At 70.5% G+C, this 55,692-nt stretch carries 54 protein-coding genes, 3 tRNA genes and 1 pseudogene (1 of these 58 only partly in view); 31 read left to right on the top strand and 27 right to left on the bottom strand.

The window, feature by feature from the left end; genetic code table 11:
* Positions 1–865, top strand: partial view of a uracil-xanthine permease family protein gene (locus ABEA62_RS12000; RefSeq protein ID WP_345380308.1) — the 3' portion only. It extends 491 nt beyond the left edge of the window; only the last 865 of its 1,356 coding nucleotides appear in the window; its start codon lies off the left edge, out of view; its stop codon occupies positions 863–865.
* Between the two features lie 74 nt (positions 866–939).
* Complete coding sequence (locus ABEA62_RS11995) at positions 940–1,155, top strand: hypothetical protein (protein WP_286214252.1); 216 nt, start codon at positions 940–942, stop codon at positions 1,153–1,155.
* Positions 1,156–1,164: 9 nt separating this feature from the next.
* Here the strand turns inward: ABEA62_RS11995 and ABEA62_RS11990 are convergent, their stop codons facing one another.
* The gene (locus ABEA62_RS11990) at positions 1,165–2,400 is read right to left on the bottom strand and encodes a glycoside hydrolase family 1 protein (RefSeq protein ID WP_345380306.1); all 1,236 of its coding nucleotides are present in this window, start codon (positions 2,398–2,400) and stop codon (positions 1,165–1,167) included.
* 37 nt (positions 2,401–2,437) lie between these two features.
* Positions 2,438–2,788, bottom strand: a complete 351-nt coding sequence (locus tag ABEA62_RS11985) for a metallopeptidase family protein (RefSeq protein WP_286214254.1) — start codon at positions 2,786–2,788, stop codon at positions 2,438–2,440.
* A 95-nt stretch (positions 2,789–2,883) separates the two neighbouring features.
* Between ABEA62_RS11985 and ABEA62_RS11980 the strand changes: the two genes are divergently transcribed.
* The 4 genes from ABEA62_RS11980 to ABEA62_RS11965 all read left to right on the top strand — a co-directional run bounded on the left by ABEA62_RS11980 (position 2,884) and on the right by ABEA62_RS11965 (position 3,674).
* Positions 2,884–2,956: transfer RNA gene (locus ABEA62_RS11980), tRNA-Glu, on the top strand.
* A 60-nt stretch (positions 2,957–3,016) separates the two neighbouring features.
* Positions 3,017–3,090, top strand: a tRNA-Asp gene (locus tag ABEA62_RS11975).
* A 64-nt stretch (positions 3,091–3,154) separates the two neighbouring features.
* Positions 3,155–3,230, top strand: a tRNA-Phe gene (locus ABEA62_RS11970).
* A 237-nt stretch (positions 3,231–3,467) separates the two neighbouring features.
* On the top strand, positions 3,468–3,674 hold the full coding sequence (locus ABEA62_RS11965) for a hypothetical protein (protein ID WP_286214255.1): 207 nt from the start codon (positions 3,468–3,470) through the stop codon (positions 3,672–3,674).
* Positions 3,675–3,998: 324 nt separating this feature from the next.
* Here the strand turns inward: ABEA62_RS11965 and ABEA62_RS11960 are convergent, their stop codons facing one another.
* The gene (locus ABEA62_RS11960; RefSeq protein WP_286214256.1) at positions 3,999–4,397 is read right to left on the bottom strand and encodes a hypothetical protein; all 399 of its coding nucleotides are present in this window, start codon (positions 4,395–4,397) and stop codon (positions 3,999–4,001) included.
* A 327-nt stretch (positions 4,398–4,724) separates the two neighbouring features.
* On the opposite strand from ABEA62_RS11960, the gene ABEA62_RS11955 reads away from it, so the two are divergent.
* A complete protein-coding gene (locus ABEA62_RS11955; protein WP_286214257.1) occupies positions 4,725–6,020 on the top strand; it encodes a Fic family protein in 1,296 nt (431 codons plus the stop codon).
* 645 nt (positions 6,021–6,665) lie between these two features.
* On the opposite strand, the gene ABEA62_RS11950 is transcribed toward ABEA62_RS11955, so the two are convergent.
* Entirely contained in the window at positions 6,666–7,628 is a 963-nt protein-coding gene (locus ABEA62_RS11950; RefSeq protein WP_286214258.1) for a nucleoside hydrolase, read from the bottom strand.
* Positions 7,629–7,734: 106 nt separating this feature from the next.
* Between ABEA62_RS11950 and ABEA62_RS11945 the strand changes: the two genes are divergently transcribed.
* Positions 7,735–8,115 (top strand): phage holin family protein, encoded by a 381-nt coding sequence (locus ABEA62_RS11945; protein WP_286214260.1) that lies wholly within the window; start codon positions 7,735–7,737, stop codon positions 8,113–8,115.
* A gap of 7 nt (positions 8,116–8,122) precedes the next feature.
* On the opposite strand, the gene ABEA62_RS11940 is transcribed toward ABEA62_RS11945, so the two are convergent.
* The 3 genes from ABEA62_RS11940 to ABEA62_RS11930 form a co-directional block, all read right to left on the bottom strand.
* On the bottom strand, positions 8,123–9,091 hold the full coding sequence (locus tag ABEA62_RS11940; RefSeq protein ID WP_286214261.1) for a DMT family transporter: 969 nt from the start codon (positions 9,089–9,091) through the stop codon (positions 8,123–8,125).
* A complete protein-coding gene (locus ABEA62_RS11935; RefSeq protein ID WP_286214262.1) occupies positions 9,088–9,621 on the bottom strand; it encodes a methylated-DNA--[protein]-cysteine S-methyltransferase in 534 nt (177 codons plus the stop codon). The genes ABEA62_RS11940 and ABEA62_RS11935 overlap by 4 nt, the downstream gene beginning before the upstream one ends.
* A 102-nt stretch (positions 9,622–9,723) precedes the next feature.
* Positions 9,724–9,921, bottom strand: a complete 198-nt coding sequence (locus tag ABEA62_RS11930) for a BldC family transcriptional regulator (RefSeq protein WP_286214264.1) — start codon at positions 9,919–9,921, stop codon at positions 9,724–9,726.
* Positions 9,922–10,215: 294 nt separating this feature from the next.
* Here ABEA62_RS11930 and ABEA62_RS11925 point away from each other — a divergent pair, with 294 nt between their 5' ends.
* Complete coding sequence (locus ABEA62_RS11925; protein ID WP_286214265.1) at positions 10,216–10,401, top strand: DUF3073 family protein; 186 nt, start codon at positions 10,216–10,218, stop codon at positions 10,399–10,401.
* Between the two features lie 232 nt (positions 10,402–10,633).
* Positions 10,634–11,482, top strand: a complete 849-nt coding sequence (locus ABEA62_RS11920) for a type IV toxin-antitoxin system AbiEi family antitoxin domain-containing protein (RefSeq protein ID WP_286214266.1) — start codon at positions 10,634–10,636, stop codon at positions 11,480–11,482.
* Positions 11,483–11,638: 156 nt separating this feature from the next.
* Here ABEA62_RS11920 and purM read toward each other — a convergent pair whose 3' ends face one another.
* From purM to ABEA62_RS11890, 6 genes are all read right to left on the bottom strand, one after another.
* The gene (purM, locus tag ABEA62_RS11915) at positions 11,639–12,754 is read right to left on the bottom strand and encodes a phosphoribosylformylglycinamidine cyclo-ligase (RefSeq protein WP_345380298.1); all 1,116 of its coding nucleotides are present in this window, start codon (positions 12,752–12,754) and stop codon (positions 11,639–11,641) included.
* Positions 12,751–14,265, bottom strand: a complete 1,515-nt coding sequence (gene purF, locus ABEA62_RS11910) for an amidophosphoribosyltransferase (RefSeq protein WP_345380296.1) — start codon at positions 14,263–14,265, stop codon at positions 12,751–12,753. Before purF ends, purM begins: the two co-directional genes overlap by 4 nt.
* Positions 14,262–14,591, bottom strand: a complete 330-nt coding sequence (locus tag ABEA62_RS11905; RefSeq protein ID WP_286214268.1) for a hypothetical protein — start codon at positions 14,589–14,591, stop codon at positions 14,262–14,264. The genes purF and ABEA62_RS11905 overlap by 4 nt, the downstream gene beginning before the upstream one ends.
* Positions 14,592–14,691: 100 nt before the next feature.
* Entirely contained in the window at positions 14,692–15,624 is a 933-nt protein-coding gene (locus ABEA62_RS11900; protein ID WP_286214269.1) for a carbohydrate ABC transporter permease, read from the bottom strand.
* Positions 15,624–16,607, bottom strand: coding sequence for a carbohydrate ABC transporter permease (locus tag ABEA62_RS11895; protein WP_345380325.1), 984 nt, complete (start codon positions 16,605–16,607; stop codon positions 15,624–15,626). The genes ABEA62_RS11900 and ABEA62_RS11895 overlap by 1 nt, the downstream gene beginning before the upstream one ends.
* A 106-nt stretch (positions 16,608–16,713) precedes the next feature.
* Positions 16,714–18,081, bottom strand: a complete 1,368-nt coding sequence (locus ABEA62_RS11890) for an ABC transporter substrate-binding protein (RefSeq protein WP_286214270.1) — start codon at positions 18,079–18,081, stop codon at positions 16,714–16,716.
* 241 nt (positions 18,082–18,322) lie between these two features.
* Between ABEA62_RS11890 and ABEA62_RS11885 the strand changes: the two genes are divergently transcribed.
* The 5 genes from ABEA62_RS11885 (at position 18,323) to ABEA62_RS11865 (ending at position 24,576) form a co-directional block, all read left to right on the top strand.
* Entirely contained in the window at positions 18,323–19,132 is an 810-nt protein-coding gene (locus ABEA62_RS11885; RefSeq protein ID WP_345380292.1) for a sensor histidine kinase, read from the top strand.
* Positions 19,129–19,794 carry a response regulator gene (locus tag ABEA62_RS11880; protein WP_286214273.1) on the top strand — a complete coding sequence of 222 codons (666 nt, stop codon included), beginning with the start codon at positions 19,129–19,131 and terminating at the stop codon, positions 19,792–19,794. Before ABEA62_RS11885 ends, ABEA62_RS11880 begins: the two co-directional genes overlap by 4 nt.
* 80 nt (positions 19,795–19,874) lie before the next feature.
* Positions 19,875–20,627, top strand: a complete 753-nt coding sequence (locus ABEA62_RS11875; protein WP_286214274.1) for an ABC transporter ATP-binding protein — start codon at positions 19,875–19,877, stop codon at positions 20,625–20,627.
* The gene (locus tag ABEA62_RS11870) at positions 20,624–22,477 is read left to right on the top strand and encodes a hypothetical protein (protein ID WP_286214275.1); all 1,854 of its coding nucleotides are present in this window, start codon (positions 20,624–20,626) and stop codon (positions 22,475–22,477) included. Before ABEA62_RS11875 ends, ABEA62_RS11870 begins: the two co-directional genes overlap by 4 nt.
* Positions 22,474–24,576 (top strand): FtsX-like permease family protein, encoded by a 2,103-nt coding sequence (locus ABEA62_RS11865; protein ID WP_345380287.1) that lies wholly within the window; start codon positions 22,474–22,476, stop codon positions 24,574–24,576. The genes ABEA62_RS11870 and ABEA62_RS11865 overlap by 4 nt, the downstream gene beginning before the upstream one ends.
* Here the strand turns inward: ABEA62_RS11865 and ABEA62_RS11860 are convergent.
* The 5 genes from ABEA62_RS11860 to ABEA62_RS11840 form a co-directional block, all read right to left on the bottom strand.
* Positions 24,550–24,921, bottom strand: coding sequence for a sterol carrier family protein (locus ABEA62_RS11860; protein WP_286214279.1), 372 nt, complete (start codon positions 24,919–24,921; stop codon positions 24,550–24,552). The two genes, ABEA62_RS11865 and ABEA62_RS11860, sit on opposite strands and share 27 nt — an antisense overlap.
* 5 nt (positions 24,922–24,926) lie before the next feature.
* Complete coding sequence (gene purL, locus ABEA62_RS11855; RefSeq protein WP_345380284.1) at positions 24,927–27,251, bottom strand: phosphoribosylformylglycinamidine synthase subunit PurL; 2,325 nt, start codon at positions 27,249–27,251, stop codon at positions 24,927–24,929.
* A 230-nt stretch (positions 27,252–27,481) separates the two neighbouring features.
* Complete coding sequence (locus ABEA62_RS11850; protein ID WP_286214280.1) at positions 27,482–28,051, bottom strand: hypothetical protein; 570 nt, start codon at positions 28,049–28,051, stop codon at positions 27,482–27,484.
* Complete coding sequence (locus ABEA62_RS11845) at positions 28,048–28,608, bottom strand: hypothetical protein (RefSeq protein WP_345380282.1); 561 nt, start codon at positions 28,606–28,608, stop codon at positions 28,048–28,050. Before ABEA62_RS11845 ends, ABEA62_RS11850 begins: the two co-directional genes overlap by 4 nt.
* Positions 28,609–28,681: 73 nt before the next feature.
* Positions 28,682–29,950 (bottom strand): hypothetical protein, encoded by a 1,269-nt coding sequence (locus ABEA62_RS11840; RefSeq protein WP_286214282.1) that lies wholly within the window; start codon positions 29,948–29,950, stop codon positions 28,682–28,684.
* An 85-nt stretch (positions 29,951–30,035) separates the two neighbouring features.
* Between ABEA62_RS11840 and ABEA62_RS11835 the strand changes: the two genes are divergently transcribed.
* The 13 genes from ABEA62_RS11835 (at position 30,036) to ABEA62_RS11775 (ending at position 44,718) form a co-directional block, all read left to right on the top strand.
* Positions 30,036–30,539, top strand: coding sequence for a phosphoribosyltransferase (locus ABEA62_RS11835; protein ID WP_286214283.1), 504 nt, complete (start codon positions 30,036–30,038; stop codon positions 30,537–30,539).
* Positions 30,540–30,555: 16 nt separating this feature from the next.
* Positions 30,556–31,272 carry a hypothetical protein gene (locus ABEA62_RS11830; protein ID WP_286214284.1) on the top strand — a complete coding sequence of 239 codons (717 nt, stop codon included), beginning with the start codon at positions 30,556–30,558 and terminating at the stop codon, positions 31,270–31,272.
* Between the two features lie 76 nt (positions 31,273–31,348).
* Complete coding sequence (locus ABEA62_RS11825; RefSeq protein ID WP_286214285.1) at positions 31,349–31,762, top strand: rhodanese-like domain-containing protein; 414 nt, start codon at positions 31,349–31,351, stop codon at positions 31,760–31,762.
* Positions 31,763–31,897: 135 nt separating this feature from the next.
* Positions 31,898–34,630, top strand: a complete 2,733-nt coding sequence (locus ABEA62_RS11820; RefSeq protein ID WP_286214286.1) for a lamin tail domain-containing protein — start codon at positions 31,898–31,900, stop codon at positions 34,628–34,630.
* A gap of 222 nt (positions 34,631–34,852) precedes the next feature.
* Positions 34,853–35,884, top strand: coding sequence for a LacI family DNA-binding transcriptional regulator (locus ABEA62_RS11815; protein WP_345380278.1), 1,032 nt, complete (start codon positions 34,853–34,855; stop codon positions 35,882–35,884).
* Positions 35,885–35,996: 112 nt separating this feature from the next.
* Complete coding sequence (locus ABEA62_RS11810; protein ID WP_286214287.1) at positions 35,997–36,149, top strand: hypothetical protein; 153 nt, start codon at positions 35,997–35,999, stop codon at positions 36,147–36,149.
* Positions 36,150–36,167: 18 nt separating this feature from the next.
* The gene (locus ABEA62_RS11805; RefSeq protein ID WP_286214288.1) at positions 36,168–37,319 is read left to right on the top strand and encodes an ABC transporter substrate-binding protein; all 1,152 of its coding nucleotides are present in this window, start codon (positions 36,168–36,170) and stop codon (positions 37,317–37,319) included.
* 69 nt (positions 37,320–37,388) lie between these two features.
* Entirely contained in the window at positions 37,389–38,369 is a 981-nt protein-coding gene (locus ABEA62_RS11800) for a carbohydrate ABC transporter permease (protein ID WP_286214289.1), read from the top strand.
* Between the two features lies 1 nt (position 38,370).
* Positions 38,371–39,282: a carbohydrate ABC transporter permease gene (locus ABEA62_RS11795; protein ID WP_345380274.1), complete on the top strand. Its 912-nt coding sequence runs from the start codon at positions 38,371–38,373 to the stop codon at positions 39,280–39,282.
* Positions 39,279–41,549, top strand: a complete 2,271-nt coding sequence (gene yicI, locus ABEA62_RS11790) for an alpha-xylosidase (RefSeq protein ID WP_286214291.1) — start codon at positions 39,279–39,281, stop codon at positions 41,547–41,549. The genes ABEA62_RS11795 and yicI overlap by 4 nt, the downstream gene beginning before the upstream one ends.
* A gap of 74 nt (positions 41,550–41,623) precedes the next feature.
* Entirely contained in the window at positions 41,624–42,841 is a 1,218-nt protein-coding gene (gene metZ / locus ABEA62_RS11785) for an O-succinylhomoserine sulfhydrylase (protein ID WP_345380272.1), read from the top strand.
* A 102-nt stretch (positions 42,842–42,943) separates the two neighbouring features.
* On the top strand, positions 42,944–43,564 hold the full coding sequence (locus tag ABEA62_RS11780) for a hypothetical protein (protein WP_286214292.1): 621 nt from the start codon (positions 42,944–42,946) through the stop codon (positions 43,562–43,564).
* The gene (locus ABEA62_RS11775; protein WP_286214293.1) at positions 43,561–44,718 is read left to right on the top strand and encodes a PrsW family intramembrane metalloprotease; all 1,158 of its coding nucleotides are present in this window, start codon (positions 43,561–43,563) and stop codon (positions 44,716–44,718) included. Before ABEA62_RS11780 ends, ABEA62_RS11775 begins: the two co-directional genes overlap by 4 nt.
* A 33-nt stretch (positions 44,719–44,751) precedes the next feature.
* Here the strand turns inward: ABEA62_RS11775 and ABEA62_RS11770 are convergent, their stop codons facing one another.
* Both ABEA62_RS11770 and ABEA62_RS11765 read right to left on the bottom strand, forming a co-directional pair.
* Positions 44,752–47,115, bottom strand: coding sequence for a heavy metal translocating P-type ATPase (locus ABEA62_RS11770; RefSeq protein ID WP_286214294.1), 2,364 nt, complete (start codon positions 47,113–47,115; stop codon positions 44,752–44,754).
* A gap of 9 nt (positions 47,116–47,124) precedes the next feature.
* Entirely contained in the window at positions 47,125–47,544 is a 420-nt protein-coding gene (locus ABEA62_RS11765; protein ID WP_286214295.1) for a heavy metal-responsive transcriptional regulator, read from the bottom strand.
* 85 nt (positions 47,545–47,629) lie between these two features.
* On the opposite strand from ABEA62_RS11765, the gene ABEA62_RS11760 reads away from it, so the two are divergent.
* On the top strand, positions 47,630–48,331 hold the full coding sequence (locus ABEA62_RS11760; protein ID WP_286214296.1) for an aspartate/glutamate racemase family protein: 702 nt from the start codon (positions 47,630–47,632) through the stop codon (positions 48,329–48,331).
* Between the two features lie 35 nt (positions 48,332–48,366).
* Here the strand turns inward: ABEA62_RS11760 and ABEA62_RS11755 are convergent, their stop codons facing one another.
* Positions 48,367–49,350, bottom strand: coding sequence for a GNAT family N-acetyltransferase (locus tag ABEA62_RS11755; RefSeq protein ID WP_345380268.1), 984 nt, complete (start codon positions 49,348–49,350; stop codon positions 48,367–48,369).
* Positions 49,351–49,503: 153 nt separating this feature from the next.
* Between ABEA62_RS11755 and ABEA62_RS11750 the strand changes: the two genes are divergently transcribed.
* Positions 49,504–49,755 (top strand): LLM class flavin-dependent oxidoreductase, encoded by a 252-nt coding sequence (locus ABEA62_RS11750; RefSeq protein WP_286214299.1) that lies wholly within the window; start codon positions 49,504–49,506, stop codon positions 49,753–49,755.
* Positions 49,756–49,798: 43 nt separating this feature from the next.
* A protein-coding gene (locus ABEA62_RS11745) for an IS5 family transposase (protein ID WP_286214300.1) occupies positions 49,799–50,717 on the top strand; the annotation gives its coding sequence in 2 pieces (ribosomal slippage) (positions 49,799–50,176 and positions 50,178–50,717; 918 coding nt in all).
* A 40-nt stretch (positions 50,718–50,757) separates the two neighbouring features.
* Here the strand turns inward: ABEA62_RS11745 and ABEA62_RS11740 are convergent.
* The 6 genes and pseudogenes from ABEA62_RS11740 to ABEA62_RS11715 form a co-directional block, all read right to left on the bottom strand.
* The gene (locus tag ABEA62_RS11740; protein ID WP_144932262.1) at positions 50,758–51,084 is read right to left on the bottom strand and encodes a hypothetical protein; all 327 of its coding nucleotides are present in this window, start codon (positions 51,082–51,084) and stop codon (positions 50,758–50,760) included.
* Positions 51,081–52,994, bottom strand: a complete 1,914-nt coding sequence (locus ABEA62_RS11735; protein WP_286214302.1) for a heavy metal translocating P-type ATPase — start codon at positions 52,992–52,994, stop codon at positions 51,081–51,083. Before ABEA62_RS11735 ends, ABEA62_RS11740 begins: the two co-directional genes overlap by 4 nt.
* Entirely contained in the window at positions 52,991–53,350 is a 360-nt protein-coding gene (gene cmtR / locus ABEA62_RS11730; RefSeq protein ID WP_144932261.1) for a Cd(II)/Pb(II)-sensing metalloregulatory transcriptional regulator CmtR, read from the bottom strand. The genes ABEA62_RS11735 and cmtR overlap by 4 nt, the downstream gene beginning before the upstream one ends.
* Before the next feature lie 92 nt (positions 53,351–53,442).
* Positions 53,443–54,333, bottom strand: a complete 891-nt coding sequence (locus tag ABEA62_RS12725; protein WP_425558037.1) for a GumC domain-containing protein — start codon at positions 54,331–54,333, stop codon at positions 53,443–53,445.
* 412 nt (positions 54,334–54,745) lie between these two features.
* Positions 54,746–55,207: pseudogene (locus ABEA62_RS12720) on the bottom strand (relaxase/mobilization nuclease domain-containing protein); the annotation flags it as partial.
* Entirely contained in the window at positions 55,204–55,686 is a 483-nt protein-coding gene (locus ABEA62_RS11715; RefSeq protein WP_486304400.1) for a hypothetical protein, read from the bottom strand. The gene ABEA62_RS11715 and the pseudogene ABEA62_RS12720, both read right to left, overlap by 4 nt.
* Positions 55,687–55,692: the final 6 nt, after the last annotated feature.

Below are 55,692 nucleotides of genomic sequence, written 5' to 3'. Positions count from 1 at the left end.
GCGCGGCCAGTGGGAGGCGAGCCCGTGGACCGCGCTCGTGACCCTCACGTGCGTGCTGGTCGCCATGGTCGCCTTCAAGGGCTTCCTGGGTCGCATCGCGGTTCTCGTGGGCGCGCTCGTCGGCGCGGTGTTCGCGGCAATTCGCGGGGAGTGGACCACGGCGCTCGACTCGCTGGGCGGTAAGTCCCCCGTCGAGTTCATCGGCGACGCCGCGTGGTTTGGACTGCCCGAGTTCCACACGCCCACGTTCGACGGCTCGGTGCTGGTCGCGTTCATCCCCGTCGTGCTCATCCTCATCGCGGAGAACATCGGCCACCTCAAGTCCGTCACCGCGATGACCGGCCGCAACCTCGACCCCGAGACGGGCCGCGCGCTGTTCGCCGACGGACTCGCGACCACCGTCGCCGGCCTCGGCGGCGGATCGGGCACCACGACCTACGCGGAGAACATCGGCGTGATGGCCGCGACCCGCGTCTACTCGACGCTCGCGTACTGGGCCGCGGCGGGGGTCGCGCTCGTGCTGAGCCTCGTGCCCAAGTTCGGCGCGATGGTCGCCGCGATTCCCGGCGGCATCCTGGGCGGACTGTCCGTCCTGCTGTTTGGCCTTATCGCGATCCTGGGTGCGCGCATCTGGGTCGAGAACAAGGTCGACTTCACGCGTCCCGTGAACCTGGTGACCGCCGCCGTCGCGCTGATCGTCGGCACCGCGGACTTCACCGCCCACGCCGGCTCGATGGTCTTCAACGGCATCGCGCTGGGCTCGATCGCGGCCCTCGCGATCTTCCACGGACTGGGCTGGGTCGCGCGCCTGCGCGGCGCCGAGGAGGTCACCCCCAACATCGCGACCGTTCCCGAGGACCTGTAGCCCTGGGGGACGATGCCCGGGCCGCCCGCCGCGCGTGGGCGACCCGGGCATCGGCGCGCCTCTAGCCTGGTGGGATGGAACCCTTCGCCTTCACGCTCGGCACCCAGGTGCGCACCTTCAGCCTCGAGGACGATGGCGCGACGATCGTCATCACGACCACGGACACCGCGCGCCCCGACGCGCCGCCGCACGTGGGCTACGAGGTGTGCGAGTCGGATGCCGAGGCCGAGGGCGTGTTGAACAAGTTCGTGCACGACCTCGCGCGTCAGGGATGGACCGAGCTGGGGTAGGCGACGCCCCTAGCTCCTCCTGCTGGCCGCCGCGACCCTGCCCAGCCACGCGGCGGACGGCTTGGGGCTGCGCGCGAAGCTGACCGGATCCACCGCGACCAGGCCGAACGCGGGCTCGAAGCCCATCGCCCACTCGAAGTTGTCGAGCAGGCTCCACGCGAAGAAGCCGCGCACGTCCGCGCCCGCGTCCATCGCCTCGCGCAGCGACCGCAGCGACCGCGTGTAGTACTCGATGCGCTCGGCATCGTCCTCGGTCGCGACGCCGTTCTCCGTGACGATTACGGGCACGCCCGCGACGCGCGACGCGAGCAGCACGGACCGGCCGAGCGCCTCGGGCGTGAACGGCCAGCCCATCTGGGTGACGCGCTCGCCCGGCGGCACGGGCAGCAGCTCACCCGCGGCATCGACGTGCTCGGTGAAGTAGGTCTGGATGCCGATGAAGTCGTCGTCGCGTGCCGTCTCGAGGTACTGGCCCGCCGTGAGCCAGCCCAGCTCGCCGCGCGGCCCGTCTGGCCCGAGGTCGCTCACGCGGACACCCGCGCTCTCGCGCGAGCCGTCCTCGTGCAGGACGGTGTCGGGCAGCGCGAGCGTGAGGCCGATCGGGAAGTCGCCCGGCCCTCGGCGCAGCGCCTCACGCGCGGCCTCGTGGGCGGCGCGCATGTGGAGGGACGATGCCCGGAAGCCGTCGAGGTCTCCCGGTCGCCCGGGCGGGAAGATCCCTCCCACGTAGCCCGCGTGCGTGACGACGTTGGGCTCGTTGATGGTGCACGCGAGGTCGATCTGGTCGCCCAGGTGCTGCGCCGCGATGTCCACGAAGCGGGCGAAGCGCTCGACCACGATCGGGTTGGCCCATCCGCCCTGCGCGGCGAGCCAGCGCGGGGTCGTGAAGTGGTGAAACGTCACGGCGGTGCGCAGACCCATGGCGTGCGCGGCGAGCAGCATCTCGCGGTAGTGCTCGAGAGCGGCGATCGAGAACTCGCCCTCGGCGGGCTCGATGCGGCTCCACTCGATGCTGAAGCGATACGCCTCGAGTCCGGCGGCCCGGACGAGCGCGAGGTCCTCGCGCCAGCGGTTCCACGAGTCGCATGCGTCGCCGCTCGACTCGCGCGTCCCGCTTCCCGGGGTGTGCTCGAAGTCCCACCAGTCGTTGCCGACGTTTCCACCCTCGATCTGGTGCGCCGCGGTCGCGGTCCCCCACATCCAGCCCGTCGGGACGGGGCCGAACTCGAAGGTGTCGTGGTCCATGGTGCGCTCCCTTGCTGGCAATCCGGCTCGATCCAGGCTAACTCCAGCCCAGTTCGTGCAGGCGCGCGTCGTCGATCCCGAAATGATGTGCGATCTCGTGCACCACGGTGACCGCGACCTCCTCGCGCACGTGGTCGGCGTCCTCGCACATCCGCAGCGTCGGGTTCCTGTAGATGAAGATGCGGTCGGGGAGGTCGCCGCCCCACAGGTCGCCGCGGTCGGTGAGGGCGACGCCGTCGTAGAGACCCAGCAGGTCGGGGTCGTCGCCCTCGGGCTCGTCCTCCACCAGGATCACGCAGTTGTCGACCATCTCCAAGAGCTCGTCGGGGATCGAATCGAGGGCGTCGTCGACGGCCTTCTCGAAGTCCTCACGGGTCATCTCCACCATGGCTCGATGCTAGGCGCGAGAGGCGATTGGTGTTTTCCCGGCGGAGACACTATTCTTCTCTAGGTCTTCGACGCACATGCACCACGCGTGGATGAGCCCTCATCGTCTAGCGGCCTAGGACGCCGCCCTTTCACGGCGGTAGCACGGGTTCGAATCCCGTTGGGGGTACGAGGTCGGGTTCCAGATGGTCTAAACTTCATACGTCTTGCTCGCGTTTGCGAGTCTCAAGGCCCTGTAGCGCAGTTGGTTAGCGCGCCGCCCTGTCACGGCGGAGGTCGCGGGTTCAAGTCCCGTCAGGGTCGCGACACGTGGGCCCCTTCAACGAAGGGGCCTTACGTTTCACAGTAGGGAGACGTCTCTACGCCAGGCTCTGTAGCTCAGTTGGTAGAGCGCACGACTGAAAATCGTGAGGTCACGGGATCGACGCCCGTCGGAGCCACCAGCAAGGCCCCCGGATCCCGGGGGCCTTTTGCTTTGCCGGGGACGATGCTCGCACCGGCCCCGCCATGCCCGTGTCGGCGACCCGGACACCAGTCGCGGATCACGATTCCGGGGGGCGCGTGATGCCCATGTCCACGTTAGGGGCGACCGCCGTCGCCGTCGCAAGTAGTCCCGGCGCGACCGACGTCGCGGCCGAGGGCAGGAGCCTCGGCGTGTCGCTCCTTCTCAAGGATGACCGATGCGTGTGACTCTCACCCGCCGCCGACTGGCCGGCATCCTCCTATGCGTTCTCGCGCTCGGCATCCTTGTCGGTGACGGGATCGCCCGCGCCGCCGGCTGGGACGGACCCGTCACGGCGCAGTTCATCGGTGCGATGATCGCGTTCATCGGAGCCGGGTTGACCGCGGCGGACGCCACCATCGCTCGGTCGAACGGGCACGAGTGAGTGCACCACCTGCGGGTATCAGCACCCGCTGGCTGTGCCACCGCACCGACAACGGGACTCTGGCGTGGCTGGGGTATCTGCGCCTGGACCCGCACTGGCACGCACGAGCACGTGTTGCTACATACGGGGGGAACCTAGGCTCAGACGCTCCGGTCAATCAATACTGCTCCGAGCACGCCGTGAACAGCCATCCGCGTCGATCTATGCACCTTCCAAGCCCCCTTGGCTCATCTAGACCTGAGCACGCAGGCGTTTCCCGCGTGCCTTATGGCGACGCCGCAGAGGCGTCACGTCTGTGTTCGAGTGCTGCAACTGACAGCGCGCTCACCCGAGGGCACGGCGAGTGAGAGTCACGCGCCAGACCGCGATAGCCCATATCGGCATCGAGCCGAGAGCTGACAAAGCCAAGGCAGCGCCAACGGTAAGCGGTGTCTCGTGGATCACCCCGGGGACGAATGCCGATGCGAATAGGACAAGCAGTCCGAGCGCTGACAGGATGCGGTACCTGAGCGACAAGTCCGTGGCATACGCGAACGCAAGCGCCTGAAGCGCCGCGACAGCTCCGATCATCACTATCGGCGCCGAGCTCTCGGCAGAGGTGAGGATGCCCGCAGTAAATGCGGCACCGACCGCCGCGAGTACCACCGTGGCGGCCGCGTTGATGCCGGCGGCGCTGCGCTCATGGCGCCATCCATTCCCCGGACGCGGTTCAACAGTGCTCATGAGCCCCTCCCTGTGTGGACTGCTTCATCGAAGTACCTGCTAAGACGCTATCGAGACTCAGCAACTCGCCGCTGCCCCCACTTCTGGGGGCACTTGCCGCAGCGGGGCGTGGTGAACGGTGAGGTGAGGTCTTTCACCTATCGGCGCGGCAGACCCGACATGCGCGGCGCATACCTTGACCGGATGCTCGAGGGCCGCCTCTGACCGCTCGCAGCCGTGACGGAACTCCGCTGCTGCTCAACGGCACTACTTCAACCTTGATCGCCGCCCTTCCATATTCAAGGCTATGAGATTATCATTGAACAAGAGTCCGGAGAGGTCAACGATATGAGCGAGCGGCCACGGCGCACCGCAGGCACCCCCGCCGGCGGCCAGTACGCCTACAACGCCAGCGGCGCCGAAGCCGACCTCAACCTGACCGCACCCAACCGCGGCTGGCCCGCACTCGACTACGAAGACGTGCAGTGGCGTCTGTCCGACGAGCTGCGCGGCGCAGCGCCGATCCAGCAGGTCATCCGGCTCGAGGCGCGCCCCTACCAAGCAGCGATCCCCGCAACCATCGCTGACCTTGACCCGCTCGCGGAGCTCTCCCCCGCCAGCATCGAGCAGGCCGCCGATGCCGCCGCGCAGATCCTCATGTTCGACCGCGAAGCCGCCGCCCTACCCGTGCCCATGCCTGCGGTGCTCCTGCGCACCGAATCCGCATCGAGTTCGCAGATCGAGCACCTCACCGCGAACTCCCGCAACCTCGCTACCGCCGCACTCGGTATCACCGCCGGCCAGAACGCCGACCTCGTCGCCGACAACGTCGCAGCCATGACCAGAGCCATGACTGGAAGCGGCGACCTCACCCGCGAGCACATCCTGCACATCCACCACACGCTGATGGAACGCTCCGAGCCCGACATCGCCGGCCACTTCCGCCGCGAGCCCGTCTGGATCGGCAAGCCCAACCTGTCCCCGCACGGCGCCGACTTCATCCCGCCCCGCTGGGAACGCATCAACGACTGCGTCGACGACCTCACCGCCTTTTCGCGCCGCCTCGAGCTCAACGCGATCGTGCTCGCCGCAATCACCCACGCCCAGTTCGAGACCATCCACCCCTTCGTCGACGGCAACGGCCGCACCGGACGCGCCATCGTCCACACCCTGCTGAGGAACACCGGTCACGCGATGGCAACCACCGTGCCCGTCTCTTCCGGCCTGCTCGGCGACGTCGACGGCTACTTCCGGTCACTGTCCGCCTACCGGCAAGGCGACATCTCCCCTATCGTCGACACCTTCGCCACCTCAGCAATGCGCGCCGTCGCCAACGGCCGCCGCCTCGCCAACGACACCACGCGCATCCACGACGACTGGCGTGCCCGCATCAGGGCCCGCTCCGACTCGGGAGCCTGGCGCCTGGCCGACCACCTGTTCGCCCAGCCCGTCGTCAACTCCGGGCACGTCGCCCGCTTCCTCGGTTCATCCCCACAGGGCGCGTTCAACGCGATCGGCACTCTCGTCGACGCCGGTGTCCTCACTCAGACCTCCAGGGATCGCCGCAACCAGCTGTGGCAGGCGAAGGATGTCCTCGATGCGATGGATGACTTCGCGGCACGCGCCACCCGCCGCGGACTCTAGGGCGCTGCGCGACGCAGCCGACCGACTCGACGGCGACGTGCGCGAGGCCCGTCACCGCCGACTGGCGACACTGCCTGGTTCGCACGCCCGCTCAGCCCAGACCGTCATCCGCCGCCAACGTCAGCGATGTCGGCGGTCAGAGCGTCGCGATGAAAGAGAACAGACCCCATCGCGGTGCTCGAATGAGCACTCGCGACGAGGTCTGTGTCAGGACTGCTGCCTGCTGGTCGGCTCTACCTAGTCGTCTCGGGAAACAAGGTCCTCAGGATGCGCCTCGCGCCGAATCCTGCCTACCTCGGTCGCCACCATGCCAACGGCCACGACGACGAGCCCGACCCCGGGCCACTTCGTGTCCGGCGACGACGCCCACAACACCCCGATCACGGCCATCCCGACCGCCGCGACGAGGCGAACGACTCTGGCCATTGTCATGCGCAACACCCCCACAGACTCAGAGCGATACCGGCAAACGCCCACCCACCTGGCTCCGCGCATGCGGCGACAGTCGAGAAGCCAAGAGTAGCCACGGCGGAGTGTTCAGGACCGGACTCGCCTGACCGCCCTCTCGCGCCCGGCACCCACGTGCCTGACGAGACAGGGCCACATCAGACGATGCCCGCGCCGGCCCCGCGAGAAGGTGCTGCCTCAGCGCGACAGGATCCCCAGCATCGTCTCGAAGAGAAGCTCGCCGTCCGCGAGCGTGATCGCGGTGCAGTTCGCGTCGCCGGGGTTGGCCGGCACCACATCGGTCGCGCCGCGCCGCTCCCCCTCGAGCGCCACCGTCATCACGAACGGGACCTCCTCGACCACCACGGCGGGGTCGATCGCCGCGAGCACCGACAACGTGTCGGGGTGGGTCGAGCCGGCGGCGCCGTGAGCGGTGTCGAAGTCGAACGGCGCCTGGTTCGCGCGCACGAAGAACGCGGCACGCTGCGTGCCGGTCGCCTCGATGCGGGCCACGCGGTTCGCGTCGAAGACCGCGTCGCGCAGGGTCACGGGCGACCAGGTCACGAACCGCAGGCGCGCAAAGCCGGCGCCGACCACGGCTGCCGCGGCCTCGGGATCCGCGTAGATGTTGTACTCCGCCGCGGGCGTGATGTTCCCCACTCCGTCGAGCGAGCCACCCATCACGATCAACTCACGGACGTTGCTCACGAAGCTCGGGTCCCGCTCGATGGCCAGCGCCAGATTCGTGAGAGGACCGATCGCCACCACCGTGATCTCGCCCGGCGACGCGGCCGCGAGGCGCACCAGCGCGTCGACCGCATGCTCGGGCTCCGGAGTGGCGTCATTGGTGCGACGCTGGCCTCCCACGCCGTCGCCGTGCACGTCCTCGGCGCCCACCCAGCCTCCGCCCAGCGCCTCGCGTGCGCCCAGGTAAACCGGCACCTCGCCCAGCCGGCCCGCGACCTCGAGCGTGAGGAAGGCGTTGTGGACCTGCTGGTCAAAGCCCACGTTGCCCTGGACCATCGTGATCGCACGTAGGTCGGCGCGGGGATCGAGCAGCGCGAGCAGCAGCGCGAAGCAGTCGTCCGACGCGGTGTCGGTGTCGACAATGAGCGGGACGGGGACGGGTGCGTGCTCGGACGCGAGGGCAGTTGAGGTCACGGCCACGACCGTAGCAACTGAGGCATCGTCCCTGCTTCAGGCTCACGCGTTTGCGCACCCGTGCCGATAGACGATTGACTAGGGAACATCTACTGGGAGGTTCCGCATGCCCGACAACTTCGGACGTTACTTCGTCAATGCGATCGTCGCCGGCCTGCTGGGCCGGATCACGGGAGTGATCAAGGCGGAGATCGCGCGCGCCAAGGAAGAGATTGCACGCAAGCTCAAGGGCATCGGGGTCGGGATCGGCCTGCTCGTGGGCGCAGGGGTGTTCGGCTTCTTCGCGACCGGAGTGCTGGTGACCGCCGCGATCCTTGGCCTCGCCGAGGTCTGGCCCGCGTGGCTCGCCGCGCTGACCGTTGGCGGCGCGCTGCTCCTGCTGGTGCTGATCCTCGCCGGGATCGGCGCGAGCCTCATCAAGAAGAACAAGGACCTCACGCCTCACGAGTCGATCGACAACGTGAAGTCGGCGGTCGGGCTGTCCTAGCCTTCGCTCACACCCGCTCGTTGGCCTCCACGGCAGGGGCCGCCGGGGGCACCGCACCGCTACCGACCACCTCGGAGCGAGCGCGCTCACGCGGCTTGCGCTGCGCGAGCCACACCCCCGCGAGCACCACGACGGCGCCCACCGGCTCGTGCCACAGCAGCTCCTCGTGGAGCACGAGCACGCCCAGGACCGTCGCGACGATCGGCACCACGTAGGTCACCGACGCCGCGGTGGTCGCGCCCGCGAGCTTCACCACGCGCCAGAAGAGGACGTACGTGAAGCTGGTCCCCAGCACCCCGAGCGCGAGCAGCCCCCACAGCACCTCGGAGTCGAGCGCGAGGGCGCCCTCCGCGGGAGCCGGGGCGGCGAGGGCGAACGGCAACAACAGCACCGCGGAGATCCCGATCTGCACGGCGGAGAGGGTGGTCGGCCCCTCCTTGACGCGCGTGAGCAGCATGCGCGACATCGTCGACCCCACCCCGTAGAACGCGGTCGCGAGCAGCATGAGCGCGGCTCCCCACAGCGGCAGCTCGCTCACGTTCCACGCGCCGAGCAGCACCGCGATCCCCACCGCTCCCACCACCAGGCCCGCGACCTGCGCACGCGTCGCGCGCTCGTGCGGAATGAGGAGCGCGACGAACAGCGCGGTCCACAGCGGCGTGGTGGCGTTGAGCAGGCTCGCCAGGATGGACGTGATGTGCTGCTGGGCAAGCGGGATGAGGACGAACGGCACGGTCGACAGGCCGATCGCCACCACGCCGATGCTCGCGACGTCGCGCCTACTCAGCTGCGGCTTGCGACGGGCCACGAGGAGCATGGCCCACAGCACCACCGCACCGATCAGCACGCGACCGAAGCCCACCTGGGTGGCGGTGAGGCCGCGCAGCGCGAGTGAGATGAACAGGAAGCTTGACCCCCAGGACACCGCGGCGACGATGAACGCGGGCACCCACGCGCGGGCGGGCGCCTGGGTCACGAGACGACTGCCGCGGTGCGGGGGCGCTGTCCCTCGAGCTCGAGCATCGCTGCCTTGGCGCTCGCTCCCCCAAAGCCGTACGACCCAAGCTCGCCGCCCGACTTCACGACCCGATGGCACGGCACGAACGGCGCGAGGTTGTTGCGCGCGCACGCGGTTCCCGCGGCTCTCATCGCGCGCGGGCGGCCCGCGAGCGTCGCGAGCTCCTGGTACGACACCACGGTGCCGCCGGGAACGGCGCGCAGTTGTGCCCACGCCTCCTGGAAGAACGGCCCGCCGTCCTGCGCCGCGGGCACGTCGGTGATCGCGTCGGCGTCGCCCTCAAGCCAGGCTGCAACGGCGGCGGCCACGTCCGGCTGGTCCCCCTCGACCCAGCCGCGCGACTGCAGGCGCGACGGCAGCGCGGAGGCCGTATCGAGCATCGTCCTGAAGCCCGAGGACCGCACCACCCCATCCTCAGGGGTGAGCAGCACGGTCAGGGTGCCGAACGGCGTTTCGTAGGACGCCGCGATGAGCGGTGAGTCGATCATGAGAGCAGGCTACGCCTGGGGTCCGACACCGGTCCGGCGGGATTCGGACACGGCGACGATGCGCGCGGCACCCCTCCCCGAGGAGGGGCGGTCAGGCGAGGGTCAGCGACCCTCTTGTGCCGCGGCGAGCAGCGCCTGGACCTCGGCCTCACGGAAGCGGCGGTGGCCGCCGAGCGTGCGGATCGAGCTCAGCTTGCCGACCTTGGCCCAGCGGGTGACCGTCTTGGGGTCGACGCGAAAAATCGCGGCAACCTCGGATGGCGTGAGTAGCTTCTCCGGCTCGTGAACGGTGTCAGTCATCGTGTCTATCCCTCAGTCGATCGTGGCGCCTCTGGGGGGGAGGCCTGGCTGCCGATTGAGACGCCCGACACCTCCGATTATGACGGCGATGGGGCGAGTTTTCCTGTATATGCGATTTGTGTCACATTCGGGCGCGTCGCTGGGGGGTGCTGGAGTATCCTGCGCAGGTCGGGTGACCCGCGCGGCACCTCAGGAGGGAAGTCGCGGCGGGCCTGACGCGCGTTGTAAACTGCGGGTCAGGAATGACGACGCGGCGCCCACAGCGAGGCGCGCGAGAGCGGAAGGGACGGCGACATGGGGCGAGGCCGTCAGAAGGCTAAGGACGCGAAGATCGCACGCCAGCTCAAGTACACCAACCACGGAACCGACATCCGTGCGCTTGAGCGCGAGCTGATCTCTCGCGACGGAACCCCGGTGGCTGCCCCCGTCGTGGACGAGCCCGAGGACTACTACGACCGCTGGGCCGACGACGAGGACTGAGTCCTCGCGCTGTCCCGCCTGCTGTCCCCCTTCTCCTCCGCAAGTCACACATCTGACGCCGGGTAGGCGCTGGTTTGTGCTCGCTTCCAGCGTTACGGGTCCCGAGATGTGTGACTTGTGAACGGGTACGGGCGGCGACCGCACGTATGCACAGGCTCGAGTCAGCGCCCGGCTCTCCACAGGTCTGGGTGGGCCGCTCGACGGTGACAGCTCGCGCCGACAAGGTCGGGTCATGGACCTTGCGCGATTCGCCGCCTCGCTCGGAGGAACCGTCGAGCGCTCGACCTTCGCCGCGTTCGGTGTGCCCGGCACGGCACTGACCGCCGCCGTCCGATCCGGCGAGCTGCACCGCGTCCGCCGGGGCTGCTACACGGTTCGGGGCGCGGATCCCGTGCGACGTGCCGAGGTCGCGTGGCAGGGAACGGCCACGTGTGTGACCGAGCTCGATCGTCTGGGCCTGCCCGTCCCGCCTGCCGGAGGCCTCATTCACCTGACGCGTGGATTTCACCGCAGCGAGTCAGGGCGCAACCTCTCGACTCCGGCTCACGTTCGCTGGCACCTCTCGCCCATGGGCAGGCTCCAATGGGTATCACCCGCACTCGCTCTCGACGAGTCCGCGCGGTGCATCGGCCGCGTCGACCAACTGATCGCGCTCGATGCGGCCCTCGCGAAACGCACGGTCACTCTCGACGATGTCGCGGCGTTCGACGTGACATCCCGGCGCCGGCGCGACTGGCTCCTCGCCCTCGCCGACGAACGCACCCAGTCGCCTCCCGAGACGCTCGCGCGGGTGGCGCTCCACGCCGCGAAGATCCCGTTCGAGTTCCAGTACTCCTGGCCAGGCACCGGACGGGTGGACTTCCTCATCGGCGGGCTGTTCGTGGTGGAGGTCGACGGGTGGAGCTACCACTCGGACGACTCGTCGTTCGGTCGCGACCGCGCGAGAGACAGGTCGACGCTCCTGTCGGGTTCCGCGACGATGCGCTACACCGCCTGGGACGTCATCAACCGTCCCGCGCTCATGGTGGATGAGGTGTGGCGGTTCCTCAGGATGCGTCGGGCCATCCCCAGGCCGGCGTGACGATGGCGAGAGTCTCTCGACGTGCAGCTCCCCACTGCGTTCACAAGTCACACATCTCGCGACAGGTGAGCCGCGCATCGTGCGGGATCGCGGACCTACGTGGCGCCAGGTGTGTGACTTGCGAAAGAAGGCGCGCGCGGACAGGCCCCGAGCGGTCTACGCCCGGTAGGTGCCGCTCATCAGCACCGAGCCGCCGTCGACTCCCTTGGCGCCGCGCACCACGTCGGGTCCCACCGGCAGCGCCGGGTCCGTCACCACGGAACCGAGCACCCATGCGGGGACTCCCGCGGCGCCCGAGGCGGCGATGAGGGAATCGGCATCGGACGGCGAGACCACCGCGACCATTCCGATGCCCATGTTGAGCGTCGACTCGAGGTCGTTCCACGGCACGGAGCCGGCGGCCTGCACCACGGAGAACACCGCGGGCAGGTCCCACGCGCCGCGGTCGACCGTCGCCGCGAGGCCGCGCGGGAGCACACGCGCGAGGTTCGCGGCGAGTCCGCCGCCCGTCACATGCGAGAACGCTCGCAACCCAGGAGTCGACGCGGCCAGCGACACGCACAGCTTCGCGTAGATGCGGGTGGGCTCGAGCAGCTCCTCGCCCACGGTGCGGCCCAGCTCAGGGAGCGATGTCGACAGCGACCAGCCGGCGTGTGCGACCACGGATCGCACCAACGAGTAGCCGTTCGAGTGCAGTCCCGAGGAGGCCATCGCGACGACCACGTCGCCGGAGCGCACGCGGTCCGGGCCCAACAGCTCGGAGGCCTCGACCACGCCAATCGCGGCGCCCGCGACGTCGTAGTCGTCCGGCTCCATCACGCCGGGGTGCTCGGCGGTCTCGCCGCCCACGAGCGCCACGCCGGCCATCTCGCAGCCCACGGCGATACCGCGCACGATGTCCGCGATCCGTTCGGGCACCACGCGGCCGCACGCGATGTAGTCGGTCATGACCAGAGGCTTGGCGCCGCACACCACGATGTCATCGACGACCATCGCGACCAGGTCCTGGCCGATGGTGTCGTGCACGTCGAGGGCTCGGGCGATGACGATCTTGGTGCCTACGCCGTCGGTCGAGGAGGCCAGCAGCGGGCGCTCGTACGACTTCAGCGCGGAGGCGTCGAACAGCCCGGCGAACGCGCCCACTCCCCCGAGCACCTCGGGTCCGTGGGTGCGCGCGACGGCGGACTTCATGAGCTCGACCGCCTTGTCACCCGCCTCGGTGTCGACGCCAGAGGCGGCGTAGGTGATGCCCTCGGGCGAAGCTGCACTCACGAACGGACCTCCACGGGCTGGGAAACGAGCAGGTGGCGAGCGTCAACGGGCGGCTCGACCGGGTAGGTGCCGGTGAAGCACGCGGTGCACAGGCGCGACTCGGCCTGCTCCGTCGCGGCGAGCATGCCCTCGAGCGAGATATGGCCCAGGGAGTCGGCGCCGATCTGGTCGCGGACCTCGTCGAGGCTGTGGCCCACCGCCGCGAGCTCGTCGCGCGTCGGGAAGTCGATGCCGTAGAAGCACGGCCACTGCACGGGCGGCGACGAGATCCGCACGTGGACCTCCGCGGCGCCGGCCTCGCGCAGCATCGCGATGAGCGCGCGCTGCGTGTTGCCACGCACGATCGAGTCGTCGACCACCACGAGGCGCTGCCCCGCGATGACCTCGCGCAGCGGGTTGAGCTTGAGACGGATGCCCAACTGGCGCAGCGTCTGCGACGGCTGGATGAACGTGCGACCCACATACGAGTTCTTCACGAGCCCCTGGGCGAACGGGATGCCCGAGGCCTGCGCGTAGCCCACCGCCGCCGGCGTGCCGGACTCGGGCACGGGGATGACAAGATCCGCCTCAACCGGGTGCTCGGCGGCGAGCGTGCGCCCCATGGCGAGGCGCGCCGCCTGCACCGACCGGCCCGCGATGGTGGTGTCGGGTCGCGCGAGGTACACGTACTCGAAGATGCAGCCCTTCGGGTCGGCCGCGGCGAAGCGCTGCGACCGCACCCCGGACTCATCGATCACGAGCAGCTCGCCCGGCTCGACCTCGCGCTCGAGGCGCGCACCCACGATGTCGAGCGCCGCGGTCTCCGATGCCACCACCCAGCCGCCGCTGGGCAGCGCCCCGTACACGAGCGGCCTGATCCCCTGGGGATCGCGTGCGGCGTACATGCGGTGCTCGTCCATGAAGACGAACGAGAACGCGCCGCGCAGCTGCGGGAGCAGGTCGAGAGCGACCTCCTCGAGGCTGTCGAAGCCCGTGGCACCCAGGAGCGCCGTCACGATCGCGGTGTCGGTCCCTTTGCCGCCGCTCAGGTCGAGGCGCTTGGCCATGCCCTCACGCGAGGCGAGGAGGTCGAGCAGCTCGGGCACGTTCGTGAGATTGCCGTTGTGGCCCAGCGCGACCGTGCCGTGGGCCGTGGGACCGAGGGTGGGCTGGGCGTTGGCCCACACCGAGGCACCGGTGGTCGAGTAGCGCGTGTGGCCCACCGCCATGTGCCCTTGGAGTGCCTCCAGCGCGCCCTCGTCGAAGACCTGCGACACGAGTCCCATGTCCTTGAAGACCAGGATGTTGTCGCCGTTCGACGTCGCGATTCCCGCGGACTCCTGGCCGCGGTGTTGGAGCGCGTAGAGACCGAAGTAGGCGAGCTTCGCGACCTCCTCGCCCGGCCCGAACACGCCGAACACGCCGCACGCGTCCTGCGGCGCCTTCTCGCCCGGCATGAGTTCGTGGCCGAGCAGCCCGTCCCCGCCGCGTCGCGGCGTGAGGGGGGTGCCGTCGGGGCGGCGAGCGGTCATCGGTTACCTTCCGGACGTGGGGACGATGCTCGATCGAGCCCGCGATCAAGAGACGTGGCGAGGGCGCCGCCCACCAGGGCGCCGATCAGGCCGAGCCCCAGCGTGAGGACGACGAAGACCATGAAGCGGCCCACGCCGGTCGAGTTCGGCAGGAAGAGCGCCAACAGCATCGACACGAGAATCCCGATCGCCACGCCGGTGCCGATGAACCGACCGAACAGCGGTGACCGGCGCACGCGCACCGGGGTCGCCACGGTCTCAAGGTTCTCCGGCACGGGCTGCTCGGAGGAGGCGGTGGCGTTGTCGTACTCGGGGGCGTCGCTCACGGGCCAATTCTAGGCGGTGGCGGCGCGGGGCGGGGACGGCGATCAACGGGGCCGGGAGCCGCTTGGCCCCCGACCCCGCTCGGTCCCCCCTCAATGCCCGTCAGCCCTTGGTGGAGCCGGCGAGCAGACCGCGTACGAAGTACCGCTGCAGCGAGAAGAACACGATGAGCGGCACGATGATCGAAACGAAGGCGGCCGCGGTGAGCAGTTGCCAGTCGGAGCCGCGGTCGCCCGCGAACTCCGCGAGTCGCTGGGTGAGCGGCGCCGTGCGAACAGTGCCGCCCGAGAACACCAGCGCGACCAGCAGGTCGTTCCACACCCACAGGAACTGGAAGATCGCGAGCGACGCGATGGCCGGCAGGGACAGCGGCAGAACGATCTTGGTGAACGTCTGGGTGTGGCTCGAGCCGTCGACCTTGGCGGCCTCCATGATGTCGCGCGGGATCTCCGAGATGAAGTTGTGGAGCAGGAAGATCGCGAGCGGCAGGCCGAAGATCGTGTGAGCGACCCACACGGCGGCAAACGTGCCGGAGATGTCGATCCAGTCGTAGTTGAAGATGCGCAGCAGCGGGATGAGCGCCATCTGCAGCGGCACGATCTGCAGGGCGAACACCGCAACGAACATCCACGACGCCCCCTTGAACGGGATCCACGCGAAGGCATACGCGGCCATGAGGGCGAGCACCAGCGGGAAGATCGTGCCGGGAATCGCGATCACGATCGAGTTCACGAAGTACTGGCCGAGGCTCGCGGAGGAAGCTCCGGACTCGAACAGAATCGTGTTGTAGTTGTCGAAGGTCCATCCCCAGTTCTCGAAGATGGTCCACCAGCCGGTGGTCTTCACCTCGCGCTCGGGACGGAACGATGAGATCGCGAGGCCGAAGACCGGGATGGTCCACAGGGTCGCGATGACGATCGCCGCGATGGTGGCGCCGCGCGACGTGAGCCGTGTCTTGACGCGCTTGGCCTTCTTGGGCTCGGTGGGGGTGAGGTCGGGATCCTCGACGGTCTTGGGGGCGGTGGGCACGGACATCAGCGCGCCTCCTTGTGCTGACGAAGGACTCGGACGTTGTAGATGATGATCGGGATCACCATGACGAACAGCACCACCGCGAGCGCGGCACCGATCGACGGCTGACCCAGCCGGAAGGCCCTCGAGTACATCTCGTTGGCGACCACCGAGGTCTCGAACTGACCACCGGTCATGGTGCGCACGATGTCGAAGACCTTGAGCGTCGCGATGGTGATGGTGGTGACCACGACCACGAGCGATCCGCGGATCCACGGCACCGTCACCGACCAGAAGCGCTGCCACGCGCTCGCGCCGTCGAGCGACGCGGCCTCGTGGAGTTCGGCGGGCACCCCCTTGATGGCCGCGGACAGCACGACCATCGCGAAACCGGTCTGAATCCAGATCATCACGATGATCAGGAAGAACGTGTTCCCGGGTGGGGTGTTGAGGAACTGCTGCGGCTCCTGACCGAACCACACGAGCACCTGGTTGAGGAATCCGATTTGGTCGAAGCCCTCGGCGCGGTACTCGTACATGAAGCCCCAGATGATCGACGCGCCCACGAAGGAGATCGCCATGGGCATGAACACCAGGGACTTGAGGACCTTCTCGCCCTTGGAGCGGTCGATGAAGACCGCATACGCAAGGCCGATGATTGTCGCGCCGAGCGGCACCAGGATCACCCAGATGATGGTGTTGCGCAGCACCGTCGTCATCACGGGATCCGTGAAGATCGTGACGAAGTTGTCGAAGCCGTTCCAGGTGCCGTCGTCCGCGGTCATCGACTGGCGGATGGTCTGGATCGCGGGCCACACGAGGCCGAAGATCAGCAGCAACAGGGCGGGGGCCACGAAGAGCCCCAACTGGATCGCGTCGCGGCCGCGCTTGGGCGCCTTGTCCGCGAAGAACATCAGCAGGCCGACCACGGCGAGGAAGATCGCGACGGCGATGAGCGCCCCGCCGACCTTCCCGCCGGACTCGGCCCAGAAATTGTCGGAACGCATCGGCAACTGCAGTGCGGGGGCCATCACCGTCGACAGCATCGTCGACTCCTCTCTCCACGGACGGACGGTGCCGGTCGGGAGACCCGACCGGCACCGCACTCAGACATCACGGCCAGGTTGCGTCGATCTCCGACGTGACCTGCTCGGTGGTCTTGGTTCCGTTCACCCAGTCCACCATGCCGGTCCAGAAGGACGCCGCACCCACGGCCGCGGGCATGAGGTCCGAGGCGTCGAAGCGGAAGATGGTGTCGGGGTTCTGCAGGATCTCGACCGCCTGCTGGCCGATCGGCGAGCTGGCGTTGGCGGGGTCGAGTCCCTGGTTGGCGGAGATGACGCCGCCGAGCGAGACGCGGATGTTGGCCCACGTGTCCGAGGACATGAAGGTCTGCAGCGCGACCGTGGCGGGGTCGTCGTTGAAGGCGGCCACGAACTCGCCACCACCGGTCACCGCGGCGGGGTCACCCTCCGCGACGGGCGGGGTGATGAAGGCCCACACGTCGCCGTCCTCGGCAACCGTGGTGCCCTCGGGCCACTGTGCCTCGTAGAACGAGGCCTGGTGGTGCATCGAGCAGTTGCCATCGAGGATCGGCAGGCCGCCGTCGTTGAACGACGTCGAGATGATCGACTCCGGTCCGCCGAGTCCGCCGTTGACGTACTCGGGGTTGAGGGCGATCTCGCCGAACGTGTCGAACGCTCCCTGGATCTCGGGGGAGGCGAAGGGCAGCTCGCCGGCGACCCACTGGTCGTAGGCCTCGGGTCCGGCCTGGCGAAGGACGATGTCCTCGATCCAGTCCGTGCCCGGCCAACCGGTCGCGTCACCCGACTCGAAGCCGATGCACCACGGACGGTACTGCGTGTTGTCCGCTCCGTCCGCGGCCATCTGCGCGGTGAGCTCCATCATGGCGTCCCACGTCGTGGGCACCTCATAGCCCTTCTCCGCGAACTCCGAGGGCGAGTACCAGACCCAGCCCTTGACGGAGGCCATGAGCGGGGCGGCGTAGAAGACGTCGTCGAACGTGCCGTAGCCCTTCCAGCTCTCGGACCAGAACTCGTCGACGTTGGCCTCGACCGCGTCGGGGGCCTCCATGACGTGTCCCGCCTCGACCAGGCGAGCCAGCAGACCGGGCTGCGGAATGATCGCGATGCCCGGAGGGTCGCCCGCCTCGACGCGGACGTTGATCTGGGTCTCAAACTCCTGAGTACCCACGTAGTCGACCGTGATGCCGGTGCACTCCTCGAACTGCTCGAAGGACGTCACCAGGTCGTCGGCCTCGCGTTCCTGGATGGTCGAGTAGACCTGAACGGTCTCGCCCTCGTGCATGCCGTAGTCGGCGTAGTCCTCACAGCCCTCGGCCATGGTTCCGCCGCCGCCGCTCGTGGACCCGCCCTCGGGGTCGTCGCCACCGGAACATCCGGCGAGCACCAGGCCACCCAGCGCGAGCGCCGTGACCGGGAGGATGAAACGTCGATTCATGTGTACTGCGCCTCCTCGTCGTTGAGAAACGCCCCCGGCACACCGCGGAATGCGATGACCGGGGAGCGGCGCCCGCACCGTGAGGAGTATGCGTCCTCATCGACGCAAGCGCTTGCAATCGAACGTAGCCCGGCACGCGCGCGACCCGCAACCGGTGCACCGACTCGCCGCCGAATCGTTACCCGCGTGTGACCTGGGGCGATGCGGTCGCACCCGCGCGTGCCGCGCTACGGTGAGCGCCATGGAGTGGCTCGCGTGGTCGGTGGCGGCGGTGAGCGCCGTCGCGGCCGCCATCCTCGCGGTGGCTCTGGGGCGCTCGCGCCGCCGTGCCGCCGCTGCTGAGCGTCGCCATCGGTCGGACGACTCCGCGGCCATCGCGCTCGCCGCTTCCAACGAGCGCGCCCGCATCGCGCGCGAGATGCACGACGTCGTCGCGCACACCCTCTCGGTGGTCGTGGCCCAGGCCGACGGCGGCCGCTTCGCCGGTCGCACGGATCCCGCGGCGGCACTCACGAGCCTCGACACCATCGCGGACGTCAGCCGTGCCGCTCTCACCGAGATGCGCGCGCTCCTGGGCGTGCTGCGTGAGGGAGACACCGAGGCCGCGCTGGGTCCGCAGCCCTCGCTCGCGGACATCCCCGCGCTCGTCGCGTCCATCCGCGAGGGCGGCCTCGAGGTCTCGTACATCACCACCGGAACCCCCCGCCCGCTGCCGATCGGCGCGGGACTGGCGGCCTACCGCATCGTCCAGGAGGCCCTCACGAACGTGCTCAAGCACGCGGGCCCGCACGTGACGGCGTTCGTCCAGCTGCGCTGGGAGGACGATGCCCTGGTGGTCACGGTGTCCGACGACGGCAGGGGCGCGGCGTCGGTGGGCGACGGCGCCGGTCTGGGCATCGCGGGCATGGTCGAGCGCGCGACGGTCTTTGGCGGGGCGCTCACCGCGGGCCCGCGCGCCGGCGGCGGCTACCTGGTCCGCGCGCGCCTGCCTCTCACACCGCGCACGGCGACCACGACCGCACCCGCCACGACCCTCGAGGAGGACGCATGATCCGGGTCGCGCTGGTCGACGACCAACAGCTCATCCGCGCGGGCTTCCGCATGGTGATCGACTCCCAGCCGGACATGGAGGTGGTCGCGGAGGCCGGCGACGGGGCGGCCGCCATCGCGACGCTCGCGGCGCTCGACCCGCCGGCCGACGTCGCGCTCGTCGACGTCCGCATGCCCGGCGTGGACGGCATCGCGGCGTGCGAGGCCCTCACCGCCACGTCTCCCACGAGGGTGATCATCCTCACCACGTTCGACCTCGACGAGTACGTGGTCGCGGCGATCCGCGTGGGCGCCTCGGGCTTCCTGCTCAAGGACGCCCCTCCCGAGGACCTACTGGCCGCGGTGCGGACCGTGCACGCGGGCGACGCGGTGATCGCGCCCTCGTCGACCAAGCGGTTGCTCGCGCGGGTCGCCGCGCTTCCCGACCGGCGCGAGGCCGCAGAGGAGGATGAGCGACTGAGCGCCTTGACGGATCGCGAGCGCGAGGTGCTCACGCTGATGGCACGCGGGCTGTCGAACCAGGAGATCAGGGCGGAGCTGTTCCTGGCCGAGCCGACCGTCAAGACGCACGTGGGTCGCGTGCTCGCGAAGCTCGGGGCGCGCGACCGCGTGCAGGCCGTGGTGATCGCATACGAGGCCGGGCTGGTGCGCCCCCACCACTGACGCGTCATACCCGGGTATCACCCCAGGTCCATGCCGGGGGACGATGCCCTGCGCGCCCGGGTGCCGATAGTTTCGCTGGCATGGACATCCCGGAGGACCAGCCGCTCGCGCTGCGAGCGCGCGGGCTGACGAAGGCATACGGACGCGGCGCGGCGCGCGTGGTCGCGGTCGACCACGTGGACCTCGACGTCCCCTCGGGCGTGCTCACCGCCGTCATGGGGCCGTCGGGCTCGGGAAAGACCACGCTCGTGCACCTGCTCGCGGGGCTCGATCGTCCCGACGCCGGTGACGTGTGGGTGGGCGGCGAGCGCATCACGGCGATGCGCGACCGCGAGCTCGCGCGGGTGCGCGGGCGGATCGTCGGATTCGTGTTCCAGGGCTTCAACCTGTTGCAGACCATGACCGCGCGAGAGAACATCCTGCTCCCCCTGCGCCTCAACGCGCTGCCGCACGACGAGGACTGGCTCGACTCTCTCGTGACGATGCTCGGGATCGGGCGCGAGCTCGAGCGGCGCCCGTACGAGATGTCGGGCGGCCAGCAGCAGCGCGTCGCGATCGCCCGCGCGCTCATCACCCGCCCGCGCATCGTCCTCGCCGACGAACCCACGGGCAACCTCGACACCCATGCGAGCGCCGAGATCCTCGCTCACCTGCGTCAGTCCTGCCGCGAGCTCGGGCAGTCCGTGGTGATGGTCACGCACGACCCGACCGCGGCGTCCTACGCCGGCCGCGTGCTGCTCTTCGCGGACGGCAAGGTCGCCGGCCACGTCACCGATCCCACGCCCGATGCGGTGCTCGCGGGCCTCGACGCGCTCGCGGGGGTCGAGCGGTGAGGCGCACGGCGGCGATCATCGCGGGCGCCGCGGCGTTCGCATTCATGCTGCTCACCGTGCCGTGGAACCTCGAGGCATGCGTCGCCGGATGCGCGGGCGAGGAGACGTCGCTGTTTCCCGATGTCGCGCTCCTCCGCGTGTACCTGGTCGAGGCGCTGGTCCTCGCGACCATCCTCGCGCTCATCCTGGTGCCCGTGCTCGGCATCCGGAACGCCGCGGCCCCCGAGGAGTCCGCGGTGCGCGCGGCACTCGGCGAGACCACGCACGCGAGCCTGGGGCGCGCACTCGTGATCGGGCTGCGCGACGGCGCCACGGCGGTCGCCTTCGCGTACGTCATCGCGGGCACCCTGCACGTCGGCATCGAGGTGAGCCGCGGCTGGGAGCCGTTCTCAGCGTCGGCGGACGCATGGCAGATGCGCCTCGTCGAGGCGTTTGCGGCGGTCGTCGCGCTCACCGTCGCGCACGGCGTGGTCGCGCTGCGCCGCCGCGGCACCCCGGTCGACCGCCTCCACGCCGACTCACGCCGCCAGGCCACGGGCATGCCGCGCCGCGGCGCGCTCGCCGTCGCGGTCGTGGGCGCCCTCGCGGCCGGGGTGGTCGTGGGCCTCGCCGCCTCGCACGGGACGATGCCGGGGTACAGGGTCACCAACGCCGCCGGCATCGCGGTGGGCATCGCTTGGCTCGCGAGCGTGGCCCTCGCCTTCGGGGTCGCCCTGCCGTGGGCGCGCGTGCTCGCGGTGCGGACGCTGGCGGCCGCCTCGCGCACGGTCGCGGGCTTCGGCGCCACCCGCGTGGGCGCGGTGCTCGACGCCCGTTCGCGCACGGGCTCGCGCGCCATGGGACGCGCGGTGGTCGCGCTGGGCGGACTCGCGTTCATGTGGACGGCTTTCGTCACCAGCAACCCAGGGATCGAGCAGTCCGATCGCTACTTCGGCTCGTTCTTCGTCTGGGGTGACCACGACCGGCAGGAGACGGCCGCGCGGCTCGACCGGATCGAGGGCGTGGCCACCGTGATCGTCGCGCCGGCCGCACATGTCGCGTCGACGTGGAAGACCATCGTCGCGGTGGAGCCCGAGCGGCTGCGGGCGGTCGACCCCGAGCTCGCCGAGGCCCTCACGCGGCACCCGGGAGCGGCCGCCGCAGGGAGGATCACGAGTGTCACCGACCTCGGCGTGGGCACCGCCGTCCCCACGGGCATCGTCCCGTGCGCCACGTGCACCGATGCGTATGTGGACGCCACGCCCGCCTGGGAGCGCGCGGCCGACCGCACGGCCTACCTGATCTATGTGTCCGACACCGCGGATCTCACGGCCGTCGCCAGCGGCATGGACGGCGTCTCACGCACCGGCGGCGACGACGCGGGCTTCGGGATGAGCGTTCCCGCCTCGACCGACTCCGGCGGGTTCACCGACATGCTGCTGAGCCTTCTCGGAGGGGGAATCGTGCTCGCGATTCCCATGGCGGCGCTCGCGCTTGGCGTGATTCGTGCCGGCGCGCGTGAGGCGGCGACCATGGCCGCGCTGGGGGCGGATGCCCGCTCACAGCGCTGGGCCATCACGCTCGAGGTGTGGGCGGTGGGCGCGGTCGCGGTCGGCGTGGGCACGGTCGCGGGTGCGGCGGTGCGGATCGTGATGACCATGCTCGAGCGGGCGCGCGTATCCCTGACCGGGGTGATCACCGACACCTACATCGGGGCTGGCCTCGACTCCGTGAACGGGACCGCGGCACTCGCGGGTGCGGTCGGGTTCACCGCGGTGTTCGGCGCGGTGGCGACGCTGGGGGCATGGATGGTCCGCCTCGAGACACCCGCGCAGGCGATGCATGAGGGGCTCGTGGGGGTGGCGCGATGATCGGGCGCCTGATGAGGGAGCAGGCCCGCGCGCATCGGGCCTACCTCGCGTGGACGGGCGCCCTGCTCACGCTCACCGTCGCTCTCGCCGCCTTCGCGGCGCTCGACGTCGTTCAGCAGTCGGCGATTCACGCCTATGCGACCGACGCGCACGGTACCGAGGGCGCGACCACGGTCGGGTTCATGGTCGGGCGGGACGTCCCCGACGCGGTCGCGCCCGATCGCTTTGAGGGGGCCTTCGCGGCGGCCGAGCAGTCCGGCGCGCGCCCGACCGCCACTCTCGAGCTGTGGAACCTGTCGCTCACGAACGCCGACGGCGAGCAGTCGACGGCGTGGGAGGCACTCGCACCCGTGGTGGGGTCGCGCGGAGACCTTGACTGGGACCGCGTCCTGCTCGGGGGCACGCCTCCCGTTCCGGGAGAGATCGTCGTGGACGCGGCGTGGGCCGAGCGCGCCGGCGTGGTCATCGGGGACTCGGTGCCGCTCTCCACGGGAGAGTGGGAGGGGGCGCCGGAGGACCTGGGCGCGCGCACGGTGTCGGGACTGCTGCGGTCGGGACTTGAGGGGCGCTATGACCTGCGGGTGGCCGCGGGCGTGCTGGCGTGGGACGACGCGGTCGACCTCCATGGCCAGACGCCTCCTCAGTTCTCGGACGACGCGGGCGCGCCGCTCGACCTTGCCTATGTCCAGGTCGCGACCCGTCAGCCGAGCGCGGACATCGCGGCGCTGGGCCAGCGGAGCAGCCCCTGGGTGGGAGACCTGCAGGAGGCGACAGTCCAGGTCGCGGGACTCGCGGCGGGGGTCCTGGTGGTCGGGCTCATCGGGATCGCGATGACCGTCGGACGCGCGCGGGCGCAGTCACGCTCGCAGTGGATCGCGACCGCGCGCGTGTTGGGCGCCCGCGGCCACCACGTCGCGGCCGCAACGCTGGGTGAGGTCGCGCTCACAGGTTTGCTCGCGGGTCTCGCGGGCACGGCGATCGCCGCCGCCGCGCACGCCGTGGCGTGGTCTGCCTTTGCCTCGTCACATCCGCTGGCGCTGCTCCCCCCGGGGCTCACGTGGCCGGGCTGGCTGCTCGCGGGCGCGGTGGGATTCGGCGTCGTGCTGGCCGCGGCGCTCGGTGCCCTGCCCGCCTTCTGGGCGTCGCGCGTCACCCCCGTCGCCGCCCTCAAGCCCGTCTCGCCCGTGACCGAGGCAGAGCTCTCGCGGCGCATCTCTCCCGCATGGATCTACGGGCTGTGGGGCGCGCTGGTGGCGGTGCTGATCGTCCTGAGCCAGACCGGTGAGGGGCCGGGCGGGGACGGGACGTCACCCTGGCTCGGTCTGGTGTGGATCACCGCGGGCGCCGCGACGATCGCCTCCGTCGCCATGCTCGCGGAACTCAACAGGGGAATCGTCAGGGGTCTCGGGAGCCGGCTGCGGCGCTCGAGGCGGCCGTGGGCGCTCGCCGCAGGCGACGCGCTGACGGGTCACCCACGCCAGGCGGCCGTGCCCGCGACGGTCATGTCGGTCGCGGGTCTGGCGTTCGGGGTCATCACCGTGTGGCTCTCGCTCGCGATGTGGGCGGACGCGCTCATGACGTTCGAGCCTGGAAGCTCTGCCTTCGACAGCCCCGTGGCGCTCCCGCCGCGCCTGGGTCCTGGAGGCGTGAACGCGACGCCGCTCCTCGTGGCCGCAACGTTGACGTTCACCATGCTCGCCCTCGCATCCTTCGCCGCCTTTGTCGCATCGCGTCAGGCGACGGCCCAGGACGACGATGCCCGGTCCGCGCTCGGACTGACCGCTCGGAACGCGCGCATCGCGGCGTCGGCGCACTTCGCGCTTCCCCTGCTCAACGGCCTCGCCGCCGGGCTCGCCCTGGGTGCGCTGCTCGCGGTGGGCACGTTCCGTGGATCCGTCGCTGTCGACGCCGAGGGCGGCTCCGTGGTGGCCGGATGGACGTGGGCCGCCCAGCATGCGGGCCACGCGGTCCTTCCGCTGCTCGCGGTCACGCTGGTTGGAACGGCCACCATCGCGATCGCCGCCGCGGTGGTGGCGGCCTTGCGCCCGGCGCGCTCCTCACGCGGCGGCACGCTACAGCGCGAGCGGCAACAGGTCTGACAGGTCCGACCTCTCCCCCGACGCGTCGACGCTGCCCGCGGCCACGGCATCGTCCCACCGCACCGCGCCCGTCACGAGGCCCAGCCACACGTCGGGCGCCATCTCGACCACGGCGGGAGGCGTGCCGCGACGATGGACCGAGCCCTCGATGCACTGCACCGCCCCGAAGGGCGGCACGCGCACCTCGAGCGAGCGCCCGGGCGCGATGGCGGCGAGCTCCTCGAGGCTGAAGCGCACGGCCGTCGCCGTCAGGCCGCGCTCGACATCGCCCGCGGCGGAGAGCGCCGACCACTGGGCGACGGCCTCGCGGCCGGCGGCAACGGGAATCCTGCGACGCGGAGGCATCGTCCTCAAGCGAAGCGCGCGGGAAGCGGCGCCTGCCAGGCCTCGGTGAGCTCCGCCAGCGAGACATCGAACTGACCCTGGACCTCGAGCACGTCTCCGCCGGTCACGCCGACTCGCGCGAACGGCACGCCGCGGGCCTCAAGCATCGCGGTGAAGCGCGGCTCCTCGGTGCGCGGCACCGTGAGCAGCGCGCGCCCCTGGGACTCCGAGAACAGCACCTGCGCTGGGGTGAGCCCGTCGCGCTCGCAGACCTCGTCGAGCACGATCCGCGCGCCCACGCCGTAGCGCAGCGCGCCGTATGCGGCCGCGGCGGCGAGTCCACCCTCGGACACGTCGCGCGCGGCATCGACCAGCCCGTCGCGCGAGCACGCGATGAGGATCTGGGCGAGCTCCCGCTCCCACGCGAGGTTCACGCGCGGGGGCAGTCCGCCCAGGTGGCCGTTGACGGCGGCGAGCTCGCTGCCGTCGAGCTCGCGGCGCGTCTCGCCCACGAGGAAGAGCAGCTGTCCCTCCTCGCGCCAGCCGCTGGGGACAGCGCGGGCGACGTCGTCGAGGATCCCCAAGATGCCGACGATTGCGGTGGGGTTGATCGAGCTGTCGATCCTGCCCGGCTCACCCGTGCCGTTGTAGAGGCTCACGTTGCCGCCGGTGACGGGCACGCCCAGCTCCTGGCAGGCATCGGCGAGGCCGCGGATCGCCTCCGCGAACTGCCACATCGAGTCCGGGTCCTCGGGCGAGCCGAAGTTGAGACCGTCGGTGACCGCGGTGGGCTCGGCGCCCGTGATCGCGACGCCACGGTAGGCGGCCGCGACGCTCTGACGCGCACCCTCGTAGGGGTCGAGCTTGGTGAAGCGGTCGTTGGAGCGGGTCGCGATCGCGACGCCGCGGCCGGTGGACTCGTCGATGCGGATCACGCCGGCGGCGTCGGGCCGCGAGGCCGCAGTGTTGCCCTGCACGTAGCGGTCGTACTGGCTGGTAATCCAGTCACGCGCGGCCATGTTGGGGCTGCTGAGGAGCGTCACGAAGGACTCGCGGAGCTCGGCGGCGGTGGCGGGAAGCGGGAACGATGCCCGATCCGCCTGGAGAGTGTCCATCCACGAGGGGCGGTGGTAGGGCCTGTCGTAGACGGGGCCGTCGTGCGCGACCGTGCGCGGGTCGACGTCGACGATTCGCTCGCCGTGGTGGTCGATCGTGAGGCGGCCCGAGTCGTTGACCTCGCCCACGACCGAGCTCTCGATGTCCCACTTCCCGGTGATCGCGAGGAACTCGTCGAGCTTCTCGGGCCGGACCACGGCCATCATGCGCTCCTGCGACTCCGACATCAGGATCTCGCCGGCATTGAGGCTCGGGTCGCGCAGCAGGACATCGTCGAGCCACACGTGCATGCCGCCCGAACCGTTGCTCGCGAGCTCGCTCGTCGCGCACGAAATGCCTGCGGCGCCCAGGTCCTGGATGCCCTGCACCACGTCCGCCGCGAAGAGCTCGAGGCAGCACTCGATGAGCACCTTTTCCATGAACGGGTCGCCCACCTGGACGCTGGGACGCTTTGCGGGAACGCCGTCCTCGAAGGTCTCCGACGCGAGGATGCTCGCCCCGCCGATTCCGTCGCCGCCGGTGCGGGCGCCGAAGAGCACGACCTTGTTTCCCACGCCCTCGGCGGACGCGAGGTGGATGTCCTCGTGCTTCATCGCGCCCACGCACAACGCGTTGACGAGGGGGTTGCCCTGGTAGCACGAGTCGAAGCGCGCGCCGCCGCCCACGTTGGGCAGACCGAGCGAGTTGCCGTAGCCCCCCACGCCGGACACGACGCCGTGGACCACACGGCCCGTGTCGGGGTGGTCGATGTCGCCAAAGCGGAGCTCGTCCATCACCGCGACCGGACGTGCGCCCATCGCGAGGATGTCGCGGACGATTCCGCCGACTCCGGTCGCGGCGCCCTGGTAGGGCTCCACATAGGACGGGTGGTTGTGCGACTCGACCTTGAACGTCACGGCCCAGCCGTCGCCGATGTCGACCACGCCGGCGTTCTCGCCGATCCCGACCATGAGGCGTTCCTTCATCTCCGGCGTGGTCTTCTCGCCGAACTGACGCAGGTGCACCTTGGAGGACTTGTAGCTGCAGTGCTCCGACCACATCACGGAGTACATCGCGAGCTCCGCGTTGGTGGGACGGCGGCCCAGGATGTCGCGGATGCGCTGGTACTCACCGGCCTTGAGGCCGAGGTCGCCCCACGGCTGCTCCTGGTCGGGCGTGGCGGCCGCATGCTCAACGGTGTCGAGGTGGGCGGCGGACTGGGCGGGGGCGTCGAACGGGTCGGGCGCGTCGGTCATGAAGTCCTCGAAGGTGAGACGGAAGGAGCCGGCGGATATGGGGCAATCCTACCGGCGCAGGGGTGACCGGCTGGCCCCGCTCCCGCCCCCGCGGCTCCGCCACACGCGGTGAGCGCAATGGGACGCTGGTGGTCGCTTTCACGAGGTCGCGGCCTCCCATGGGACGCTCACCGTCGCCACAGTGGAGCGCCGTGTGGCGGAGCCGCGGGATGTGAGGGACGTCGCCGCCGCTACGGCACGACGATCGGCACCTCGACCACCGCGTCGGGCGCCACGAGCACCACGTCCTCGACCTCCCCACACATGCCGGTCCACGCGTCCGCGAGCGCGGCGTCGGACGCCACGGCGGTGTCGAGGACGCGGCCCATGACGGGCGGCTCACTCCTGTCGTCGTGATCGATCACGATGCCTGGGGCCGCACGCAGTTCGACCGGCACCCGCGACTCGCCGCCCATCGGCGCCGTGATAGTCGCGCCCCACCCCTCGACGAGCAGCAGGCCGGCGACGGCGCCGCCGTCCGACAGGGTCGCGGTCGGGCACGCCGTGAACATCCCGCGCGACGCCGCATCGGCTCCCGTCGCCACGGCCGCGGCCACGCCCGTCCATGCGTCCGCGGCGTAGGTGGGCACCTGCGCGGGCCGGTCCCATACGGTCGCGACCCCGACCACCGCGAGCGCGAGGCCCGCAAGCACGATCCCCGCGATCGCGGCGCGCTTGGTCGGAGAGTCGTGGCGCGGACCCGAGTCCCCCGTGAGCGACGTCCCCGCCGCACCGGCCGTCTCCTTCGCCGATCCGTTCATCCCTCTACCCCCACCTCTCCACCCGCGAGACCCCCCGGTGCCGCGATCGCTATGGCCTCTACCTCGCCGCACGCGTCGGTCCACGACCGCGCGACCACGGCATCGGCCGGATCCTCGAGGTCGAGCATGCGGCCCTCAACCGTCACCTCACTCGCCTCAGGGTTCGCTTCGAGGATTGCACCCTCGGGCCCGCCGTAGAGGCGCGGGTAGTGGTCTCCAGAAACAAAGCCCGAGACGGACGGCCAGGAGCCGGTCCACGAGCTCGCGACCATCACCCCGATATGGCCGCCGTCGAGCGATCTCGCGCGCGGACACATGGTCTGAGGCACCACGAGCTCGAGCGTCAGGCCCTCGGCCACCGGCTCCGCCTCGCCCGACCATGCGGTCGCGGGATACGTCGGCAGCGCGGCATCGGACCATTCGACCGAGCCGAACACGCGCCCCGCGACGCCCGTGCTGAAGAGAATGAGCGCGACGCTCACACTCACGACGATGATGCCCGCGAGCGCGGCATGCCTCACCGGCGCGTCGGTGCGCCCCTGCGATGGTGCCCCCATGAACGCATTGTGCACCTTGGTGACCATATTCACCAGGGACTTTGGAGAGCGACCGGTGCGTCGCCGCTCCGCCTCACCTCAGCGCGTCGGCCACCGCATCCGCGAGAGAGTCGGCCGCGAGGCCCGGCGCGTGGACGTGAACGGCCTCGGCGTCCTCCCACAGCACGCGGTCCACGCCGGGCAGCTCGCCCGCGGCGTTCGCGACCGCCTCCATGCGGTCCTGCGTGAGGGTCTCGACCAGCCGCGGATGAAGCGCCACCGTGTACGTGTAGTCGTCGAGCCACGGCGTCTGGACCGTCACCGTCGCGTCGAAGCCGTCGACCTCGAGCACGCGCGTCGCGAGGTCCTCGGCCTTGCCCAGCCTCTCGAGGAACGGTGCGCGCAAGAGCAGTCCGCGCCGGTCGTCCTCGCTCAGCGGGGCATCGTCGGGCCGTGCGGGCAGCTCGCTGCGTGCGGCCCTGCGCAGCTCGGACAGCACCTCGACCGTCAGCATCCCCGGCGCCCATACCTCGAGCAGATGGTGGCTGCGGAACGCGACGCGGGTGATGCCGGGCGCGGCATCGGCCGCCCGCAGGAAACGCAAGAGCGCGGGCTCGTCGATCGCGCCCGCCGCGAGCATCACGATCGCGTGGTGCGTCGCGTCCGACGGCGTGCCGGGCGCATGGCCCGGCCCGGCATCGTGCACCACGAGGCCGGGGTCGCCCTCCTCCAGAGGACCGAGCGCCGCGGACGGCGGCACCTGCGGGATCTCGCTGGGACGCTCGACGCGCCTCAGCAGTCCGCCGCGAGGGATGAAGGACTCGCGCACGTCACGCGGGGTGTCGAATGCCTCGTAGGTCAGCGTGCCGGGCGAGCCGAACCATCGCAGCACGTCCTCGACCGTGTCCCACGCCGCGCGCCCCTCCCCCATGGCCGCGAGCGCGAACGGCAGTGCGGCGATGGGCGGCCCGTCGGGTCCCAGGATCGGGTCCAGGTAGGTCGGCGAGCCCTCCCTGCGGTCGAGCAACCACTCGAGCGGGCGGTGGTCGTCCGCGAGCCCACCCAGGTAGACGAGCAGTCCGTCGATGAGCGCGGCGCCGTGCATCGTGAGGGACTGGCCGAGCTCGCTGCGGTACGCCCAGTCGGGCCTGACCGCCGAGCGGTCGCGGCGCAGGTCGCGCACGGCCCAGTCGATCGTGGGCCGCAGCTCCGCCGGCGTGAATCGAAGGTCGTGGCCCGTCGCCTTGCGCACCTGCGTCGCGAGGTACGCGCTCGAGCGTGGGCTCGCGACCAGCCACTGCGTGAACCAGGCATCCGCCTCGTAGAAGCGCCGCGAGTCGCCGTCACCCGTGAAGAAGCCCATCGGACCAGGCTAGCCGGGCCCGAGCATCGTCCCCTCGCGGGCCGGTACCCTCGCCTCACGGCGGAACCCGCGACAAGGAGACACCATGACCGAGGCACCCGAGCGCGAGATCCTCACCTGGCAGGGATTCGGCGATGCGTCGCGCGAGCTCGCGCAGGCGGTCGCGGACTCCGGCTACGAGCCCGACGTCGTGGTGGCCGTCGCGCGCGGCGGGCTTCCCGTGGGCGGGGCGCTGTCCTACGCGCTGGGCACCAAGGGCGTGGGCACCCTCAACGTCGAGTTCTACACCGGGATCGACGAGCGCCTTCCCGCGCCGGTGGTCCTGCCGCCCCTGCTCGACACCGACGCCATGGCCGGGCTCAAGGTGCTGGTCGCCGACGACGTCGCCGACACGGGCGAGACTCTCGCGCTCGTGAAGCGCCTCATGGAGGAGCACGCGGCCGAGGTGCGGACCGTGGTGCTCTACGCGAAGCCGCGCTCGGTGATCGACCCCGACTACGTGTGGAAGCGCACGGACAGGTGGATCACGTTCCCGTGGTCCGCGCTGCCGCCGGTTACCCCGCACAAGCCGCATCCCGAGGAGGGGTAGCCGCTAGGGTGACCCCATGGGGGTTATCAGGGACGATGCGGGAGTTGCGGTCGCGCCGAAGGTGCGGCCGACGTGGGTTCGATGGGCGGTGGCCGCGGTCGCGGTGCTGGCCGCGGGGGCGGCGGTCACCCTCGCGATCACTCGGCCATGGGAGTCCGCACCGGGAGTGCCCGACACGGAACACTCAGCCTGGTTCGCCGTGTGGATCACGGACAGCCCTAGCCCGGAGCCGGTTATGGACGGCGTCACGTTCGTGACGATGACCGAGTGGGAGGACCACGTCGGGGCCGTCAGGGCGGTCGATCCCGACGCCTTCGTCTCGGTCACCGCACCGGTGCTCTTCGCCGACCGCGAGGCAAGCCGTACGCCGCTCTCCGCGTACGACGGCCCGCTGCCCGACGGCACGATCGTCGAGGGCCGCGCCCCCGCGAGCGGCGAGGTGGTCGTGTCGGTGCGCTATCGCGACGAGCACGGGTGGGAGCTGGGCGACCGCCTCGACCTCGCCGCGGGAGAGCAAGGCGAGGCGCCCTTCGCATCCCTCGAGGTGGTGGGCTTCTCGCCCGAAGAGAGCTTCGGCGTCGCCGCCTGGGAGGACGCGGTCACGCTCGCACGCGCCTACTCGGTGGTGAGGTACGACATCGGAGACGGTCGCGGGGACGCCGTGGTCGCCGACGGAAGTCTGTGGTGGAACGGCGCAGTTCCCGAGGGCCTCGAGGATTCCGTCGCCCCGTAGGACTCGCCCTCCGCCTACACTGACGCCAGCCGAGACTCGCCCGCAGGCGAACTCACCCGCACACGAAGGGACCGCGATGAGCTACGCCGGAGACCTCACCCCGCACGAGGCATGGAAGCTGCTCGAGGAGACGCCGGAGGCGCTGCTCGTGGACGTGCGGACCGAGGCGGAGTGGCGCTTCGTCGGCGTCCCCGACGCGTCCTCGCTCGGACGCCAGGCCGCCCTCATCGAGTGGGCGTCGTATCCGTCGATGACCCCCAACCCCGACTTCGTGGCCCAGCTCCAGGCCACGGGCGCCCGGCCGGGTCAGCCCATTGTCTTCCTGTGCCGCTCGGGTCAGCGCTCCATCGGCGCTGCCGTCGCTGCCACCGCCGCAGGACTGGGCCCCGCGTACAACGTCCTCGAGGGCTTCGAGGGCACGACGGATGAGCACGGCCACCGCGGCTGGCAGGGGTGGAAGGGCGCCGGCCTTCCCTGGCAGCAGGGCTAGGCACCGTCGCACACGGGCCCGTCACCGGCTCGACACCGCCGGGCCACCCACGCGCCACTCACTCGCCACCGGGAGTTCACGCCCGAGGACTAGCGTCGCCCCTGCTAGGTCCCTCGACGATGACAAGGTGGCATCATGCACGTGCGCTCTCGCGCGGCCGCAACGGCGGCACTCACACTGGCGATCGGGGGCCTCGCGGTTCCCGTCGCCGTAGCGGAGGAACTGCCCTCCGTCGTGATCAACGAGGTGGAGTCGAACGGCGACGCCACCGACTGGATCGAACTGATCAACATGGGCGACGCGCCCGTCGACGTGTCCGGCTGGGTCGTCAAGGACGACAACGACTCGCGCACCCTCGCGATCCCCGCGGACACCACGATCGCCCCCGGCGCCTTCCTCGCGATCGACGTCGACGCGGACGCGACGCACGGCTTCGGTCTCGGTGGCGCGGACACCGCGCGCGTGTTCCTCGCGGACGGCACCACCCTGGTCGACGCTCACGCATGGACCTCACACGCGACCACCTCGTATGGACGATGCCCCGACGGGCTGGGCGAGATCGTCACGACCGCGCAGACCACCAAGGGCGCGGCGAACGACTGCGGCACCATCGAGCCACCCATCGACGAGCCGGCCGAGCTGTCCACGAGCCTCGCGATCAACGAGGTCGAGTCCAACGGCGATGACACCGACTGGGTCGAGGTCGCGAACCTCACGGATGCGCCGATCGACATCTCCGGCTGGGCGATCAAGGACAACGACGACACCCGCACGGACGTGGTGCCCGCCGGCTCCGTGGTCCCCGCGGGCGGGCTGTTGGTGATCGACCAGCAGAGCGCGACCTACCCCGAGGGCTTCACGTTCGGGCTGGGCAACGGCGACGAGTTCCGCCTCTACGACCTGACCGGCGAGTTGGCCGCCAAGACCACCTGGCCCGCGCACGCGCTCGTGTCGTGGTCGCGCTGCGCCGACGGCGTGGGCGAGTGGATCGACGCGCCGTTCTCCACCAAGGGAGAGCCGAACTCGTGCGCGATCCCCGTGCGCATCAACGAGGTCGAGTCCAACGGCGACACCACCGACTGGGTCGAGCTCATCAACCTTGGCGCGGTCGAGGTCGACCTGGGCGGCCTGGTCATCAAGGACGCCGAGGACGACCACGCCTTCACCGTTCCTGCGGGGACGATGCTCGCGTCGGGGGCGTTCGTCGCCTTCGACGCGCTGGGGTACGGACTGGGCGGAGCCGACTCGGTGCGCCTCTTCGACGCCGACGGCGTCACCCTGCTCGACACGTACGAGTGGGCGAGCCACGCCGGCACCACCTATGGGCGCTGCCCCGACGGTGTGGGCGACTTCGAGACCACGCAGGCAACCACCAAGGGCGCGGCCAACGCGTGCGCGGGAATCGTCACGGCCCTGCCGTGGCCGGGCGGCGCGGACGTGAGCGTGCTCGACTCCGAGCCGACCTTCGGCGGTGACCTGTCCGGGGTCGACGTCGCGAACGGTGAGCTGTGGGCGGTGCAGAACGGCGACGGCCTGCTCTACCGCATGGCGATGTCCGGTGAGGTCACCGGCCAGTGGACGCTCACGTATCCGGGCGGCACCGGCACCGTCGACGCCGAGGGCGTCCACGTCGCCGCGGACGGCACCGTGTACGTGTCCTCGGAGCGCAACAACGACGCGAGCTCGGTGAGCCGCCCCGCGATGCTGCGCTACGAGGTCTCGGGCGACTCCGGCACCCTGGTCGCGACGGCCGAGTGGAACCTCGCGGCGGACTTCCCCGGCCTCGCCGCGAACGGCGGCCTCGAGGGCGTCACGTGGATCCCCGACGCCTGGCTGGTCGACGGCGGGCTGCTCGACGCCTCCACCGGCGCAGCCTACGACCCGGCCACGTACCCCGGCCACGGCGGCGGGCTCTTCGTGGTGGGCGTCGAGGGCACGGCGAGTGCCTACGCGTACGCACTCATGGCTGACGGTTCCTTCGTCCGCGTCGCGTCGATCCCCACGGACGGCGTCGCGTTCTCGCTCGTCGCGGACGTCCAGTTCGACGCCGAGCGCTCGCAGCTGTGGGTGGTCTGCGACGAGGCCTGCGAGGGCAGGATCGCCGCCTTCGCCCTGGTCGACGGCGCGTTCGAGGCCACCGCGGTCTACGAGCGTCCCGCGGGCATGGCGAACATCGCCAACGAGGGCTTCGCCGTGGGCGATGCCTCGATGTGCGTCGGTGGCGCCGTGCCCACGTTCTACGCCGACGATGCCGACACGGACGGCTTCTCGCTGCGCTCGGGATCGCTCCCGTGCGTGACGGAGACCGTCGAGTTCGGCGACCTCTCCGGCGACGAGGAGCACTACGAGGCGATCCTGTGGATGGCCGCACGAGGCATCTCGACGGGGTGGAGCACGCCCGCGGGACAGGAGTTCCGCCCGTACGCGCACGCCACGAGGGACGCGATCGCGGCCTTCCTCTACCGCGAGGCGGGATCGCCCGCGTTCGAGGCACCCGCGACGCCCACGTTCCCCGACGTCACGCCGGCAACCTCCGAGCACTACCTCGCGATCGAATGGGCCGCGGCTCAGGGGATCGTCGAGGGATGGTCGGACGGCACGTTCCGCCCCCGGGCGCTCGTGACGCGTGACGCGGTCGCGGCGTTCCTCTACCGCGCGGCGGGCTCGCCGTCCGGCGTGAACCTGGGTGCGCTCGACCGGTTCTCCGACGTCACGGCGTCGAGCTCCGAGCACGCGGAAGCGATCGCGTGGCTCGCGGAGCGAGGAATCACCGCGGGCTGGACCGACGGCACGTTCCGTCCGCGCGCGGCGATCACGCGCGACGCGGTGGCCGCGTTCCTCCAGCGGTGGGACGCTCTCGACCGCTGAACCGGCTCCGGCCGCACGACCCGCGTGCCCCGCCCCTCCCCGAGGGGCGGGGCACGTGGCGTCTGCGGGGGGCGCGCGGCCGCAGGTCACGATTCCATAAAGCGGCTTGCTTTGTTGCGACGGGAAACATACTCTCGCTACATCGAGGCGCCGTCGAAGCGCTTCGACCCCGTCTTCCCGGCCTTGGGGAGGCGCAGACAGGACCGAGACGACGGAGTCGAGATGGCAACCATCGCTGACGTGGCGCAGGCCGCGGGCGTGTCCATCAGCACCGTCTCATACGCCCTCAGCGGCAAGCGCTCGATCACTCAGGCCACCCGCGAGCGCGTGCTCGCGGCGGCCCAGGAGCTCGGCTACCTCCCTCACGCCAGCGCGCGCATGCTCGCCGCCAATCGCTCCCACATCATCGCGGTGTCCGAGCCGGTCCACCCCGACACCGACGACGCGGCCCACATGTCCTTCGCGATGGAGACCACCAAGGTCGCGCGCAGCCACAACTACGACACGCTGCTGCTGGTGCACGACGACGCCCTCGCGGGCATGCGCCGCTCGGCGGCGACGCAGCTCGCCGACGGCATCGTGGTCCTCGACGTGGACGAGGACGATGCCAGGGTTCCGCTCGCGCGCACGCTCGCGTGCCCCACGGTGTTCGTCGGCCTTCCCGCCGACACCGAGGGCCTCCTCTGCGTCGACCTCGACTTCGAGGCCGCGGCGCGCACCGCGATCGACCGCCTGGTCGAGACCGGCCACCGCCAGATCGGCCTCATCTCTCACCGCCGCGAGACCCTCGACCGCGGCTCGAACTTCCCCCGCCGCTTCCTGCGCGCGTTCGAGGACCACGCCGCCGTACTCGGCGTCGAGATCGCGGTCGCGCACCCGGGCGGCCACACGGCACAGGGAAGCGTGCGCCGCCTGCGCGAGCGGCTGCCCGAGCTCGACGCGATCGTGCTCAACACGACCGCCGACGTCGCCTCCTCCCTGACGTCGACCCTCGCGACGCTCGGCCTCGAGACCCCGCGCGACGTGTCGGTGGTCGCGGCCGGAGTCAGCTTCTCGACCGCACGCTTCGCCGTGCCGTTCGACACCATGCCGCTCGACGCGCGAGCGTCGTGCACCGTCGCCGTGGACCTGCTGGTCCAGGCCATCGATGGGGGGGACCGCACCCCGCGCATCGTCCTCATCCCCCCGACCTACATAGACCAGGGCTCCGTCGCGACCCGCGCCGCGCAGCCCTCGTTCGTCGGATCACCGTGACGCACCCGCAGTGATTCGCACGCACGTGCATCGTCGAAGCGCTTCGAAGCGGCGCGACGGCGGCGCTCCCCCACCCGGCCCCCGGGCCACGATCGGGAAGCAGGAACGGACAATGAAGTACCGCATCGGAGCTACCGCGGCAGTACTCGCGGTGGGCGCACTCACGCTCAGCGCGTGCTCGGACTCGGGCAGCGAGACGGACCCCACGACCGGCGCCGGAGGCAGCGGCGACTGGGCGGGCGAGACCCTCACCGTCATGCACTAGGAGGGCGAGGACTCGGCCATGGGCATCGCCTGGAACCGGGCCATCGAGATCTTCGAGGAGGAGACCGGCGCGACCGTCAACCTCGAGACCACCGCGTTCGAGGACCTCAACGCCTCCGCGCAGCAGCTGTTCGACTCGTCCGACGCGCCCGACGTGTCGGAATACAACAAGGGCAACGGCACCGCCGGCCAGCTCGCCGCGACCGGCGTGATCCTGCCGCTCGACGAGGCCTACGAGACCTACGGCTGGGCCGACAAGCTGGGCGCGGGAATCGACACCATCGCCAAGTACGACGAGAACGGCGTGATGGGTTCGGGCTCCTGGTACGGCGTCCCCAACTACGGCGAGTTCGTGTTCCTGTACTTCAACCAGGACATGTTCGCCGAGTACGGGATCGAGGTGCCCACCACCCCCGAGGAGCTCAAGGCCGCGATGCAGGCATTCACGGACGAGGGCATCACCCCGCTGACCACCTCGGCGCAGGAGTACCCCATGGGTCAGCTCTGGTACCAGCTGGTGCTGAGCCAGGCCGACCGTGACTTCGTCAACGCCTACCAGCTGTACACGGACGAGGTCGACTGGAACGGCGCCGAGATCAGCTATGCCACCGAGACGGTGTCGGACTGGGTGTCGAAGGGCTTCATCTCGGCCGACGTGTCCGGCATGACCGCCGAGGACGCCGGCCTGCAGTTCATCAACGGCGAGGTTCCGATGTTCTACTCGGGCTCGTGGTGGTACGGCCGCTTCCTCAACGAGATCGCGGACTTCGAGCTGGGCATCACCAACTGGCCCGGCGCGACCCTCACCCCCGGCTCCGGCGGCAACATCTGGGTGGTGCCGGTCGAGTCCAAGCAGCCCGAGCTGGCCGAGGTGTTCATCGACATCACGATGCGCCCCGAGATCCAGGCGCTGCTGGGCGACTCGGGCGGCCTGCCCGTCGCGGCCGACCCCGCGGACATCACGGACCCCGACGCGCAGGCGCTCATCGAGCTCTTCAACGAGGTCAACGACCGTGACGGCCTGTCCTTCTACCCCGACTGGCCGACCCCGACCTTCTACGGCGACCTCAACTCCGTAATGCAGAGCCTCGTCAACGGCACCGTTGACGCCGCCGGCGCTCAGGCGCAGCTCATGGAGTACTACGAGAGCTACGTGGCGGACCTCCGCTAGTCCACCACCCACCCTCACGAAGGTGGCGGCCCCGGCGCTCCCGGGGCCGCCACCGGAGACGGACCTCGCATGACCCCCACCCTTCAGCGCCCGGCCGGCAAGGCCGCGAAGCGGCCCGCGCAGGACGACCCGGCTCGCATTCCGCAGCGCGACGCGAGCAAGCGCGGGTACTGGCTCTACCTCATCCCCGGAGCCGTACTCGTCTCGATCGTGATCCTCTACCCGATCGTCCGCAACCTCCGGCTGAGCTTCTTCCACTGGCGCGGAGGACGCGCGGAGGAGCAGTTCGCCGGCCTCGAGAACTGGATCGCGCTCGCCTCCGACCAGGAGTTCCTGCAGTCCTTCCAGAACATCGTGCTCGTCATCATCGCCATGGTGATCGTGCCCACACTGCTGGGCCTCGTGATCGCCGCGCTGCTGTTCGACGTCGTCGGCCGCCGCTTTGGCGCCAAGCTGTCGAGCTTCCTGCGCGCCACGTACTACCTTCCGCAGATCCTCCCGATCGCGGTCGCCGGCGTGATGTTCAGCTGGATCCTCAAGCCCAATTCCGACGGCGTGCTCAACCAGTTCCTCACGACCGTCACGGGCTCCGACGTGCAGATCAACTGGCTGGGCGGCCAGTACAGCACCGCGATGGCCTCGGTCATGGTGCTGATGATCTGGATCCAGATCGGCTACCCCGTCGTGATCTTCATGGCCGCGCTCCAGCGCGTCGACCCGCAGCTGTACGAGGCGGCGGAGCTCGACGGCGCCAACTGGTTCCAGCGCTTCCGCGCGATCACGCCGCCGATGATCCAGCCCGAGGTCTTCGTCGTGGCGCTGACCACCACCATCGCGGCCCTCAAGGTGTTCGGCCCGGTCTTCATCCTCACCAACGGCGGACCCAGCAAGTCGACCTATGTGCCCTCGTTCTACGCCTACCAGGAGTTCATCCGCGGCACGGATAAGGGCTACGCCGCGACCATCGCCTCGGCCATCACGATCCTCGTCGTGATCGTCGCCATCATCTTCATCCGCGTGCAGAACCGCGCCGAGCGTAAGGAGGCGTGACATGACCGCCACCGTTCCGGCGGCCACCCCGGCCGCCCCCACCCCCACCGGTTCGTCCACCCCCGGCCGCGCGGCGCGCAATAAGGCCCGCCCGCGTACCGCCGCCGAATGGATCCTGCTGGTGCTCGCCGCGGTCGGCGCGCTCATCATCGTCTTCCCGATCCTGCTGCTGCTGCTCAACGCGTTCAAGTCGCCCGTCGACTACGCCAATTCGAGCCCACTCGACTTCCCCGCTGCGCTCGACTTCACCGGCATCCAGACCTTCTGGGAGACGCAGAACTTCCCGCGCGCGCTGTGGAACTCGATCTTCATCTCGACCATGGTCGCGGTGATCGCGGTCGTGGTCTCCGTGCTCAACTCGTTCGCGATCGGGATCGGCCGTGTCCGCGGTCGCACGTGGATCGTGCTCGCGTTCCTCATGGCCAACCTGGTGCCGCAGGAGATGCTGTTCGACCCGCTGTTCCAGCTCTACGACGACCTCGGCCTGCTGTCGAACCCGTGGTCGGTGATCCTCACGTTCGTCGTCATCCAGTCGGCCTTCGGCACGTACCTGCTGTCGAGCCTGCTGGGCACGTTCCCCAAGGAAATCCTCGAGGCGGCGGCCGTCGACGGCGCGACCCGCTGGCGCACGCTGCGCTCGGCGATCGTGCCGATCCTGCGGCCCACGCTGTCCGTCCTCATGGTGTTCTTCTTCATTTGGACGTGGAACGAGTTCCTGCTGCCGCTGGCCTTCCTCAACACCTCCGACTCGCTCACCGTGCCGCTGCTGCTCGAGCAGCTCAACGGAGAGCGCCAGACGGACACCACGACCCTCATCGCGGGAACGCTCATCAGCGTCATCCCCACGATCATCTTCTTCCTCCTCTTCCAGCGCACGCTGACGAGGGGCATCACGGCAGGAGCAGTGAAGTGAAGTTCACCGACGGATTCTGGCATCGCCGTCCCGGCGTCGAGGCGCTGTACGCCGAGGAGGCGTACGACATCTGGGCCGACGGCGACACGCTCACCGTCCACGCCCCCACCAAGGTCATCGCGACCCGCGGCGACACGCTCAACCGCGCGGTGCTCACGGTCACGCTTAGCTCCCCTCTCGAGGGCGTGGTGCGCGTGCGCATCGACCACCATCAGGGCACACGCCGGTCGCCCGGCTTCGCGATGCCGGGAGCGGTCGAGGGCGCGGGAACCGCGCGGGTGGACGATGCAGGGGGCACCCTGACCTCCGGGCGCCTCACCGCACGGGTCGCGCCGGGCGCGCCCTGGCGCCTCGACTTCGAGGTCGACGGCGAGCGCATCACGGGCTCGGGCCACCATTCGGTCGCGTACGTGAAGCTCGCCAAGGACGCTCCCGTCGCCGCCGAGCCGGCGGGCATCGCCGGCTACTCGGAGTCGGGCCTCGCGCCGCACCGGACCTACGTGCACGAGCAGCTTGACCTGGGCGTGGGCGAGACCATCTACGGACTGGGCGAGAGGTTCGGCCCGTTCGTCAAGAACGGCCAGACCGTCGACATCTGGAACGCGGACGGCGGCACCTCCTCCGAGCTGTCGTACAAGAACGTCCCGTTCTACCTGTCCTCGAAGGGCTACGGCGTGCTGGTCAACCAGCCCGAGCACGTAAGCTTCGAGGTCGGCACCGAGGCCGTCGAGCGTGTCCAGTTCTCGACGGGCGGCGAGTCGCTCGAGTACCTGGTCTTCGCCGGACCCACTCCCGCCGATGCCGTCGAGCGCTACACGGCGCTGCTGGGCCGGCCCCCGCGCGTGCCCGCGTGGTCCTTCGGGCTGTGGCTGTCGACGTCGTTCACGACGCAGTACGACGAGGACACCGTGACGTCCTTCGTCGACGGCATGCGCGAGCGCGACATCCCGCTCTCCGTGTTCCACTACGACTGCTTCTGGATGCGCGAGTTCAACTGGACCGACGGCGTGTGGGACGAGCGCGTGTTCCCCGACCCCGACCTCATGCTCAAGCGCATGCACGAGGACAAGGACCTCCACGTCTCCGCGTGGATCAACCCGTACATCGCGCAGCGCGGCCGCATGTTCGCGGAGGGCGCGGAGCGCGGCTACCTGGTCAAGCGTCCCGACGGCTCGATCTGGCAGTGGGACATGTGGCAGGCCGGGATGGCGCTGGTCGACTTCACGAACCCCGAGGCCAAGGCCTGGTTCCAGGAGTTCGTGCGCACCCTGGTGCGCCAGGGCGTGGACGCGATCAAGACCGACTTCGGCGAGCGCATCCCCACCGACGTCGTGTGGCACGACGGCTCGAGCCCCGAGACCATGCACAACCTCTACACGCAGCTCTACAACGAGGCAGTGTGGGAGGTGCTGGTCGCGGAGAAGGGCGAGGGCAACGCCGTGCTCTTCGCACGCTCGGCGACCGCGGGCGGTCAGACGATGCCCGTGCACTGGGGCGGCGACAACTCGTCGTCCTACGTGTCGATGGCGGAGACCCTGCGTGGCGGGCTGTCGCTCATGAGCTCGGGCTTCGGGTACTGGAGCCATGACATCGGCGGCTTCGAGGGAACGCCCGACGCGGGCGTGTTCAAGCGCTGGCTCGCGTTCGGTCTCATGTCCTCGCACTCGCGCCTGCACGGCTCGAACTCGTACCGCGTGCCGTGGGCCTTCGACGAGGAGGCCGTGGACGTCGCCCGCACCTTCACCACCCTGAAGCTGTCGCTCATGCCGTACCTCTACGCGGCATCGGTCCAGACCACGCAGACCGGGGTGCCGCTCATGCGCCCGATGTTCATGGCCTTCCCCGGCGACCCGGCGACGCAGCACCTCGACCGGCAGTACTTGCTGGGCGAGGACCTGCTGGTCGCGCCGGTGTTTTCGGAGTCCGGAGAGGTCGACGTCTACCTGCCCGCCGGCACGTGGACGTCGCTGCTCACGGGAGAGCGCGTCGAGGGCGGGCGGTGGGTCCGCGAGACGCACGGCTTCGCGTCGATGCCCCTGTACGTCCGGCCGGGCGCGGTCATCGCGCGTGGCACCAGGAGCGATCGCCCCGACTACGACCTGCTGTCCGAGGTCGAGCTGGTGGCCTACCCCGGCGGTGCGCCCGAGCGCACCGTCACCCTGCACTCGCCGGACGGCACCAGCGAGTCCGTCACCGTCGTCTCCCGCGACGGTTCGCTGAGCGCGACCGCCGCATCCGGTCGCGTCTACGCCGTCCGCGAGGGCTGAACGGACGATGCGGCGGCGGGTGCCTCCTTTCCCGGCCGCCGCATCGTCCCTTCTCGCTTCGGTAGCCTGAGCGCATGACCTCGGACGCCGTCCCCCCGTTCCGCCCCGACACGATCGCCGTCCACGCCGGCGTCACGCGCACCGCGTTCGATGAGATGTCGGAGCCGCTGTTCCTCACGCAGGGCTACGTGTACCCCACGGCAGCGGAGGCGGAGGCGGCCTTCGCCGGCGAGATCGAGCGCTACCAGTACTCGCGCTACGGCAATCCGACCGTGACGATGTTCCAGGACCGGCTCGCGGCGATCGAGGGCGCCGAGTCGTGCTTCGCGACCGCGACCGGCATGGCCGCGGTCTTCGTGTCGCTCGCCGCGATCCTCGAGCAGGGGTCGCGACTGGTGGCGGCGCGCGCGCTGTTCGGCTCGTCGATCACGGTCTTCAACGACTACTTCGCGAAGTGGGGCATCCGCGTCGACTACGTGGACGCGCACGACAATGCCGACTGGGATCGGGCGCTCGCCGAGCCGGCGGACGCGATCTACCTCGAGTCCCCCACCAACCCCATGCAGGACGTGGTCGACATCGCTCACGTCGCGACCCTCGCGCGCCGCGCCGGCGCGCTGCTGATCGTGGACAACGTGTTCGCGACCCCGCTGGGTCAGCGCCCCCTCGAGTTGGGCGCCGATGCCGTGGTCTACTCGGCCACCAAGCACATCGACGGCCAGGGCCGGGTGCTGGGAGGGGCCGTCCTGGGTGGCGCGGAGTACGTCGACAAGGTGAGGACGATGGTCCGCACCATGGGCGCGACGATGTCGCCGTTCACCGCGTGGGTGCTCGGCAAGTCCCTCGAGACGCTCCCGGTGCGCGTGCGCGCGCAGTCCGCCGCGGCGCTCGAGCTCGCGGCGTGGCTCGACGCCCACCCCAAGGTGGCCGTCGCTCGCTATCCGCTGCTCCCCTCGCACCCGCAGTACGAGCTCGCGGCACGCCAGATGACGATGGGCGGCACGCTCGTCACCATCGACATCGCCCTGCCCGAGGGCACCGATCCCCACGGGCCCGAGGCCAAGGCCGCGACCTTCCGCTTCCTCGACGCGCTGCGCGTCTTCGCGATCTCGAACAACCTGGGCGACGCGAAGTCGATCGCGACGCATCCCGCGACCACGACCCACCGCAAGCTGGGCGCCGAGGGGCGCGCCGCGGTCGGCATGTGCGACGCGACCGTGCGGCTGAGCGTGGGCCTCGAGGACGTCGAGGATCTGCGCGCCGACCTCGCACGCGCGCTCGACGCGGTCTGAACACGGGGGACGTCCCTCGCCCCCGCAACGCCCCCGGACTATCACGACGAAACGGTCGAAACCACCCAGGAACGAGGCCCGCCGCGTGCTAGCGTCGCAGCCATGAGCAGCGGCGCCTCTTCCGCCGCCGATGCGGCTACCTCGGGAGCCGGAGCGCCGGGCGCCCGGCCCGCCTCGCAGCCGCTGTCCGTGCGGCTGATCGGGCGCGGATCTCTCGCGGGAGCGCTCGTGATCTGCGTCGTGGTGGCCGCGTACGCCCTGCTTCTTCCCGGGTTGGCCGAGGCTGGGGCACCTCCACCGCCGGTGGCCGTCGGAATTGGCGGCGGGGCAACCGTGACGGTGCCCGACACGTGGACGCCCGCAGATTCCACCGCCGGGGCCACCACGTTCACTCAGGGTGGTGCGACGCTGGTGATCGGCGCACCCGAGGCCGCCGAGCGACATCCCGCGCAGTCGCTCGACGCCCTCATCGCCCAGTGGAGCGAGGAGGCGACCGAGGGCGCCGTGGCCACCGCCCCGCGCGCGTTCGACACCGAGGCAGGAGACTCCGCCGCGACGGTGATCCTCCAGGAGCCGCAGCAGACGGTGCAGGCCTGGGTGGTCTCAAACGGCGCCAGCGAGGTCACGGTGGTGCTCACCGCTCCGTTGACCGCATGGGAGGCAGCCTCGTCCTCGGCTCAGCTCCTGGTGCGCTCGCTGCGCTTCCCCGAGGAGACGGCGTGACCCGGGCCGCGGCGCGGCCGCCCGCGGTGCGGGGCGGGATTCCGCGTCCGCGCACCGCGACATTCATCGATCTGCGTTCGTGGGTGTTCTGGACCTTCCTAGCGATGGGTGCGGCCGCATTCACCGTGGTCGCTCCGCTCATTCTCGAGTCGCTGCTCGCCAACCCCGCGTCGGGTGCGCTCGCCGCCGGGCTGTGGCTGCTGTACGGCCTCGTGTTCGCGACGGTCGTGTATCAGCTCGAGCTCTATGAGCGACGGCCGGTCGTCAACGTGCTGGGCGCGCTCGCGTGGGGAGCGGTGGTCGCGGTCGGCGTCTCGCGCATCGGCGGTCCGGCGATGCACGAGATCGTGGGCGGCTGGCTGGGCGAGGACTCGCCCTGGCTGTCGGCGATCGCGGCACCCCTGGTCGAGGAGCCGCTCAAGGCGCTCGGCGTGGTCGCGCTCGCGCTCATCCCCGGCGCGCGCATCCGCACGGTCGCCGACGGCGCGTTCTACGGCGGAATGGTCGGGCTCGGTTTCCAGGTCGTGGAGGGCTTCCTCTACACGGCACGCACGGCCGCCCTCGCGGGCGACGCGATGGACACCGTGGTGCAGATGTTCGTGATGCGCGGCCTCGTCTCCGGCGTGTGGAGCCACGCGGCCTTCTCCGCGCTCGCCGGCGCGGGCGTGGGCTACTTCTTCGTGTCCGTCGCGCCCGCGTGGTGGCGCTGGGGCGTGATGCTCGCGACGCTTGGCGCGGCCATGGTGCTCCACTCTTTCCTCAACTCCCCGCTGATCTCGGGGCCGCCCGTGCTGTCCGCTCTGATCAAGGGCGTGCCGATCGTCGTGGTGCTCGCCACCACCCTCCACGTCAGCCATCAACGCGAGCGGGAGGTGTTCGCGCGCATGGCCCGCGACACCGTTCCCGATCACCTGGTCTCCCCCGTCGACTTCGAGGGGCTGTCGACCCGGCGCAGGCGGCGCAGGGCGCGGCTCGACATGCTCGATCGCCACGGCGTGCAGGCCGCTCGCGACCTGCTCGCGCTACAGCGTGCCCAGCTCGCGCTGCTGGTGGCCGCACACACGGACGGGATGGTGTCCGCGCGTGCGGCCGATGCCGCGGGTCGGGTGACGGCCGCACGCTCGCGTCTCGCGTGGTCCGTCGCGGGGCGCTGAACCGGGCCCTGGCGGCACGGCCCTCGTGCCGGCTCAGGCCGTGCGGAGGCTCCTGAAGCGGCGCAGCCGCAGCGAGTTACCCACCACGAACAGGCTCGAGGCGCCCATGGCACCCGCGGCAATCATCGGGTCGAGCACGCCCAGCGCCGCCAGCGGGATCGCCGCCACGTTGTACGCGAAGGCCCAGATGAGGTTGCCGCGGATGGTCGCGTAGGTGCGCCGCGACAGCGCGATCGCGTCCGCCGCCGCTCGCGGGTCGCCCGACACGACGGTGAGGTCCGATGCCTCGCGCGCCACGTCCGCACCCGTGCCGATCGCGATCCCCAGGTCCGCCTGAGCCAGCGCGGGGGCGTCGTTCACGCCGTCGCCGACCATCGCGACACGGCGACCGCCCTCCTGCAGGCTCGCGACCACGGCGGCCTTGTCCTGCGGCAGCACCTCGGCGATCACGCGATCGATGCCCAGTTCGCGGCCCACGGCCTCGGCCACCCGACGCGCATCGCCCGTGAGCAGCACCACGTCGAGGCCCAGATTGCGGAACGCCGCGAGCGCCTCGGGAGTCGAGTCCTTGACGCGGTCGCGCACCGCGATCGCGACCTCGGCCGCGAGGGGCTCGCGCACGGCGGGCGCCGCCGCCCCCAAGAGGCCTCCGCCCAGCGGGCGGGAGCGCCCGGCGAACACGACCGTCTCGCCCGCCTCCTCGCGCCCGGCCGCCCAGGCCTCGAGGGCATCGTCCACCCGGTCGAAGAGCCCACGCGCACCCACGGTGAGGTCGGCGTTCGCGCCGTCGACTCCCGCGCCGCGCACGGTCGCGGTGACGCCGCGGCCCGGCGTCGACCGGAAGCCCTTGAGCGGCACGCGCGTGAGCCGCGACTCGGCAATCGCGCGCGCGATCGGGTGCTCCGAGCGATCCTCGACGGAGGCGGCCGCGTCGAGCAGCGCATCGGCAGCCTCGGCGGACAGGCCCGGCGCGTGGGTCGCGGTGACGCTCATGCGTCCCTCGGTGACGGTGCCGGTCTTGTCGAGGACCACGGTCTGCACCGCCCGCGCGTCCTCGAGCGCGGGCGCGCCGCGCACGAGCACGCCGAGCTGCGCGCCGCGACCCGTGCCCACGAGGATCGCGAGCGGGGTCGCGAGGCCCAGCGCGCACGGGCAGCTGATGATGAGGACCGCCACGGCCGCGGTGATCGCGGCGTTAGCGTCGCCCGTGAGAGCGAGCCACAGCGCGAAGGTCACGAGGGACAGCGCCACCACGGCGGGCACGAAGACCGCCGAAATGCGGTCCACGAGGCGCTGCACGCGCGCCTTGCCCGACTGCGCCTGGTCGACCATGCGCGCAATCTGCGCGAGCATCGTCTGTGCGCCCACCCGGGTCGCCTCGACGGTGAGTGCGCCGTCCGCGGCGAGGGTGCCGCCCACGACCTCGACGCCGGGACGCGCGGCCACGGGCACCGACTCGCCCGTCACGACGCTCGCGTCGACCGCGGCCTCGCCGTCGACCACCACGCCGTCCGTCGCGATGGTCTCGCCGGGACGCACGACGAAGCGCATGCCCACCTCGAGCGCGGCGCGCGGGATCTCGGTGCCGTCCTCGAGGCGCGCGGTCGCGCTCTGGCGCGAGGACAGCGCCCGCAGGGCGTCGCCCGCTCGCGCGGTCGAGCGCACCTCAAGCCACTTGCCCAGCAGGATGAGCGTCACGATCACGGCGCCGGTCTCGAAGTACACGTGGCCGCCGTCGATCCCCGCGAGCAGGACCACCGTCGACCACGTCCACGCCGCCATCGATCCCAGACTCACGAGCGTGTCCATGGTCGTGGTGCGGTGGCGCAGGCTGCGCGCGGCGCTCGCGTGGAACGGCCACGCGGCCCACCACACGACCGGGGTCGCGAGCGCGGCGACCAGCCACTCCCAGCCGGCGAACTGCAACGGCATGATCATCGAGATCGCGGTGACCGGCACGGACAGCGCGAGAGCGACGAGGAAGCGGCGCTTGTAGTCCGCGATGCGGCGCGCGTCCGAGGCGAGGTGCGCGGCGTGCTCGTCGGCGAGGGAGTCGGCGTCGCCCTCGGGGGGACGATGCCGGTCGGGCCGCGTCCCGTCGGGGTCCGTCCCGTCGGGGTCCGCTCCCGCGTCGCGTCCGCGCGTGAGGACCTCGTAGCCGAGCCCCGTGATCGCGGCGCGCATGAGGTCCTCGAGCTCGTCGGCGTCGAGAGTGCCGTCGGGAAGGACCGTGGCGCGTCGGGTCGCGATGTTGACGGCGGCGCTGTCGACGCCCGGCAGCGCGGCGAGTCCGCGCTGGATGCCGGTCGCGCAGCCGGCACAGGTCATGCCGCCCACCGCGAGATCGATCGCGGGACGGTGGGCGGGCTCGGCCGGGGTGGTGGTGTCGGTGCTCATGTCGGCAGGCTAAACCTTCCCGCTGACGGCAAGGTCAAGCGCGAGGACCTGACAGCGGTGAGGGTCGGTGCAGTTCGCGGGGTCGAGCGCCTCGGCACGCCGCGACAGCGCGGTCAGCTCGGCCTTCGCGGCGAGCAGGCTCGCGATCTGCGCGTCGATGTCCCGCAGGTGCCTGTCGACCATCGCGCGGCTGTGCTCGCACGTGCTCTCGCCCTCGTCCTTCATGCGCAGGATCTCGCCCGCCTCGCTGAGGCTGAGCCCCGCCGCCTGCGAGTCGCGAATGAAGCGCAGTCGCTCAAGCGCCCCCTCGCCGTACTCGCGATAGCCGTTCGCGCGCCGCTCGGGCGCGGTCATGAGGCCAATGCTCTCGTAGTACCGCACGGTCTTCGCCGTCACGCCGCCGCGCGCGGCCAATTCGCCAATCTGCATCGTTCCATCGTACAGGAAGGTCGCCCTTGCGAACAGGGGCCAACCTCACGGCCCGTGGCACCACCGCCCCTCCTAGGCTCGAGGCATGCGCTCTACCCCTCGCCGCATCGGCCTCCTGGGAGGCATCACCTGGCACTCGACGCTCGTGTACGAGCAACTCCTCCACGACGGCGTCGCGGCGGCCCTGCCCGGGCGCACCGCGGACCTCGTGATTCGCCACTACGAGTTCGGCGCGATCGCGCAGGCTCAGGAGGCGGGCGACTGGGACGGGCTGGCCGCGACGTTTGGCCGCGATGCGCGCTGGCTCGTCGACGGCGGCGCGGAGGCGATCCTCATCTGCGCGAACACCATGCACGCGGTGGCCGACGAGGTGCAGGAGGCCGCCGGCGTGCCGGTCATCCACGTGGTCGACGAGACGGCGCACGCGATCCGCGCCGCGGGCCTCGACACGGTCGCCCTGCTGGGCACGGGCTTCACGATGCGCATGCCGTTCTACCGCGAGCGCCTCGCCGCGCACGGCGTGACCGCGATCGTCCCGGAGGAGCCCGCGCTCTCCGAGGTCCATGACCTCATCTACGACAAGCTCGCGCGGGGCATCGTGGACGATGCCGGTCGCACCCTGGTCAGGGATGTCACGTCCGCACTGGTGGGCCGGGGAGCCGGCGGCGTCATCGCGGGGTGCACCGAGATCCCGATGGTGATGACGGCGGGCGACGTCGACGTGCCCTACTTCGACGCGCTCGAGCTGCACGCCGCGGCCGCGGTGAGGTTCGCGCTGGCGGACTGAGCGCTCCGCGCTCCGCCCGGCGCGCGCGCGGGCCGCTACCAGCCGATGGCGTCGAGGGCCTCGGCCGCAGAATCCTCGGGAGGGCGCCCGCTGTTGTCCACCACCGCGTCCTCGATGGCCAGCTCCTCGAGCTCGTCGGCCTGCTCGGCGGTGCGAGGCACGGCCCAGTCGAGCCAGCGCTGCGAGGTTTCGCGGCGGCGCAGGCGCGCGATGCGCTCCTCAAGCGGCGCCGTGATGCGCACGACGGCGACGTCCGCGATCCCTCCCGGACCCGCGAGCGCGTGCGCGATGGCGGCGCGGTCCGCCGGGTCCTCGAGGATTCGCGGAATCACGAGGAGTCCGTAGCCGCGGCGCCGGTACACCGGCGCGAGCGCGGCGAGCGCCTCCATGAGCAGCGACTGGTTCACGGTGTCGTCCGGAGGAGACGGGTACGCCTCGCACAGCGTGTCCGCGTCGATGAACGCCGTGCGGGCCCCCCGCACGGCAAGGGCGGAATGCGCGGACTCGCCCACCGACGTCTTCCCCGCCCCCATCGCGCCCGTCACCACGAGCACCCGGAACGGCAGGTCACGCCCGTAGCAGATCGAGTCCGGCTCGTCCTTGTACTCCCCGTATCCGGGAATGCGGGTGTAGCCCAGGCGGTCGTACAGCGCGAGCGCCTCGGGCTGCTCGGTGCCGGTCTCGAGGACGATGCGGGTGGCGCCGGCCTTGCGTGCGATCGCCTCGGCGGCGCCCATCATCACCTTGGAGTGGCCATGGCCGCGGTGGAGGGGGCGCACGAAGAGCCGCTTGAGCTCGAGCGAGCCCGCGCCCGTGTCGTAGGGCGACCAGCGCAGGACGATGCTCGCGACGGGCTCTCCCTGCTCCGAGTAGCCCACGAGCGAGGCCACCAGCGTGTCGAAGCGCGTCTCGAGGACGAGGTCGGGGGCGTCATAGCGCCGCGCGAGGTCCTCCTGCTGCTCCGCCCACAGCGCGTGAGCGTCGGCGTCATCGGGTTCGACCCGACGGATCGTGATCATGCGCTCAGGCTAGCGACAGCGTTCGCCGCCACCGCGACACGCGGCTCGGGGCGGACCAGAATGGAGAGATACCCGGGGCGTCGGCGTGGAATCGGTGTGCGCCTCCGGGTGTTGGGGCGATAGATTGTTGACGCGTCAACGGAGGGAGTGGGCATGAGGAACATTGGGTTTCTGTCGTTCGGGTGGTGGTCCGCCGCGCCCGGTTCGAAGGTGCGCACCGCGGGCGAGCTCATAGCGGACACGATCCGGCTCGCTGAGGCGGCGGAGGACGCCGACATGGACGGCGCGTGGATCCGCATTCACCACTTCGAGCAGAACACGTCCTCTCCCTTCCCGCTACTCGCGGCGATGGGCGCGCGCACGTCGCGCGTCGAGCTCGGCACCGGCGTCATCAACATGCGCTAGGGCGTGTCTCCCAAATTGGGGTGGTGACGCGCGGCAGTCTTGATTGGTGACGTCGTCTTCTTCGCGCTATCAGGTCTTCACGGACGCACAGTGGGCTCGGATTGAGCCGTTGCTGCCTTCAAACGAAGGGCGGCGCGGGCATCCTTTCGGTGACCACCGGCGGGTGGTCGAAGCGATCGCCTATCGGTATCGCACGGGCATTCCGTGGCGGGACGTTCCGCGTGAGCACTTCGGTCCGTGGCAGACCGCGTGGAAGCGTCACCGCAGGTATGCCGCTGATGGCACGTGGGATCGGATCCTCGCACAGCTGCTCGCGGAAGCCGATGCGGCTGGCGATGTGGACTGGAACGTGTCCGTCGACGCGACGATCACGCGCGCCCATCAGCATGCGACGAACACGACCCGCCCCGATCAGGACACAGGGGGCCACATCGAATTACAGGAGTCCGGGCACACGCGCCGGTGAACCGGCCGGGCACGGCATCGGACGCTCGCGTGGCGGCCTGACAACGAAGATCCATGCTGCGGTCGACGGCCACGGCCGTCCCTTGGCGGCGGTCATCACCGGCGGGCAACGCAATGACGGCGCGATGCTGGGCGCCGTGCTGGCCGACATTCACGTCCCCCGCCTCGGTCCGGGCCGGCCACGCACCCGACCCGACTCCGTCATCGCTGACAAGGCATACTCCGCTGGCACCTACCGGCGCGAGCTGCGCGCCCGCGGCATCAAGACCGTCATCCCTGAAAAGTCCGACGAAGCAGCCGCACGCCAACGCCGCGGCAGTCGGGGCGGACGCCCGCGAACGTACGACAAGACCGCCTATCGCGGCCGCAACGTCGTCGAACGCCACTTCAACCTCGCCAAACAATGGCGAGGCCTGGCCACCCGCTACGACAAGCTCGCCATCACCTACCGCGCAGCCGTCGTCCTCGCCGCCTGTCTCATCTGGTCAGCCATATAGGAGACACGCCCTAGCGCATGTCTTGGTTGTGACACCGGATCTATCGATCGCTTCCGCCGCCTCGCCTACGGCCGCGAAGCGCCTCATCGATCTGTGCCACAGTCGGGGATCCGGCGTACCCGCTCTCCGTCGCGTAGACCCGGCACGCGAGCGAGCGAACCGGTGTCGTCGGGAACAGGTCGACGCCGTCGACGAGGATCGTGGGCGAGCCTCCGAACCTAATGTTCGCCGCCTCGTCCTCGGTCCAGATCGTCACCAGCTCGACAGGAACGGCCCCGAGCTCGACAACGTCCAGCGCCGCGCGTGCGTTGGCTTCGGCGATGGCCGTGTTCGGGCAGTCGACGATGTGCAGCAGTTCGACCTTCATGCGATGGATTCCTTCCGAGTCCGGGCGGCGCGCAGGCCGTTGAGGATCACGACGACCTCGGCGATCTCGTGCACCAGCACCACGGCGGCGAGGCCCAGGACGCCGAAGAGGGCCAACGGGAGCAGCGCGGTGATGATCAGCAGCGACAGGATGATGTTCTGGTTGATGATGTGGCGTCCGCGTCGGGCGTGGTCGAACGCGCGCGGCAGCAGCCGCAAATCGTGACCAGTGAAGGCCACGTCGGCGGACTCGATCGCGGCATCGGAGCCGGTCGCCCCCATTGCGATGCCGATGTCGGCGGCAGCGAGGGCGGGGGCATCGTTGATGCCGTCGCCGATCATCGCGACCGAACCGTGCTGGCCGAGCTCGCCGATCGCGGCGGCCTTGTCCTCAGGGCGCAACTCGGCGCGCACGTCCTCGATCCCTGCCTGCGCGGCCAGGGCGCGGGCGGTGCGGGCGTTGTCGCCGGTGAGCATGGTCATCCCGACGCCCTGGGCGGTAAGGGTGCGGACGACCTCGGGGACCTCGGGGCGCAGCTCGTCGCGGATGCCGATCGCGGCGACCGGGACGCCCTCGCGGTGCACGATGACGACGGTCATGCCCTGCTCCTCCAGGCCTGCTACCTGGTCGCCGAGCGGCCCGGCGTCCAACCAGCGGGGACTGCCGACCGTGATCCGCGCGCCGTCGTGCTTGCCTTCGATGCCGTGCCCGGCCTGTTCGGTCACGTCCTCGGCAGCAGGGGCCTCAGGCGCTGCAGCGGTGATCGCGGCCGCGAGCGGGTGGGTGCTGTGCTGCTCCAGCGCGGCAGCCCAGGCCAGCGCCTGCGCCTCGGTGATCCCGTCGGCGGTGAGCACCGCAGTGACGGCGGGCTCGTTGCGGGTCAGGGTGCCGGTCTTGTCGACGGCCACGTGGCGGATCACGCCGAACCGTTCAAATACAGCCCCTGACTTGATGATCACACCGAACTTGCTCGCCGAACCGATCGCGGCCACCACGGTCAGCGGGACCGAGATCGCCAGTGCGCACGGCGACGCAGCCACCAGCACGACGAGGGCGCGGGTGATCCACAGCTCGGGGTCGCCGAACAGCGAACCGATGAGTGCGACGAGGACGGCGAGGATGAGCACGCCCGGCACAAGGGGACGAGCGATGCGGTCGGCGAGCCGGGCACGATCGCCCTTCTCTGCCTGCGCCTCCTCCACGAGCTCGACGATGGTGGTCAGCGAGTTGTCGGTGCCCGCCGCGGTCGTCTCGACCTCCAACGCACCCGCGGTGTTGATCGCGCCGGCCGAGACCGTGTCGCCGGGCTCGACCTCGACCGGGATCGACTCGCCGGTGATCGCGGAGGTGTCCAAACTCGAACGACCAGTGACTACGATGCCGTCGGTCGCGATCTTCTCACCCGGCCGCACCAGCATCAGCTGACCGACGGCGAGATCTTTCGCGGCGACCTCGACCGATGCGCCGTCCTGGCGGATGGTCGCGGTCTCCGGGACGAGCTTGAGCAGCGCCCGCAGCCCGCCGCGGGCGCGGTCCATCGCCTTGTCCTCCAGCGCCTCCGCGATCGAGTAGAGGAACGCCAGCGCCGCGGCTTCTTCGACGTAGCCGAGGATCACCGCACCGATCGCGCTGATCGTCATCAGGAGACTGATCCCCAACTTGCCCGTGAACAGCTTCCGGATCGCGCCAGGGGTGAACGTCGACGCTCCCAGCAGCAGGCCGATCCAGAAGAGCACCTGCGCCGGGATCTCCATCCCGGACCACTCCAACGCCAGACCGGTCAGGAAGGCGACGCCCGAGAAGACCGGGACCATGATCCCGCGGTCCCGCCACCAGGGGCGCTCCTGTTCTTCGTCGACTGCTTCACCGACCGCGGTCTCGGTCTCGTCGCATCCGCACGCCGCGCTCACTCGCCCGCCCCCGTCCCGCAGCAGCCGGGCACGGCGCACTCGGCGTCGACGCACGGCGCGTGCTCATCGACGGCCAGCGTCACGTCCACGAGCGCCGTGAGCGCCGCCGCGAGATGCGGATCAGCGATCTCGTAGCGCGTCTGCCGACCCTCGGGCTCGGCGACCACGATCCCGCAGTCGCGCAGGCAGGTCAGATGGTTCGAGACGTTCGAGCGCGTCAGCTCCAGCTCGCGCGAAAGCACGGCCGGGTAGCTTGGGCCGTCGAGCAGGGTCATCAGGATGCGGGATCGCGTCGGGTCCGCCATGGCCCGGCCAAGCCGGTTCATGACGTCGAGGCGTGAAGCAATGGTCAGCATGCACTGAACTATACAGCGTGTGCTGACTCATTGTCGACTCGTCAGGGCTGCCGCACGCGCTCCGCGCGCTTGCCCTCGGGAACCGGGTTCACCTACTTGCGCCAGCGGGGCCACTTCGGCATCCCGCGGCCCCTCCAGGTCTCAACGAGGCACGCGACCCAACGGACGGACGCGAAGAGCCCGTAGCCGGCCCCGGTGAGGCCCACGGCAACCACGAGCCAGCGCCCGATGCCGAGCCACAGGCTCCCGTCCACGTCGAGGGCCCACTGAGCGCCTGTGATGAGCCCCGCGATGCCCATCCAGAGCCCAGCGACGACCACGACCACCGGCAAGAGGGCGAGGCACATCGCAGCGGCAGCCGACCAGAGCTGTCGAGCCTCCAGCTTCGCCGTCGCGGCGATGATCCGCTCGGCGCGCTCGTTGGACGCGTCGAGGTTCGCCGTCATCGTGGCCGAGGCCTCCCCGGCGACCTGCTCGACGGCCTTCTCAACCCGTTCTTCGGCGCGCTTCTCGATCCGCTGCACGGCCCCGCCGACCTGGCTCACGAGCTTCTGGTTCGCCGCGGCCTGTGCCTTGAGTCCCTCAATCGCCGAGGCCGTAGCCGCGTGGTTCTTCTGCGCCTCGGCGACCAAACTCTGCGAGGCGGCGCTCAGCCGCTTCCCGTCGAGACTCTGCACGAACTCGCTGAGCGTGCTCTCGATCTCGCTCAGCCTGCTCTCGACGCTCTCGATCTGCGGTGACGTGCTGACGGACGGCTGCGAGGTCGACGCCCGGTCGATGCGCTTGCTCATCTCCTCGTCCATGACCTTCACGAGCCCCGCGAGCTTCTTCTGCTGCTCGGCCAGCCGGTCGAGCCGCGCGTTCTGTGCCTCGACGGCGGCGAGGATCGAGGTCAACGTCTCCATCGTCTCCGGACTGCCGAGCTGCTGCCGCTGCTCGTCCTGCGCGTTCTGCTGCTTCAGCCTGTCGAGCGCTGCGCTCATGGTCCTGCTCCTTCTGCTGCTGGTGATAGTCGAAGAACGCCTGCGCACCCTCTGGGGTGAAGTCCGCCGAGAGGGCGCTGGTGCGCTTACGGCGCTCGGCGCGCCCGGACTCACCTCGGCGGTCCTCGATGTAGAGCGTCCACGTCTCCTTGCCGACGTTCTTGCCCCGCTTGCTCACGGCGGTGTGCAGGCGCATCCGCGGCACCTGCTTCCCGTCGTCGCCAAGCTGCTGGTTCTGCTCCGCGATCACCGATTCGAGACCGGCCTTGTCCATCGACCGGGGATTGGCCAGAGCGGCGCTCATCCGGTCGCCCATCTCCCGGTCGAGCGACCCCTCGGCGAAGTCCTCGCGGCGCAGCTCCCAGTCCTTCGGCGGGTGCTCCAGCCGCTTTACGACCGAGAGGCCGTGCTCGCGCATCAGCTCGTCGTTTGCCGACTGCACGCCCCGCTGGTTCCCTGCCTTGCGGTCGTGGAACGTGCGGTAGTCCGAGAGCGCCTTCCCGGTGCGGTTGTTGTGGTTGACGACCAAGATGTGGTTGTGCGGCTTGCGGCCACGTCCATCCACATGCGTCACCACGAGGCAGTCCGAGTCCGGGTGCATCCGCTTCGCCAGCAGGTAGCCCAGATCATTCACCCGCTGCACGTCCTCCGGGCTGTTCGGGTCGAACTCCTCGTCGCTGAACGACTGCCGGTAGTGCAGCGCCTCGACGCCGCGCTTCGTGTTTTGCGTGAGCGCGCGGGCGCGGGCCGAGAATGCGCCGGGGCCTCCCGGCACGTCGCACGTGACCGCGGCCCCGCGCTCGTCCTCCTTGCCTCGGATGTAGCGCTCCGTGTCTCCGACGCTCGTGCTCGGGCTGTAGTGCGTGGTGCTCATGACGCCGTCCGGTCCCCGAGCAGCGCCCGGACCTCGCGTAGCAACTCGATCAGCTCGGGCACCTCCGCCGACAGCGCCACCGCCTCACCGGCCCGCGCGCGGCGGTCCAGGTCGTTGACGTTGATCGCCAGCGGGCGCACCTGGGCGGCCAGTTCGCGGGCGTCCGCCGAGGCCTGCACGCGCAACTCGGCTCCGAGCAGGTGCGCGGCCACGGCGGCGTCCAGCTCCTCGCTCCGAGAGGCGTGGAGCGCATCGCGCACGACGGTCCGCACCCACGTGCTCGGAGCCAGCCCGAGCCGCGTCGCACGAGTGCGAAGCGCCCCGAGTGTGGCGTCATCGAAGCGGGTATCGAGCCGCCCGCAGTAGTGCCCCTTAGAGTGGTGTAGCGCCCGGCGGTGGCAAGGCTCCTCGTAGACAGAGGAAGCGGCCACCGCGGGGCCTTCGAGTTCACCCTTGCAAAGTTCTCTCGAATGGATCACCGCGAT

Origin of the sequence: Demequina sediminis (assembly GCF_039545075.1) — a bacterium.
Classification (GTDB): domain Bacteria; phylum Actinomycetota; class Actinomycetes; order Actinomycetales; family Demequinaceae; genus Demequina; species Demequina sediminis.
This window is presented reverse-complemented; position numbering and strand designations above follow the sequence as displayed.

What these genes read in the sequence shown, in the direction of transcription:
- ABEA62_RS11995 (WP_286214252.1), top strand. Translation starts at nt 940, where the DNA reads ATGGAACCCTTCGCCTTCACGCTCGGCACCCAGGTGCGCACCTTCAGC.
- ABEA62_RS11990 (WP_345380306.1), bottom strand. Translation starts at nt 2,400, where the DNA reads ATGGACCACGACACCTTCGAGTTCGGCCCCGTCCCGACGGGCTGGATG.
- ABEA62_RS11985 (WP_286214254.1), bottom strand. Translation starts at nt 2,788, where the DNA reads ATGGTGGAGATGACCCGTGAGGACTTCGAGAAGGCCGTCGACGACGCC.
- ABEA62_RS11965 (WP_286214255.1), top strand. Translation starts at nt 3,468, where the DNA reads ATGCGTGTGACTCTCACCCGCCGCCGACTGGCCGGCATCCTCCTATGC.
- ABEA62_RS11960 (WP_286214256.1), bottom strand. Translation starts at nt 4,397, where the DNA reads ATGAGCACTGTTGAACCGCGTCCGGGGAATGGATGGCGCCATGAGCGC.
- ABEA62_RS11955 (WP_286214257.1), top strand. Translation starts at nt 4,725, where the DNA reads ATGAGCGAGCGGCCACGGCGCACCGCAGGCACCCCCGCCGGCGGCCAG.
- ABEA62_RS11945 (WP_286214260.1), top strand. Translation starts at nt 7,735, where the DNA reads ATGCCCGACAACTTCGGACGTTACTTCGTCAATGCGATCGTCGCCGGC.
- ABEA62_RS11935 (WP_286214262.1), bottom strand. Translation starts at nt 9,621, where the DNA reads ATGATCGACTCACCGCTCATCGCGGCGTCCTACGAAACGCCGTTCGGC.
- ABEA62_RS11930 (WP_286214264.1), bottom strand. Translation starts at nt 9,921, where the DNA reads ATGACTGACACCGTTCACGAGCCGGAGAAGCTACTCACGCCATCCGAG.
- ABEA62_RS11925 (WP_286214265.1), top strand. Translation starts at nt 10,216, where the DNA reads ATGGGGCGAGGCCGTCAGAAGGCTAAGGACGCGAAGATCGCACGCCAG.
- ABEA62_RS11920 (WP_286214266.1), top strand. Translation starts at nt 10,634, where the DNA reads ATGGACCTTGCGCGATTCGCCGCCTCGCTCGGAGGAACCGTCGAGCGC.
- purF (WP_345380296.1), bottom strand. Translation starts at nt 14,265, where the DNA reads ATGACCGCTCGCCGCCCCGACGGCACCCCCCTCACGCCGCGACGCGGC.
- ABEA62_RS11900 (WP_286214269.1), bottom strand. Translation starts at nt 15,624, where the DNA reads ATGTCCGTGCCCACCGCCCCCAAGACCGTCGAGGATCCCGACCTCACC.
- ABEA62_RS11895 (WP_345380325.1), bottom strand. Translation starts at nt 16,607, where the DNA reads ATGCGTTCCGACAATTTCTGGGCCGAGTCCGGCGGGAAGGTCGGCGGG.
- ABEA62_RS11890 (WP_286214270.1), bottom strand. Translation starts at nt 18,081, where the DNA reads ATGAATCGACGTTTCATCCTCCCGGTCACGGCGCTCGCGCTGGGTGGC.
- ABEA62_RS11885 (WP_345380292.1), top strand. Translation starts at nt 18,323, where the DNA reads ATGGAGTGGCTCGCGTGGTCGGTGGCGGCGGTGAGCGCCGTCGCGGCC.
- ABEA62_RS11880 (WP_286214273.1), top strand. Translation starts at nt 19,129, where the DNA reads ATGATCCGGGTCGCGCTGGTCGACGACCAACAGCTCATCCGCGCGGGC.
- ABEA62_RS11875 (WP_286214274.1), top strand. Translation starts at nt 19,875, where the DNA reads ATGGACATCCCGGAGGACCAGCCGCTCGCGCTGCGAGCGCGCGGGCTG.
- ABEA62_RS11865 (WP_345380287.1), top strand. Translation starts at nt 22,474, where the DNA reads ATGATCGGGCGCCTGATGAGGGAGCAGGCCCGCGCGCATCGGGCCTAC.
- ABEA62_RS11860 (WP_286214279.1), bottom strand. Translation starts at nt 24,921, where the DNA reads ATGCCTCCGCGTCGCAGGATTCCCGTTGCCGCCGGCCGCGAGGCCGTC.
- purL (WP_345380284.1), bottom strand. Translation starts at nt 27,251, where the DNA reads ATGACCGACGCGCCCGACCCGTTCGACGCCCCCGCCCAGTCCGCCGCC.
- ABEA62_RS11850 (WP_286214280.1), bottom strand. Translation starts at nt 28,051, where the DNA reads ATGAACGGATCGGCGAAGGAGACGGCCGGTGCGGCGGGGACGTCGCTC.
- ABEA62_RS11845 (WP_345380282.1), bottom strand. Translation starts at nt 28,608, where the DNA reads ATGGGGGCACCATCGCAGGGGCGCACCGACGCGCCGGTGAGGCATGCC.
- ABEA62_RS11840 (WP_286214282.1), bottom strand. Translation starts at nt 29,950, where the DNA reads ATGGGCTTCTTCACGGGTGACGGCGACTCGCGGCGCTTCTACGAGGCG.
- ABEA62_RS11835 (WP_286214283.1), top strand. Translation starts at nt 30,036, where the DNA reads ATGACCGAGGCACCCGAGCGCGAGATCCTCACCTGGCAGGGATTCGGC.
- ABEA62_RS11830 (WP_286214284.1), top strand. Translation starts at nt 30,556, where the DNA reads ATGGGGGTTATCAGGGACGATGCGGGAGTTGCGGTCGCGCCGAAGGTG.
- ABEA62_RS11825 (WP_286214285.1), top strand. Translation starts at nt 31,349, where the DNA reads ATGAGCTACGCCGGAGACCTCACCCCGCACGAGGCATGGAAGCTGCTC.
- ABEA62_RS11820 (WP_286214286.1), top strand. Translation starts at nt 31,898, where the DNA reads ATGCACGTGCGCTCTCGCGCGGCCGCAACGGCGGCACTCACACTGGCG.
- ABEA62_RS11815 (WP_345380278.1), top strand. Translation starts at nt 34,853, where the DNA reads ATGGCAACCATCGCTGACGTGGCGCAGGCCGCGGGCGTGTCCATCAGC.
- ABEA62_RS11810 (WP_286214287.1), top strand. Translation starts at nt 35,997, where the DNA reads ATGAAGTACCGCATCGGAGCTACCGCGGCAGTACTCGCGGTGGGCGCA.
- ABEA62_RS11805 (WP_286214288.1), top strand. Translation starts at nt 36,168, where the DNA reads ATGGGCATCGCCTGGAACCGGGCCATCGAGATCTTCGAGGAGGAGACC.
- ABEA62_RS11800 (WP_286214289.1), top strand. Translation starts at nt 37,389, where the DNA reads ATGACCCCCACCCTTCAGCGCCCGGCCGGCAAGGCCGCGAAGCGGCCC.
- ABEA62_RS11795 (WP_345380274.1), top strand. Translation starts at nt 38,371, where the DNA reads ATGACCGCCACCGTTCCGGCGGCCACCCCGGCCGCCCCCACCCCCACC.
- metZ (WP_345380272.1), top strand. Translation starts at nt 41,624, where the DNA reads ATGACCTCGGACGCCGTCCCCCCGTTCCGCCCCGACACGATCGCCGTC.
- ABEA62_RS11780 (WP_286214292.1), top strand. Translation starts at nt 42,944, where the DNA reads ATGAGCAGCGGCGCCTCTTCCGCCGCCGATGCGGCTACCTCGGGAGCC.
- ABEA62_RS11770 (WP_286214294.1), bottom strand. Translation starts at nt 47,115, where the DNA reads ATGAGCACCGACACCACCACCCCGGCCGAGCCCGCCCACCGTCCCGCG.
- ABEA62_RS11765 (WP_286214295.1), bottom strand. Translation starts at nt 47,544, where the DNA reads ATGCAGATTGGCGAATTGGCCGCGCGCGGCGGCGTGACGGCGAAGACC.
- ABEA62_RS11760 (WP_286214296.1), top strand. Translation starts at nt 47,630, where the DNA reads ATGCGCTCTACCCCTCGCCGCATCGGCCTCCTGGGAGGCATCACCTGG.
- ABEA62_RS11755 (WP_345380268.1), bottom strand. Translation starts at nt 49,350, where the DNA reads ATGATCACGATCCGTCGGGTCGAACCCGATGACGCCGACGCTCACGCG.
- ABEA62_RS11750 (WP_286214299.1), top strand. Translation starts at nt 49,504, where the DNA reads ATGAGGAACATTGGGTTTCTGTCGTTCGGGTGGTGGTCCGCCGCGCCC.
- ABEA62_RS11740 (WP_144932262.1), bottom strand. Translation starts at nt 51,084, where the DNA reads ATGAAGGTCGAACTGCTGCACATCGTCGACTGCCCGAACACGGCCATC.
- cmtR (WP_144932261.1), bottom strand. Translation starts at nt 53,350, where the DNA reads ATGCTGACCATTGCTTCACGCCTCGACGTCATGAACCGGCTTGGCCGG.
- ABEA62_RS12725 (WP_425558037.1), bottom strand. Translation starts at nt 54,333, where the DNA reads ATGAGCGCAGCGCTCGACAGGCTGAAGCAGCAGAACGCGCAGGACGAG.